This window comes from Paenibacillus sp. J31R109 (assembly GCF_059692055.1).
The window spans coordinates 115,344-173,014 of the sequence record NZ_JCAUAR010000011.1 but is presented as its reverse complement, the minus strand read 5'-3'; the positions used below and the strand labels follow the sequence as shown (position 1 = coordinate 173,014).

Genomic DNA, 57,671 nt, shown 5'->3' with positions numbered 1-57,671 from the left:
ATTTGGATTGGGGTGCCAGCAAATGTACGATGCCCACGACCGCCGGCGAGGCGGTGAAGCAGCGCGCGGATGGTTAGATTTTCGCGGCCAGCGAGGTCAACGACAAGTTGAAAGCGGCTTTTATTGCCGTTGATATCAGACAAACTAGGAAGCTCCGGCAATGGACCATCCAAGGGATAGGAGTGCAAGTCGACACCTAGCATATTGGACAGCTGATTGAGCCCATATTCAGGAACGGTTAATTCGTTTAACTGTTGCTCTTTCTCTTTCGCCTCGGATTCGGTTCTACCGATGATGGGGCAGATGCCAGGCAATATTTTTAACTGCTCAGGAGAGCGGCCAAACTTCACTAATCTAGCTTTCACATCAGCGTAAAATTGCTGGGCTTCGACTAGCGTTTGCTGTGCTGTAAAAATCGCTTCCGCATACTGGGCAGCGAATTCTTTGCCATCCTCGGAAGATCCAGCTTGAACGAGCACAGGATAGCCCTGTGGAGATCTAGGAATATTCAAGGGACCGCGCACTTTGAACGTGTCGCCGACATGATTGATCTCTCGAACTTTACTCCGATCTGCGAAAGTGCCAGATTCTCGGTCGATGATGAGAGCTTCATCTTCCCAACTGTCCCACAAGCTAGTTGTGACATCTAAGAATTCTTTTGCCCGTTCATAGCGCTTGCTGTGCTCTAAATGGGTATCTTTGCTGAAATTGCTGGCTTCAAAGGAACTGCCAGACGTAACGATATTCCAGCCAGCGCGACCTTTGCTGATATGGTCCAGCGAAGCGAATTTACGCGCAACATGAAAGGTTCGTTGTACGTCGTCGAGACGGTGCCAATCAGTCCAATATGCTCCGTAACAGCAGCTAATGCCGACAGTAAAGTAAAAGGCTCGAGGCCAACGAACGCGCCATGCTTAATATTTTGACTTACGGCCAGCCCATCTGCTAGAAAGAGAGAATCGAACTTTGCCTTCTCCGCAATTTGAGCGATACGTTGAAAATACCGAATATCGGTGATGTTCTCAGGCTCCGTATTCTGATGCCTCCAGGAAGCTTCGTGATGTCCAGTGTTCATGAGAAAAACATTTAAATGCAGTTGTCTTTTGGATTGACTCATCGTCATTCGCCACCTTTTTCGTTTATTCGCTGTAAGTTTGCTTCCAGCCGGTTAATCTTTTCTCAAGCGTAACAAGTAAAAAATTAATAATGACACCAATCACGGAAATCGAAATAATGCCTGCGTACATGTTCGTAATCTGGAAGCTAAATTGCGTGTATTGAATTAAGTAACCGAGGCCTGATTTGGCACCTACCATTTCAGCGGCGACAAGTACGAGAATTGAGCTTGCACCTGCCTGACGAATGCCTACGAAAATCGTGGGAATTGCAGCAGGGATGATAACCTTGCGAAATAGTTGAATCGAAGACAGACCCATGGAACGAGCTGATTTAATTAAAAGGGGGTCTACATTCTTCACACCACTAATTGTGTTTAGTAGAAGCGGGAAAGCGCACGCATAGAGCACGATGGCGACTTTGGAGGTTTCACCTAGCCCTAATAAGAGGATGAATACGGGTAGAATGGCCAGCGCTGCTGTATTTCGAAGCAACTCAAGCAATGGATTGAGATACTCGGATACGGGCTTCCACCAGCCAATCGCAAGTCCGAGGGGAATACTCAGCCCAATGGCTAACAAGAATCCGCCGAGAGAGCGCGATAAGCTTGCTGTCGTATGCTCAGCGAGATCACCAGAGAGCAGCAGCTGCCACCAGGCCGTAGCGATTTCGGTGATCGGAGGGAAGAAGGTGGCATCGACGAGTCCGAGGCGCGGGGCAAATTCCCATAAGAGCAGCAAGGCAAGAATAACGATGGTGTTTTTAAAAGCTTTTCGCAGCTTAATTACGATCCAGCCGATGGCATCAAAACTTTCCTTTCTACCTAAGGCCAAGGCTTTACCTGCATTTACACTAGCCATTGATAACGCCTCCTTTTATTACTGATTTACTAGGATCAAAGCTATCCAAGGTCTTACTTTTCTCTTGTTCTTGCGCTCTGCTTACTTCATCTTTGAGTAAATCCCATACCTCATGCCGCAGCTTGACGAAATCGGGGTTGGATCTCAAATCCTCTTCACTTCTCCTCGATTCAAAAGGAATATCAAGCACCGTCTTGATTCGCCCAGGACGCGAGGTCATGACAGCGACTCGTTGGCCCAAATACACGGCTTCTTCGATACCATGCGTGATAAAAATAATCGTTTTCTTCGTGGCTTCCCAAATGCGCAATAATTCGCTTTGCAGTGTTTCTCGCGTTTGTGCATCTAGCGCTGCAAAAGGCTCATCCATCAGCAGCACTTCAGGGTCATAAGCTAAGCTTCTTGCGATTGCAACGCGCTGCTTCATTCCGCCGGAAATTTCGTGGGGGTATCTATTTTCGAAGCCAGATAGACCCACTAACTGAATGAACTCAAGGGCGGTTTTGCGTCGTTCCTTACGAGGCACGCCCTTAGCTTCTAAGCCAAATTCCACATTGGCCAGCGTTGTTTTCCAAGGGAATAAGGCATACTGCTGGAACACAATCCCCCGGTCAAGATTAGGCCCAGTGATGGGCTTCCCATCTAGTAGGATTTGTCCGCTGCTAGGCTTCGTTAACCCTGCGAGGAGGTCCAACAATGTGGATTTACCGCAGCCGCTGGGGCCAACGATGACCATGAATTCTCCCTGTTTGACGTCCAAATTAATATCTTGTAAAGCTGAGATAGGCTGTGCATCTTCTTTCAGGTGTCCCAAGTTCCGCTGTATGCGGAAAGATTTCTGCACATGCTGAATGCTGATTTTAGCTGTCATTGATGTGCCTCCTTCACTTTTTCTCATTGATAAAAGGATTGAATTCATTGGTATATAAGCCTTTGACTTTCAGCTGTCCCTCTTTGATTACTCCTTCGTTGACAAGCCATTGAATCCAGGTGTCGAATTCTTTGTCAGCAATGAGCCCCCCTTTTCCTGCGATGCCTGTACTTTTCCAGAACTTAACGGTAGAAGCATCTTCTTTGCGATCGCGTGCGTTGATGATCTTCTCGTAGCGTGCCACAACTTCGCTTGGAGGTGTTGTACGCGCCCATTCAATGGCTTTGGCCGTCGCTTCAACAAACTTACGAGAAGTATTGGGATTGTTCTTGATGAATTTGTCCGTCAGCACGTAGCTGCCAGCACTAAAAGTGCCAAACAAATCCTTATCCTTGAATAAGGGACGAATGCCGCCTCGCTCTTCCGCTTTATCTCGAAGTACCCCGCCGAGTGCAGCTACATCGATCTGAGCAGCGCGCAATGTCTGTTCGGTCGTAACAGGAGGTACGACAACGAGTGTGACTTGTTTGATTTCATCTGCCGTAAGGCCGGCTCTATGCAAATATTCCTTAATGACGAATTCATGATGTGCGCCTAAGGTATTCACGGCAATTTTTTTACCGATGAGATCTCTTGCATTCTTAATGGAACTGCCCTCCAACACGTAATATCCCGTCCAAGTAGCATCATCGACACCATAGTAAGAAATAACGGGCTTAATCGGTGCTTTCGCAGCGATCAGTTTCACGATGGCACCATTGAAGGCACCGCCAAAGTCCGTATCACCGGTTACGACCGATTGAATATCTTGTGGGCCGCTGATGGTATTGCCGATAAATTTCAGTTTCAAGGGGGCGAGGTAGCCTAAATCTTCGGCTAATTCGGGATACGTAACAGATCCAACGCCTCCTTGATAGCGGAGCTCAGTTACTTCTGGCGATTGGCCTTTGGCTGAAACGGTTTGATCTTTGTTACCACAAGCGGATACGACTAGGGATGAGGCCAGGATGAGAGACAGTGCAGTCACATAACTTCTTTTCAATGGTATGGTCAACATATTCCAATTCCCCCTTACGATAATTTCTGGTTTTAAACTTATAATTCCTATAGACTTACTATGTATTAGTTTCTATAATGAAATATACGATTGCACCCATTTTCTGTCAATGAGTTGGCAACACATGAACAGGAATGACGATGAATGACCATTATGAATCCCATGGAGGTGGCTTTGATGTCCGTACAGCGATTCAATCTGATACCCTTGCAGGAAGCGATTGATATACTCGGTGTTAGCCGTTCAACCTTTGACCGGTGGCGTAAATTAAAGCAACTTCCTTTTGTGAAAATTGGCAAAGAGATCTTAATTGATAAAAAAGAGTTAGAGCAATGGGTGCGTCTCCATGCAGTAAGTCTGCAGAATCCTGTCTTTACAGCAGGAGCATCATCTACCGTATCTACGCAAGAAAGCCCTACGTTAACGGTGGGCTATCAGAGTGGAACCGCTCATATGTGGACATCTCTCATCATGAAAGAGCTAGGTTGGTTGGAAGAAGAGCTTACTGCAGCCAATCCAAGTCGTGTCGTTCAGGTGAAATGGTTTGATGGTGCGAACGGGGCAGTTCTTCTGCAAGGGATGATAGGCGGCAGCATTCAAATTGCCTCACTGGGAGACTATCCGATTGTTCTTGGTTCTTCGCTGCGTCAGACGTTCCCGGCTTTTCATCCTGTTCTTATCGCTTTTGATGGTAAAACGTCCGGTGGACAAGGGATTTCGCTCATTTTGCGCAAAGGGTTGGAGCCTAGTGATCTGTCGGAAATTTGCAGTTGGTCACTGACGTCAGCCGCACAATCAAGTGCTGGTAGACGGTTATCGAAGCTGCTCCAATCACTGGGAGGTAACGAAGATCACGTTATTCACAAAGAAATGGATGAGAGTATGGCGGGGATTGTCAAAAGGAAGATCGCAGGATGCGCCATGTGGGAGCCCTATATTTCTTTGGTTAACTATCACGGAGTGGGCAGCGTGCTTTTTCAAGAAGGGATAGGGGAAGATTACCTGACGGGCGTCGTCGCAGACGAGAGGTGGGTTCATCTTCACGAGGGAGATACGATTGCTTATTTGAAAGCACATCTCCGCGTACACGCTTTTATTCGCAAGGATCCGGATGCCGCGGCAGAGCTGATTTCCCGAATGAAAGGAATCCCGGTGGAAATTGCCGTTGCCATTATGACCAAAGTCAGATGGGACGCCTCCTTTTATACGAAAGATATGAATTCACTCGTACAGCTTAACCAAGAGGATAACGCTGTTCATACGGCAGCTTTGTCCAAAATACAGGACATTCGTTGGGATGGTGACTATTTACAACAAGCGATTAAAGCATTAAAGCTACCTCAGTTGGGCCGTCATCTGTTAGAGGGAGATTGGTCAGCTGAACATTTGTACTAAAAGTGCGCAGTTTCACTTCCATTCCTTTTCGGTATATAGTAAAGAAATGAGGTGTGTGGAAAGGAGCTAGAAAGAAGAACATGCGTGCAACGATGACTACGACAATGACCGAAGAACAACAAGGTATTTTTCCAGCTGTTTGCCCTCTGGATTGCCCAGATCAGTGCGGACTGCTGCTTCATAAACAAGATGGGAAGATTGTCAAAATAGAAGGGGACCCTGACCACCCCGTGACACAGGGAGCGATTTGTAACAAGGTTCGCAACATGACAGCACGTATTTACGATGATAAAAGGCTGCAGCATCCCATGAAACGCGTCGGCCCCAAAGGGGAAGAGGCCTCGTTCCAGCGGATTTCTTGGGATGAGGCATTGGACACGATCGCGAGTCGTTGGAAGGAACTGATTGCCTCGGAAGGCCCAGAAGCCATCTTGCCTTATAGTTTCTATGGCAATATGGGACGCATCGGGACAGAAGGCATGGATCGTCGCTTCTTCCACCGAATGGGAGCGAGCCGTCTCATGTATTCGATTTGCGAATCAGCCGGCACGGAAGGCTACAAGTACACGATGGGCGGCAGCTATGGGACCGATCCCGAGGATACGGTGCATGCGAAGCTGATCATCATGTGGGGCATCAATGCCGTCAGCACGAATATGCATCAGGTGATGCTGGCTGAGAAAGCTCGCAAGAATGGCGCGCAAATCATCGTCATTGATGCGCATAAGAACCAAACAGGCCGCTGGGCGGACTGGTTCATTCCCATTTTGCCAGGGACGGACGCGGCTCTCGCACTTGGCATGATGCACATTCTGTTTGCCGAGGGGATGACGGATGAAGATTTCCTAGAGCAATTTACGCTAGGCTATGAGGAGCTTAGGGAGCACGTAAAGTCCTATGATCCTGCTAGCGTATCTGCGATAACAGGTGTGCCAGTGGAGGACATTTATCGCCTTGCACGGTTATATGGGGAGACTTCGCCAGCTTTCATTCGTATAGGTAACGGAATTCAGCACCACGATAATGGCGGTATGTGCGTGCGGACGATCGCTTGCTTACCCGCGTTAACGGGACAATGGCTGCATCAAGGCGGCGGTGCGATCAAAGGGAACGGCGCTTATTTAGAGCATAATTTGCCGGCCTTGCAACGGCCGGATTTGCGTGCGAAGGATGCGCGTCTCATCAATATGAACTTGTTAGGCAGCGCCTTGCTCGAACTAGACCCGCCTATCCACGCGTTGTACGTGTATAATTCCAACCCAGCGTTGGTGGCGCCACATGCGAATAAGGTGAAAGAAGGGCTAGAGCGGGAGGATCTATTCACTGTCGTACATGATTTGTTTTTAACCGAGACAGCCAAGTATGCGGATATTGTGCTTCCAGCGACGTCCTCTTTTGAAAATACAGACTTCTATCGCTCTTATTGGCATCACTATGTGCATCTTCAGCTGCCAGTAATTGCACCTTATGGTGAGAGCAAAGCGAATGTAGACGTGTTCCGACTGCTTGCAGAGAAGATGGGCTACGAAGATGAAGCGCTGCGGGACAGCGATGAGGACATGGTTCGTCAAGCTTTGAATCACCCTGAAAATCCAGCTTTAGCAGACATTTCGTTTGATTCTTTATTGGATTCCGGATTCATGAAGGCGGCGACTGTTCGTTTATTTCCCGGGAAACTGCGAACGCCTAGCGGCAAAATCGAACTATACTCGGCCGACATGGCGAGTAAAGGTTTTCCAGCGCTTCCAACGTATGTACCGCTTGCTGAGACGAGTGATTTGCCATTTATGTTCATTCCGGCGCCGAATCATAACTTCTTGAATTCAACCTTTGCGCATAATGAGAAGCATGTTCGCATGGAGAAAGTGCCGAAGCTGCATATGCATGAAGACGATGCATCGGCTTTGGGCTTGGCCAGCGGCGACTTCGCACGTGTGTGGAACGAGCGCGGCGAGTGTGAGCTGGTCGTAATGGCTGGTCGCGATGTGCAGCGCGGGGTAGTTGTCAGTCAAGGACTTTGGGCTGATACACCAGGCAGCAAAACGCGCGTGAACGTCCTGACACCAGATCGCGTGGCCGATATGGGCGGTGGGGCTACCTTTTTCTCTGGACGGGTAGGCGTGGAAAAGTTGCAATGAGGTTGAACCTTTGGGCGGAGGATGGCATAGGGTACATCAGGAGATGATGACTTATGCCCATTCAGCAAAAAGCTTACGCCTTAATTGGAAGGCCTGTTGGTATTTCCTTGATGGATGGTACCGGGGTATCTGGTATTCTGTGCAGTGTACAAGGTGGCTCGATCTACGTCATTGAGTATTTATACCATACGCAATTCGCTACGAAGCATTATACGTTTAATCAAGTAAGGGATATTTTGCCGTACCCGCAATGCCCGCAGCAGCCTGTGTATACACCGCAGCCTTTGTATTAGGGATTTGCACAAAAGAAACCGATCTTTTTGGATCGGTTTTTTTGTTTGTAAGGGTAGTTCGCCTGCGGCGGTTGCATGTTAGCGCGCACAGGAAATGTGCGCAAGGGCAGTTGCGCCGCCGGCGGGGGCTCGCTAGCGCACAAGAAATGTGCGCAAGGGCAGTTCGCCGTCCACAAGATAGAGGTTTGTTTGATAACAAAATCCTAATTTATCCACCCCCTAACCTAAATAAATGACAATTTATTTTCGGCGAAAACAAGTATGATCATTTTTGTATACGCTTACAATTGTCGAAATATAACGATAAGGAGTTTTGCTACAATGAAATTTCATCTTTTCAAAAGTAAGATAGCCATTATGTTGATTTTTTCGATGTTATTTTCGCTTATGTTGCTTCCTACAGCTGGTATGGCGGCTGTGGATCCTGAAGTGGTTGTTAGCACGCTGCCTCCTTCAGCAGATGGTGCAATCCATTGGAAGACACCGGATATCGAGGTGCCATCTGTATTAAATACGGTCTATGATAAAAAAAATGGATCAACAGATGGGCTATTCAGTGTCTCAACCAGCAGTACGCAAAAAAAACAAATGTACTTTAAATTTGATGTGTCGAATGCAGCAGATCTCAGCTATAAATACATTTTGCAGGTTTCTGCTAAATTAGGAAGCGGCCTCACCACAGCGGATTTGCAAGTCTTCGGATTAACCGACAATTCATGGCAGGAGAGCACGTTCACATGGAACAATGCCACAGCTCTACAAAAGGATCTATCACTAATGGAGCAGGTAGGTCAATTTACGATAACGACGCTCAATGGGGTTAAGCCGATTTATCATGATGTTGATGTCTCTGATTATGTGAGACGACATTTAGCGGATGGGGTTGTAAGTTTTGTAGTCGCAGATGCCTTGGTAACAAGCAAATCTGTAAACCTGTATTCCAAAGATAATACTTCAGTCACTAATCCGGAAACGCAGCTTCTTGTGAAACGTCTTGTACAAAGTGACACCACCCCACCACAATGGCCGAACGGTGCTGCCTTGAATTCAATCAATCTAGGGACAGACTTCGTCCAACTAGCTTGGCCAGCGGCAACCGATGATAGTGCAGTTTCGAATTATAAGATTTATCATAACGACACGTTACTCCAAACCGTTGTTGGCAGTACCTACTACACAGCGCAAGGCTTAAGTCCTTCAACAAATGTTACCTATGCTGTCTACGCCGGAGATATTTCTGGGAACTACACCACGCAGCCATTAACGTATTCCACTAAAACATTAGCTGCTCCCGTGACTCCAATTCCTGTAGTCGAAGTGAATGCGAGCAGCAGTGATGGGAACGTGGAGAGCAACACCTTAGATAACAACTTATACAGTCGCTGGTCAGCATCTGGCGATGGTCAGTATATCATGTTTGATTTAGGTCAATCCAAACGAATTGGCTATGTAGGTATCGCTTTTTATAAAGGTGATTTACGTTCTACACGGCTTGATATTGAGACTTCAAATGATGCCTTAACATGGACAAACGTATTTAGTGGAAATAGTCGTATGACCACAGCGAATATGCAGGCTTTTGATATACCAGATACGGATGCTCGTTTCGTTAGAATTATTGGGCATGGAAATTCAGATGGCAGTACGTTTACCAGCTTAACAGATGTGATGATTTATGCGCCCTATTTGACTGGTGATACACCGGTTGCAATAGTTCCGAATATTACACCAACTGCACCTCCAGGTGCTGTTCCTTTCACCAAAGCTGGTTTAACGAACCCAGATGGCACGGAACACGTGCTGCATACACCGAATCCAGTCACAGGTGCAACAATCAATGTAACTAGTTACGGTGCAGATCCTGCAGATAATGCGAATGATGACCGTGTTGCGATTCAAAATGCTATAAATGCTGCATCACCTGGTGACGAAGTCTACCTGCCAAACGGTGTGTATAACCTAATCACTTCGCCTGATGGGTTTGTGAATTTGAAGCTGAAGTCCGGCGTGAATTTACGGGGACAAAGTGAAGTAGAAACCATACTGAAGTCTAGTATCGACGATATTAAAAATAGTTCGGTTGTGAAGTCGTCAAGTCAACATGACATCTTGGTTTCTAACCTGACGATTACTTCAACGTGGAATCGCTCGTTTTCACTTGAGCATGCTACAAATAACCCTGCTGCCGGTGGGCCAGATAGCTCAATCGCTATTGCCAACTACGGGGATATTCCGTCCTATAACGTGACGATAGATCATGTAACCGTGGAACGTTTTAGACGAATGGCAATTCGTATTGAGAACAGTCACGATGTGATCGTACGCCATAGTACCTTCCGTAACGCAACAGATCTTGGAGGCGGGGGAGCAGGCTACGGAACCTCCATTCAAGGGATGCCGAAGGTGGATCGTCTTGGTTTTGATAATGATACGTATTGGAATGTGGTTGAAGATTCTACCTTTGAAGGCCCTTATTTGCGACATGGATCTCTAATTCAAAATGTTGCACACAACAATACGCTGCGTAACAATCATTACAACAGAACCAAACTCGATGCTATTGATCTTCATGGTGAGTTGGAGTACTTGAACGAAGTATACGGAAATACCATCGAGGATATTTGGACTGGCGGTGGAGTTGGCCTAGGGAATACAGGGGGAACGGCACCATCAAATCACAGCAAATCCGGACCTAAGAATCATATCCACGACAACATAATTCGCAATTCGCGGGAAGGTATTGTTGTCACCATGGGCACACCAGAAACGTTGATTGAGAACAATGTGATTGAGAATACGACATCTGTAGCGAATGCGGCAGGCATTAATATTTTAAATGGGCCGGGAACTCGCATTATCAATAACAAGATTCTCAATAATACGGCGACAGATTACTGGGGTATTTTGCTTGAACACGATAATGGTGACCTGAACGCTAATTATGTTGGAGCTGGAGACCCTCAGAACGTTGAAATTGCAGGGAATATAATTACTGGAAATTCAAATGGGATTCGACTGCAGGCAGGGACTAACATTCATGTGAGTAAAAATATCTTGAACAATACGGGTGCGAATTATGATAAGGCTGTTGGCGTAACTGCAACGGAGGTATGGCCTTCAACGGACAATACGCTAAGTGGCTTGGGAATCAGTGCTGGAACGTTAAGTCCATCATTTGATGCAACTACAACAGCTTATACGTCTATCTTGCCAGATGGAAGAAGTGAGATTCTTATTACGCCAACAACCAACAACAGCGAAGCTAAAGTGACTGTGAATGGAGCATCCGTTGTAAACGGCTCAGCTTCCAATGCGATTCAATTACAAGTAGGAGAGAATGTCATTGCAATTGTAGTTACAGCAGAGGATTTATCGACGAAGACTTATCAATTGACTGTTACACGCGTTTTATCAACAAATAATAATTTAAGTAACCTAGTCATCACCGCAGGAACGTTAAGTCCCACATTTGATGCTGCCAAAACGGAGTATACATCGAATGTATCTAACGGGGTAACTGAAATTCAAGTAACACCGACGGCAGCGAACAGTGCAGCTACTGTGAGTGTGAATGGAACAGCGGTTGTAAACGGCTCGGCTTCCAATGCGATTCAATTACAAGTAGGAGACAATGTCATTGCGATTGTAGTTACCTCAGAAAATCTTTTGACGAAGACCTATCATCTGAAAGTAACTAGAGATAACAGTTCATCAACTCCACCATCAACTGGCAGCACTCCGCCAAGTAACGGTTCTGAAATTCTGATTGCTAAAGTAACGGAAGATAATGGCACATCCGTAGCTACAGCAACGTTAGATGAAAAGACGCTGGATACTATTTTAAAAGCACAAGGGAAAGGTCCGATTACGATCGTGGTGGATTCACCAAAAGATGTAGGGCAGGTACAGCTTACGTTGAATCAGCAAGCTCTTCACAAGCTGAACGGTATCCCATCTGCGACGATTGAAACCGAAATTGGAAGCGTGAAACTCCCTCTCAACCAATTGAACATATCTCAATTCGCTTCACAGCTAGGGGATAAACCAGAAAACGTTGGGATCCAAATCAATATTGGAAAGAACGATAACGCTTCAACGCAGGCAACTGCTGCAGGTTTCAAAGTCGTGTACGCGATTGATTTTACCATGAAGGCAGTCGCGGGAGATGGGAAGTCAGAAGCAACGATTTCCAGTTTCAGCTCCTATGTACCATATACCGTAAAGGTAGATCCAACGATCAATGAACGTAATCTTGCAGCTGTAAGAGTGGTCAAAGACGCGCAAGGGAATACAACCTATGAACCCGTGCCACTTACCATGAAATCCGGAGAAGTTACTCTGTATAGTCATTCAAATGAAACGTTTCTGTTCATTGAAAATCATATTTCGTTTACCGATACGAATAAGCATTGGGCAAAAGAGGGCATTGAGCGAATGGCAAATAAACAGCTCGTTCAAGGTGTTTCTAAAGAGGAATTCCGTCCTGATCAACCGATCACACGTGCAGAGCTAGCGGCACTTCTCACACGGATGCTTGGCATCAAGTCATCGAATGCGAATACAGCTTTTAAAGATTTGAGCAGTAACGAGTGGTACAACGATTCCGTCAATGCTGCAGTTGAAGGTGGCATCATAAAGGGCTATGAAGACGGTACTTTCCGACCTAATCAGACGATTACACGTGAAGAAATGGCTGTCATGGTCAATCGAGCGCTACAGGCTGCAGGTTATGATGATCAACAAGCAACAGGTAATCTGCCTGCATTTACAGATCAAAAGCAAATTAAATCGTGGTCGGCTGACGCGGTTCAACGTTTGGTTCAATTACAGTTGATGCAGGGCATGAGCCCCACATCGTTTGATCCAGAGAAAGAAGCAACAAGAGCACAAAGTGCGGTACTCCTACAGCGTTTATTACAAATCCTAACTTTTACCAATTAGGCAAAAAAGCTTGATCAACCCCAGTTCATTACTGGGAATTGATCAAGCTTTTATTTTTCTGCTGATATCTTAACGGTTATCAATCTTCTCTGGATACAGATCATGATTCATCAAGCGATGATCAGCCATGGCCTCATACTTCGTACCTGGTTGACCCCAGTTACAGTAAGGATCAATGGAGATGCCGCCGCGTGGTGTGAACTTGCCCCATACTTCAATGTATCGCGGGTTCATCAAGTCGATGAGATCATTCATAATAATATTGACACAATCCTCGTGGAAATCACCGTGGTTGCGGAAGCTGAATAGGTAGAGCTTCAAGGATTTGCTTTCGACCATTTTGATCGTAGGAATATACGAAATGTAAAGGGTGGCGAAATCCGGTTGCCCTGTTACTGGACAAAGGCTAGTGAACTCAGGGAAGTTAAATTTGACGAAATAAGCCCGATCCGGGTGTTTATTATCAAAAGCTTCTAAGAGTGTAGGGTCATAATTAAAAATATATTTCGTTCCTTGATTGCCTAACAACGTAATGTCTTTCAAATCTTCATTACTTCTGCCTGCCATGGGTAAATCCTCATTTCATAGTTTTTTAGAGAGGGAGTTTACGAACCTCTTCTTTCTAAAAAAATGTAACATAATCCGCAGGAAAAAGCACCTTGCAGCGGGGTGGCAATTATTACAGATCGGTTTGAGAGGACTTTGATAAAGATTTCACAAAGATTGCTGAATTTCATGCCAATTCTCTTGCAGATCTTGTAGAATGGGCATATATTTTGACGAATTCAGGAGGACTTATGAGAAAATCGACTACGGTAGCTCTTGCTAGTTTGCTTATTTTTAGTTGTTCAACAGTCGTATATGCCACAACAAACATTCAAGAAGTTTCTGTCTATGTGAACAAGGGGATAAAGTTTATGCTGAAAGGGGAAGCATGGACGCCTTATGATGCAGATGGAATCAAACAGGATGCACTCACGTATGAGGGCAGTACTTATTTGCCGCTTCGTTCTGTTGCTGAGGCTACAGGCTTGAAAGTGGATTGGAATGAATCCGCCAAGACAATTGTACTGTCAAAGAAAGAAACGACAGGAGAATTTGAATTGCTGTCTAATCGGAAAATAATTCCTTACATTGATTCAGATCTCTCGACTGCGATGAAAATTGTTAGAACACCCCTCACGATGTTCAGCAAAACTTACTCATCAGGCCTGCAATTATCACTAAGTCCCTACACCACTTATGCACCTGATCGGGAAAATTGGTTGAAAAATATGGAGATTGATTTAGGCGGACAATTTCGAAAATTAGAAGCAATTGTCGGTATAGACGACAGCTCAGCAGCGGATAGCAACTATAGTACAGTTGGTATATCAAGTATGTGGGGGACTCAAAACCAGTATAGGATTAAACCGGGAGATAAACCGCGAACGGTGTTTATTGATGTTACAAATGTCGATAAGCTTTTTGTGTCTTTTAGCAACGGTGCACATTCACCACAAACAATTAATCTTCTCGATGCCAAACTTTATAGATAATAGTAGGAGGAACATAAAGATGAAAAAAATACTTATTTGTGCAAGTCTCCTATTAGTAGGTGTGAGTACGGTCGTTGCGGCACAGTCAAATTTGGAAGAAATAAAGGGGTATTTGAACAGTGATATTCGATTTTCTTTGAATGCTGCACCATGGACACCGAAGAGTGCAGACGGTCAAGTACTGAGTCCATTAATTGTTGATGGTTCCACCTATTTGCCAGTTCGTGCTGTCGCAGAGGCTGTGGGGCTGGATGTCGGTTGGCTCGAACAACAGCAAACCGTGGAGCTCAAGACAAAAGCTGCGGCAACAGTTGATCCTTCGTTACCTTATAAAGATGCCACCCAGAATAGTCCTGATATCCTAGCGGACTTTGATTTTACTCAGAAATCGAGCGATCCCAATGGACCGAAAATCAACCTGAACGAATCTTTCGTCGGGGAAATGATTCGTGTTGGCACAAGGACAGCAGTTCATGGAATTAGCAGTGGTGTACATTCGCAGAACGGAGCAGCGCCAACGGAGGCATCCGTTGAGTTCCTCCTGCATGGTGAGTATAAGAAATTAACGGGTTTTGTCGGCATGCATAAGCGCATTAGTAAGTATCAAGATGGGGAAGTTGGCATCCTTCAAATATTCGGTGATAATAAGCTGCTAGCTACTTTTCAAGTAAAAGACGGGCAAGAGGCGCAAGATATCACAGTTCCGATTGCGCAAGTCGAGAAACTTAAGCTCGTGTTTACAATGGAAAAAGGGAAGGGCAGCTGGGCTATGATTGACTTCGGAAATGCACTTGTTTCTAAATAAATTTCAATATTAGAAAACAAAACGAGACTATCTATCACTAGTTAGTCTCGTTTTTGCTCTCACTTTATGTAAATGGATTAAGCCAATAATTTCAAAAACTCCCGCATAAAACCTGGTAAATCCGGCCACGCATGACCGCTGACGAGTTTCCCATCGACATGAAGCGTATCTGTAGTATAGGTCGCACCGAGCGCTTCTACATCCAAACGACATGCGTTATACGCTGTCAACGTGCGACCTTCGAAGAGGGTTCTGTCTTTCAAAGCGGCGAATACTTGCGCACCATGACAGATGGCACCTACAGGCTTATCCGCTTCAAGGAAATGACGAAGGATGCGTGGCACATCTTCACTCGAGCGAATGTATTCTGGAGCTCTGCCACCCGGAATGATCAACCCATCGAACTGGCTGGGATCAACATCGGCGAAGGCGACGTGGGAAGGGAGAAGATGTCCTGGTTTTTCGGTATACGTTTCCCAATCTTCAACAAAATCGTGAACGACGGTACGGAGTACTTTCTTCGTGGGTGAGGCGATAACGGCTTCATAGCCCTCTTCCAGTACACGGTAATAAGGATAGTATACTTCCAATACTTCTACAGCATCACCAGTTAGAAATAAGATCTTTTTGGACATAACATCACTCCTTGGTAATAGTTGGTAATCCATATTTAATTATGAACAAACCTGGTTTTCTTGTATACGGGTGGAATTTGAGATGAATTGTCGAATTGGATGATGTTATAATAGAAGATATGTCGAAAATGTGGGGAATGATTGAATTATGAAAGCTTATTTAGAATTACTTAAGGATGTCTTAGATCAAGGTGTCGAAAAAGGAGATCGCACGGGAACAGGAACGATTTCTGTTTTTGGACGTGGGATGCGAATCGATCTGAGGAAAGGTTTCCCTCTTTTAACAACAAAGAAGATGCATATCAGATCTATTGTTCATGAACTGTTGTGGTTCATAAGCGGCAGCACGAATATTCAATATTTGCGCGATAATGGTGTTTCGATCTGGGATGAGTGGGCTGACGAAGAGGGAAATCTTGGCCGCGTCTACGGTGCACAATGGCGTACATGGCTGGCGCCAAATGGGCAAATTATCGATCAAATCGAGAAGCTGATTCACCAAATTAAGACGAATCCGGATTCACGCAGACACTTGGTTAGCGCTTGGAACCCTGCGGAAGTGGATAACATGGCCTTGCCGCCGTGCCACTATGCGTTTCAATTTTATGTAGCCAACGGTCGTTTATCGTGTATGTTCCAAATGAGGTCCGTGGACACGTTCTTGGGTCTGCCCTTCAATTTGGCGTCGTATGCCCTGTTAACCCATATGATTGCACAGCAGTGCGATCTTGAAGTAGGGGATCTGATCTGGAACGGTGGCGATGTGCACATATATCAGAATCATGTTGAACAAGTGAATAAACAGCTAGCGAGAGAGCCACAAGAGCTGCCAACACTTCATATCAAAAGGAAGCCAGCTTCCATTTTTGACTATCAATTCGATGATTTTGAATTTCTGAACTACACACCGCTGCCGGGCATTAAGGCGCCGATTGCGATATAAGGAAGTTGTTGGAACGAAAGGAGTGTTCGCCCTATGAGTATCTCATTTATATTTGCCATGGACCGTAACCGAGCCATTGGCGTCAATAATAAACTGCCTTGGCATCTGCCAGGTGATTTGAAATTTTTCAAAAACGTGACGATGGGGTATCCCATCCTGATGGGACGCAAAACGTACGAGTCCATCGGCAAGCCGCTTCCCGGAAGACGCAACGTCATTCTCACGCAGAATACGGCGTATCAAGCCGAAGGCTGCGAAGTTATTCACTCCGTAGACGAAGCAATTGACGCGTTCCCTGATCAGGAGCTATTCGTCATCGGCGGAGCAGAGATATTCAAACTGTTTGCCTCGCATGTGAATCGGATGTACATCACATACATCGAGGATGAGTTTGAGGCGGATACCTTTATGTCCGACCTCGACTTGACCACTTGGACACTAGTATCGTCTGAGCAAGGTGAGCGTAACGAGAAGAATCCGTATGAGTACTATTTCCGGATTTACGAGAGATAGGATAAGCAACCAAAAAAGACTTCCATCAGATCAACGAGATCTGATGGAAGTCTTTTTCTATTTTCTACAGGATCATAAGGGTGCTTATGCCCGTTTTCTAACTAGCGCGATAATCAATGCAGCTGCACCCAACACTAAACCAGCAATAGATAAGTAAAGTGATGTGTTCGACTCGGAACTATCCCCAGCAGCAGCTGTGCCAGCCGTTACATTCCCGTGGCTATCTGTCGTTGCGCCAGCAGCAGCTTTCGCTTTAACAGTTGTGACCGATGCAGGCTTGTCGGATCCATTGGCGCCAACCCATTCCACAACAGAACCATCTTTGTAAGTTTGGTAAGCTTTCCAGATGATTTGAGTAGCGGCATCAGCGACTTTACCTTGCATGCTGAAATCTCCGAATTCAGTTGCGCCTAGCCCATCACCCGTAGCTGTCCAAGTAACGCCAGTAATTTTGCCAGCAGCATCTTTTGCAATGTCATACTTCCATCCAGCTTTAGGTTCAAAACGAGAAACAGCGACTGAATCAAGCGGGAATTTCACCTCTACTTTAACGGTTGCACTATCTTTCTCGGAAGGTACACGTACGGTGAAAACTTCATAGCTGCCTTGCGTAGCTTCTTTCGGATATACAACGACGTGAGCACTTGCGATCCCTACGAGGAGCATGGAGGCGATCATCATCGAGCTTGCGGTTAACATGAACTTTTTGAACATGGAATAATATTCCCCTTTCAATTTCAACTCTTACCATGTTGTCCATCTTACCTGATAGACAAGCATAAGAGTATGACTCGAGTGGGCTATTTTTTCGACTAGTTTTGTCCTTTTCGTGTCAACCCATGTTTAATGGCGAAAGCTGTGAGCTGCACACGATTCTCTAGGGAGAGCTTCACGAGAATATTTTTCATGTGATTTTTCACCGTATGCTCGGAGATTAGCAGTTTTTCGGCAATCACGCGATTGTTATCCCCTTGAGCGACATAAGCAGTAATTTCTTGTTCACGCGAAGTGAGCATATGAGGGCTTGGGCCTTCCGTGTGCGCACCTGCCGGTGAGCGGAAGCGGCCAAATAGCTTGTCCGCCATGCCGCGAGCCACCTCGGAATTATCGTCGAGCAGCGCACGGAGATAGTTCAGCCACTCATCGGGATCCATATTTTTGAGCAAATACCCTTGCGCTCCGAATTGCAATGCCGTGAAAAGATCGGCGACATCATCCGAAACCGTGAGCATAACGATGCGTATCCCGCTGTAGGCTTGTTTGATGTGTCGTGTGGCTTGTAAGCCGTCCATTGGCGACATATGAATATCCATCAAGACAACGTCAGGAGCAAGCTCTCCGCAAAGACGAATGGCATCTTCTCCGGAGCTAGCTTCTCCGACAATGAAGAAATCAGAGCAAGGTGCCAGCATGCTTTGAATGGCTTTGCGTGCTAGGGGATGATCATCAACAATAAGAACACGAAATGGCATCGTTTCTTGCATCAGCTATTCACCTTCCTATCGGCAAGTACGATCACTTCTGTACCGCAGCCTTTCTCACTCCGAAGCTCCAAAGCAGCGCCAAGCTCGGAAGCTCGTTTTTGCATAAGGTCGATGCCGTAGGTCGTATTCTTCTTATCACCTGTATCCGCATCCGAGTCGAGCTGCATACCGCAGCCATTGTCCGTCACATGTAGCCGCCAACGATCGGGTGTAGCTTCTAAGTGAAATGTGGCATCTGTTGCCATCGAGTGTTTGCGAATGTTGGTAAAAGCTTCCTGCATGATTCCAAAAAGTTGAACTTCTTCACTTGGCGTGAAGCTGTCTTCTTCGATCTGTACGGTCACTTGGAGGTGAATGCCGCTGACCAACTTCCAGTTGGCTAGGAAAGTTTGAATGCGTTGCCCAAAAGAAGTACCTTCTTCTGGCGGTGTTCGCAGATTGAAAATAGCCTGCCGCAGCGAATTGTCGATCTCGGATACAGCGGCTTTTGCTTCTTCGATGTCGCCCTGGCGCAGTTTGACATTCAGGAAGAAAAGCGTCTGCGCCAAATCATCATGCAGCTCTCTCGCCAATCGCTCGCGCTCTTCGAAGACCGCTCTACGGGCTTCGCTATGTAGGATTTGCTCATTACTCCGTTCCATGCTGCTAAACATCCAGGAAGCGAAGAGATAGGATAAGAACAAAGTAATAACCGTGATTGTGAAATTGCCAGCTTCCATTGTTAAATAGCGGAGTAAATATTCATGACGGATATATTCAAAACCACCAATTATGATTACGGGTAATAAAATCGTGAACAGCTTGTATTTACGCATAGACATAGAGGAAATCAGCTCCTTTTCGATACAACAGGATGGGCAATAAGTTTGGAACGGTTTCTATTATATCAGATCTCATTTAGAATTCTTCACAAATAATCGGAGCGGTACTTCTCAATCCACGCACGCGTGTGCTACATTATTAGTTAATCGTAACACGAATGGGAAGGGTGTGTTTGCAAGACTATGTGGAAATCTTTGCTGCAGGAGAGAAAGAACTGGGCTGGATATGTGATTGTTATTATCCTGCTTCACGTACTCGGCCTGGTAGGATTATACACCGTTGCTCAATCTTCTCCTGCATTCTGGGGGATTGGACTATTAGCTTACACACTAGGGATGCGTCATGCGTTCGACGTTGATCATATTGCGGCTATTGACAATACGGTGCGGAAGCTTGTCCAACAGAAGAAAAATCCGTTAGGCGTTGGCTTTTACTTTTCATTAGGTCACTCCTCCGTTGTGTTCGTCATGGCGATAGTGACCGCATTCTCGGTGCAATGGGCGGCACGTGAGCTCCCTTGGATGCAGCGTTTCGGCGGTGTGATCGGTGCTTCTGTTTCAGGACTTTTCCTCGTCATTATCGGTGTCATCAATTTATTAATTCTGATTAGCTTGTACAAAATGTTTCTGAAGTTTCGCGGCGGTGAGTACAACAACAATGAGTTTGAGGAGCTATTAGAATCACGTGGGTTTATTGCCCGCCTCATCAAGCCACTTTTCTCATTCATCACCAAAAGCTGGCACGTATACCCGTTAGGCTTTCTCTTCGGATTAGGATTTGATACCGCCAGTGAAATTGCACTGTTGGCCATATCCGCGCACGCGGCGAAGGATGCAATCCCGTTTATTGGCGTCATCTCGTTGCCTCTCTTGTTCGCCGCTGGGATGAGCTTATTCGATACGGCAGATGGCATGTTCATGACAAAAGCGTACAAATGGGCGTTCCACACCCCAGTTCGCAAGCTTTACTACAATTTGACGGTAACAGCACTCGCGGTGGTTGCTGCATTAATTATTGGTGTGATTGAGCTCGGACAAGTGCTTTCCGAAGAATTCAGTATGGAAGGTACGTTCTGGACGTGGCTGCAAGCGATTGATTTTGGTACATTAGGCTTTATTCTGGTTGGGATGTTCGTCATCGCCTGGATCGTTTCGATTGCTGTTTGGAGAGGCATGAAAATCGAGGAGCGCTGGGGCACGAAGTACAATCAATAGAAGAAAGGGCCACTGCGAGCGCGCATAGGCCCTTTTTTTGTCAATTTATCAAGTATAGGCTTCACTCGGAAATTCGGCTATAATTCTGGAGGGGGCACTCGTCCAAACTGGACTGTGTAGTCCTTTATTGTGCATGGTGAACAATGGAATATGAATATTTTCTAAAGGTAATGATAGAAAAAAGGATTTTCCCACTGTTCGTTGAAAGTAGTCTGTCTAGTACTTCGAAATTGAGTAAAAGAAAGTAGGACGAATATGATCGAGTTTAAGCATCTTTCAAAGGTTTATCCAAATGGTACTGTTGGTTTGAATGACATTAACCTGACCATACACCCAGGGGAGTTCGTAGTTATTGTAGGTTTATCAGGGGCTGGCAAGTCGACACTGCTTCGTTCGATTAATCGTCTGCATGAGACGACGAGCGGCGAGATCTTAATCGATGGAAAATCCATTACCAAAGCGAACGGCGCGGGGCTGCGTCGGATGCGTAGAGATATCGGGATGATTTTCCAAACTTTTAATTTAGTCAAAAGATCCACGGTTATTCGTAATGTTCTTTCCGGTCGAGTTGGCTACCATTCCACACTTCGCACGATGTTTGGTTTGTTCCCTAAAGCGGACATTGAGCTTTCGCTTAAAGCATTGGAGCGTGTGAACATTAGAGAAAAAGCTTATTCACGCGCAGATGAATTGTCCGGCGGTCAACAGCAACGTGTTTCCATCGCAAGAGCACTTGCGCAGGAAGCGAAAATCATCCTCGCGGATGAGCCTGTTGCTTCACTAGATCCGCTTACGACTCGACAGGTTATGGATGACCTGAAACGCATTAACAAGGACCTTGGCATCACAACTGTTGTCAACCTTCACTTTATCGATTTGGCTCGTGAGTACGCAACACGTATTATTGGACTTCGTGCTGGTAAGGTCGTCTATGATGGACCTGTTGCTGATGCGACGGATGATGTGTTCTCCGAGATTTATGGTCGCGCCATCAAGAAGGATGAACTGTTGGGGGTGCAGGAGGGATGAGTGTAGCAACCGTCAAAAAGCCTCCACGCACGAAGTTCTACATGATCATCGCGATCATGGTGCTGTTCTTGATTGGTAGTATATATCAAACGGATGCAACGTTGACAAGATTAGCTACGGGGACGCCGGAGATTCTGAAGTTTATTGCAGAAATGTTTCCGCCAGATTGGCTATTCTTCGCTGACATTTGGAAGCCGATGGCTCAAACGATTCAAATGTCCATCTTGGGTACGATTGTAGGAGCGTTATTCGCATTCCCAATGGCGCTGCTCGCTGCTCGTAACGTGACATCATCGCCATGGTTGTCCTATCCAGCTCGATTTATTATGAATTTCGTTCGTACCATTCCTGATTTGCTCTATGCAGCCTTATTTGCTGTATTAGTAGGCTTTGGTCCAACAGCAGGTACGCTAGCTCTAATTTTCTTTACCTTTGGTATTATTTCAAAGCTTTCTTATGAATCAACTGAAGCCATCGATCCAGGCCCGCTTGAAGCGATGACGGCGGTTGGCGCTAATAAGTTGAAGCTGATCCGCTTCGGGGTTCTGCCACAAGTTGCTCCTACATACTTGGCGCATTTCCTTTACACATTTGAAGTGAGTATTCGTGCATCTGCTATCCTCGGTCTAGTTGGCGCAGGTGGTATCGGCTTATTGCTCAAAAACACACTCGATCTGTTCCGTTATGATCAGTCTTGTGCCATCGTTATTTATACGTTGCTAATCGTCGTCATCATTGATTTGGTGAGCACACGTTTCCGTACGTATTTGCTAAAAGGAAGCGCCAAGCCGATGTCTGAAACAAAAGCGAACACGTATAAAATTATTGGTGTAGTGGCTGTAATCGGTCTTCTTATTTGGGCTCTAACAGGTTTGGAACTTACAGGTTTCCAACCAACAACTTGGATTCTTACCAAAGCGATGATCAGTGGATTATTCCATCCGGACTGGGCTTATGTCTATATTCCAGAAGGCGAAGATTTACTTCGTTCCTTGCTTGAAACTTTATCGATTTCCTATTTAGGTAACTTCGTATCCGCGATCGTTTGTCTTCCTTTTGCTTTCTGGGCTGCGGCGAACATGAGCAAGTACCGCGCTGTTTCTGGTACTGGTAAGCTATTCCTTAGCGTCGTTCGTACGATTCCGGAAATCATTATGGCTTTAATCTTTATTAAAGCTGTTGGACCGAACGCTTACGCGGGCGTAATGGCCCTTGGATTGCATTCTGTAGGGATGCTTGGCAAACTGTATGCCGAGGCCATTGAGAACATGGATATGGGGCCTACAGAGGCTATGACAGCTGTTGGTGCGAATTTCTGGCAGCGGATGTCGTTCGCCGTCATTCCACAGGTCATACCGGATTTCATTTCGTATACACTATACCGTTTTGAAATCAATGTTCGTTCTGCTACCTTGCTTGGGGTCATTGGAGCTGGAGGGATCGGGACACCGCTCATCTTCGCACTGAATGCTCGGCAGTGGCCGCGTGTAGGTATTATCTTGATCGGGATTATCGTCACCGTTTCGATCATTGACTATATCTCTGGATCATTAAGAAAACGAATCGTTTAGAATACGCGTTCGTTGTATCACAAATAAAAGGCAGCTCTTGAAGGTCTTAACCTTCAAGAACTGCCTTTTATCATTCATGCAAGACCAAGACCAAGGGCTAAACCTACTTGCTATTTCCACCTTGTGCAACCAAGTGAAGAGTACGAGGTTCACGAAGACGATGAGCAACAGGTGAGAGCGGTTCGTCGGGCCCTAAAAGCTCGATTTGGTCAATTAACGTAATGGGGACCATAATGTTGTTTATTTTTAACAGCTGAAATTCTGGGTAATACTGCGAAATGATTCCGTGTACTTCATCGGTGCCGCACCGAATTATGACTTCTGATTTACGCATGATCAGCATTTCGTACATCCCGTTTTTCACCCCACAATGAGTTATGACACGACCGACTTAGTAAACGTTTGAATGTTAAAAGTAAACGATGAGCTTGGACGGGCGTGCCACATTCATAATATGCAAGGAAACTCTGGTATAGAATGTAAAATTAGAAGGAAAAAACCACCGCGTCATGGAAGCAAGGCTCATGCTGCGGTGGTTTGATAAGTGTAGTGTGTAAGCTAAGCTTATTTCAAGCCCATTGCTTTGTTAGCTTCACGAACGATGTTGAATTTATCATCAGTTGTAGCTACGTAACCTTGGTGTGTGTATACATCGATAATCACTTTTTTACCTTCTGGATCGTTACCAATCGCGATGAAAGCATCTTGAATTTTCTTCTTCCAAGCTGCGTCCATATCGGAACGAACAGCGATTGTATCGTTTGGAATTTTATCGGAGAAAGCAAGAACTTTCGTTTGTTTGAAAATATCTGGGTAATCTTTAATCATGTTGGCACGGATGTCTTGGAACACGCCTACTGCATCAACTTGACCGTTAAGAAGTGCGATAACCGCTTTGTCATGTCCTTGGAATTGAACGCCTGTTACATCCTTCACAGGATCAACGCCAGCTTGTTTCAACACAAGACCTGGGTATACGTAACCAGCTGCGGAAGTAACACCTTGCCAACCCATCTTCTTACCTTTCAAATCAGCTACGGATTTAATTGGGGAATCAGCTTTGACAACAATCATCGATTTATAGAAATCAACAAGATCTTTCGATGGTTGACCTGTTGCATCATCAACGCCAAAACGTTGAGCTTGTACAAGAAGATCAGCAGCTTTACGGTTATCATGAGCAACAACATAGTTACTTGGTGGCAAGAAACCAACATCAACTTGTTTGGAAGACATAGCTTCGATAACAACGTTGTAATCTGTGGAAACGGAAACCTTAACCGGAATTCCTAATTTATCTCCAAGCAATTTTTCAAGCGGCTTAGCTTTTGCTTCAAGTGTCTCTGCATTTTGGGAAGGTACGAATTGCACTCTTAGTTCTTTAGGAACGAATCCTGCCGCAGCTGGAGTAGCAGTTGCCGCAGTTGTTGCTGCTGCCGTTGCTTTAGCTGTTGATGAAGCAGCTGGAGTTTCGTCTTTTTTCGCGCAGCCTACAAGTGCACCTGCAGCTACAACCATGGACAAGCTTAGTAGTGTTAATTTTTTCATGTCTTTTTGACCTCCGTTTAAATATTTACTTTTTATCTATGATGTACTATAACATTATCATAAGAGATATGGAAGATAGTGTGAAGTATTTGTTAAACTGACAAATGATATGTAAAACTTTACAACATAAAGGATGGAGTGAAACGCTTGACGCAGAAGGAACAAGGACGAAGAAGTCACATTACAATTTTGGAAACAAGCGATCTCCATGGGAATATGTTTCCCATTCATTACGCAAATAATAAGTATAATAATGTCGGATTATCGAAAATCGCAGCCTTAATTGCACAAGAACGTGCGTATAGAGAAAATGTCATTGTGTTGGATAACGGTGATCTCATTCAAGGTACCCCCCTAGCCTACCACCACGCAAGACTAGATAATGAACCAATGAATCCAATGGTACTGGGTCTGAATTATTTGAAATATGATGCGGCCGTACTCGGGAATCATGAGTTCAATTATGGCATGAATGTTCTGCAAAAAGCAGTTCGTGAATCTCATTTTCCGTGGTTATGCGCGAATATTTTGAGTGAGGAGACAGGTGAGCCATTCTTCGGTAAGCCGTATCTGATTAAACAATTTCCGGATGGCGTACGTGTTGGAATTCTTGGAATCACGACACCTTATATCCCGAACTGGGAAGATCCGAAGCATATTGTCGGCTTACGGTTTGAAGATCCTATTGCTACGGCTCGCACATGGGTGCAATTCCTACGGGAGCAAGAACATGTCGATGTCGTTGTGGTTTCCTACCATGGCGGATTTGAAAGAGATATTGTGACCGGAGAGCCTACTGAGCCGTTAACAGGTGAAAATCAAGGGTATCAGCTATGTATGGAAGTAGCGGGAATCGATGTTCTTCTTACCGGTCATCAGCATCGCAGCATTGCTGGGGCTCACATTAATGGGGTTACCGTTGTTCAACCAGGTACAGCTGGCGTTACGCTTGGGAAAGTGGACATCGAGCTAGATCAGGTGGAAGGGAAGTGGCGTATTGCTTCCAAGCAATCCGAGCTTCTACCTGTTGACAACGTGGAAGCGGACGCGGTGCTGCTCGCGCAGATCAGCTCTTACGAGGCGAAGACACAGCTATGGCTAGATCAACCCATCGGGAAGCTTACAGGAGACATGCTAGTAAAAGATCCCATGCAGATTCGTACATCTGATAATGCACTGATTGAGTTTATTAACAAAGTTCAAATGGAGCTGTCGGGTGCTCAGATTTCGAACACGGCTTTGTTTGATAATATTTCTCCTGGGTTTCCTTCGGATATTACCATGCGGGACATTGTGTCCAACTATATTTATCCGAACACGCTGAAGGTCATTCGAATCTCAGGTCAAGATATCAAGGATGCCTTGGAACAGTCTGCGGATTATTTTGAATTGGCAGATGGCGTTCTTCAGGTAAGTAAAGCCTTCATGGAACCGAAGCCTGCCCATTACAACTATGATATGTGGGAGGGAATTTCCTACACGCTGAACATCGCCCGCCCTGTTGGGAACCGAGTGGTACAGCTGGATTTTAAAGGGGAACCCATAGATCTTGAGGCTTCTTTCGAAGTGGTCATGAACAATTACCGTGCTGCTGGCGGAGGGAACTATGCGATGTTCCAGAATAAGCCGGTTGTCAAGGATATCCCAACGGATGTAGCTGAACTGCTCGCAGGGTATATTATGGAGCGAGGTACCATCGAGGCTAGTGTTAACCACAATTGGCAAGTCATTTGGACGTAGATCGTCCTTCTATAAAGAAAAGCCTTACAAAGCCGATTCTCAGCTTTTGTAAGGCTTTTTATGTTGTGCAGCGATTATTTCTCACGAATATAAGCTCGATCACCCGTTCGAGGGTTGTAATAGACCCGATAAGTGAAACCATCTTGGGGATCAATGAAGACTTCAGTTGTAAAAACAAAGCCATTTGGTGGCGATTGAGGTGTCGCGGCACCGTCCGTTTTGTAACGTTTGTCGTAAACAAGATAACCGAGAAGAAGTAATATAAGAAAGCCTACGATCCACAAGCCGTATATAAGCAAAATAGAGGAGTTCCCGCTCATAGCCTTCGCGTCCGGACGGCTGTACCATACGCGACGATTTCGCTCATATTTTGACCAATATCCCCACTGTCGAACCGCATCATGACAATCGCATCTCCACCCATGGCTGCGGCATTCTTGACCAGTCGGTCCATAGCTTGCCGGCGGCCGTCTTCCACCATTTGCGTATACTGTGTGACTTCTCCGCCAATTAATCCTTTCAATGAGGCCATAATATCCCCGCCAATGCCTCGGGCTCGCACGACAACACCAAATGTACTGCCTAGAACTTCGGTAATCTCATATCCGGCAATATTTTCTGTCGTAACTACCATCATATCAAATCGCTCCTTCAATGTTGAAATAGATGCTTTTCTACTTGATTAGGATTGGCTATTATTAACTAAGTACGTAAATCCAATGAGGGGGTTTCAAAATTGAACGCAGGGACAACGATTGAATTGTGGCCAGGAGCTGTACAAGATAGTCAAGGTGAGGAGAATCAAGGCTGTCCAAGCTTAACCTTATATCCAGTAGAGGGGGATGGCCTTCGCGCAGCTGTTATTGTATGTCCAGGTGGAGGCTACGGCAGACGCGCCCCTCATGAAGGTGAGCCCATTGCAAAGTGGCTGAATGGACTTGGCATATCCGCTTACGTGTTGAACTATCGTGTAGCTCCGTATAAACATCCTATTCCTCTAAATGACGCCCAACGGGCTATTCGAACCGTCAGACACCATGCAGAGGCATGGGGTGTCGATGCGAACCGCATTGGTATTCTTGGTTTTTCTGCAGGCGGACATTTGGCAGCAACAGCGGGCACGCACTACGATGCAGGAGATCAGGCTTCTGAAGATCCAATTGAGCATCAAAGCTCCCGTCCAGATCTCATGGTTCTGTGTTATCCGGTTATTTCACTTGGTGTGAACGCGCATCAAGGTTCACGAATCAATTTGATAGGTGAAGATGCTAGCGAAGATTTAGTCCAGCTTTTAAGTAATGAACTACAAGTAACGTCGGATACACCGCCAACATTCCTGTGGCACACAGCGGATGATGCAGCGGTTTCAGTTGAAAATAGCTTGCTTTTTGCTAGTGCGTTGAGCCGTAATAAAGTTCCTTTCGATCTGCATGTCTTCGAATCAGGAAAACATGGCATTGGAATCGCAGCTGATCATCCAGAGGCGTATGTCTGGCCTGAAGTTTGCGCAAATTGGTTGAAAAAGCAACATTTTGCATGACCAAATTAGTCTACGAATGCCATCCGCTTGGAGACTCGGCGATCGTGATTCGACTTGGATCGGACATTTCGTTAGCGACACTGCAACTGGTTAGGCAGGTAGCACATTATTTGGAAAATAATTGGAAGAATGGCTTCTTAGAACTAGTCCCTGCCTATACAACCATTACAATCTTTTATGATGCTTTCCGCATTTATAACTATACTTCCGAAGTTGTGTTAAAAAGTGGACAATCCCAATGGACCGCGGCTTGGCATCCGTATGATTATGTCTTGAAACACATTGTTCAGTTGCTAGAAAGCTATAAAGAAGGTACAGCAAGACAATTAGGCAATATTACTGATATTCCTGTGTGCTATGAGGCCGCCTATGGGCCTGATCTCGAGGAAGTAGCTAATTATCATAAGGTGAGTACAGCAGACATCGTAACTTGGCATACATCTCGTGTGTACCCGGTGTACATGATAGGCTTCGCACCTGGGTTTCCCTATTTAGGGGGGATGGATGGAAGGCTTACGACACCTCGTAAATCAGTACCGCGCACAAGAATTCCAGCCGGCTCTGTAGGCATTGGCGGGGCCCAAACAGGCATCTACCCTTTTGAAACGCCAGGCGGCTGGCAGCTTATTGGTCGAACACCACTACGTTTGTTTCGTCCAGACACAGATCCACCTTCTCTGCTCAAGGTTGGTGATCAAGTGAAATTTGTGGCGATCTCATCAGAGGAGTTTCAAGTGCTAGAAGAAGGGATTGCAAGCGATGGGCTTTGAGGTCATAAAACCGGGTCTATTATCCACCTTACAAGATGAGGGACGCTACGGTTATCGAAAATATGGTGTCATTGTGGCAGGACCGATGGATCGGTTTGCTCACCGAGCTGCCAACTTATTGGTGGGTAATGGTTATGAAACAGTGACATTGGAAATGACACTCAGCGGTCCCACGCTGGTTGCTCAGAGTGATCGGTTAGTTGCCATTTGCGGTGCAGATATGGAAGCGAAGGTGGATGGAAGCTTAGCGCCTTTGTGGCAGCCTTTCGTTCTTCGCGCTGGAAGTGAACTTCAATTCCAATACGCTGAAGAGGGTTGTAGAGCCTATTTGGCTGTGCATGGCGGATTTATGGCTGCGGAAGCTCTGGGAAGTCACAGTACGTATATGAGAGCAGGTATGGGTGGATATGAGGGACGAGCTCTCCGGGTTGGGGATGTCTTGAAAATGGAAAAAGATGAATCACCTGTTCAGCTCATTAACGCTGTTGACCTTCGAGCTAGGTCTGTGAGTCCACGAATTCGTCCAGACTATCGCGATAATCCAGTGGTAAGGATCGTTAAAGGTAAGGAAGCATCCTACTTTACGCCAGAGAGCTGGTCGCATTTGCTGTCTCAAAGCTTTCAGGTTACCTCGCAATCAGATCGAATGGGGTATCGATTGTCGAGTGAGCGTAAGCTTGCTCTTACGGAGGGTATACCGTATGAGATGATTTCGGAAGCAGTGGCTTGCGGCACGATCCAGGTTCCTTCGAGTGGACAACCGATTGTATTGCTTGCTGATTGTCAAACAACAGGGGGATATCCTCGCATCGGTCATGTGATCTCCGCAGACCTCCCGCTTGTCGCGCAAATAAAGCCAGGCGGGATGCTGCAGTTCCAAGAGGTTACACATAGCGAAGCGCAAGAGCAGTTACTGCTGCAAGCCATGGATTTGAATATCTTGGAGACAGGCATGCAGACTTGGTTCCGAGGCCTGAAAAAATAGGGAGAGTGAGCGCGATGTTGCGCATTGACTTGAATTGTGACATGGGCGAAGGCTTTGGGGCTTATCGCCTCGGCCGTGATGCGGAGCTGCTCGATTACGTCAGCTCGGCCAACATCGCCTGCGGTTTCCACGCAGGCGATCCCGCAACCATGCGCAGCACAGTACAGCTGTGCTTGCGCAAGGGCGTGGCGATCGGGGCCCATCCGGGCCTGCCCGATTTGCAGGGCTTTGGCCGGCGCGAGATCGCGATCACGCCGGCAGAGGCATACGAGCTGACGTTGTATCAGCTCGGAGCGCTGCAGGCGTTCGTCCATGCCGAAGGCGGACGCCTGCAGCATGTCAAGCCGCATGGCGCGCTCTACCACATGGCTGCGAAGCGCCATGAGTTAGCCGCCGCGATTGCGGCTGCAACGGCTAGCGTCAGCGCGGAGCTGACGCTGTATGGCCCGCCCGGCAGCGAGCTGCTGCGGGCGGGCGCCGCCGCGGGGCTGCGTACCGCGAGCGAGGCCTTCGCGGACCGCAGCTACCAGCGGGACGGCTCTTTGACGCCCCGCGACCAGCTGGGGGCGCTGCTTGAGAGCGCCGCCGAGGCTGCGGCGCAGGTGGAGCGGCTTGTCCGCGAAGGCAGAGTCCTCTCCCGTGAGGGAGAGGATCTGAGCATGCGCGCGGACACGATCTGCATCCACGGCGACGGTGTGCACGCCGTGGAATTCGCGCGCGATATCCGCGCGCTGCTTACGCAAAGCGGCATCGCAGTCATGCCGCTAGGGGGCTAAAGAAGTTGCTGCACGCAGCCCCCAACTGTGAACCCGCATCCTTTCTAGAACAGGCATGTGTCGAAGGATGCTACTATTGAGTTACAAAAAACAACTGACAATATTTGAATTTTGTCACTGAGTTATATTCCTGAAAGGTATAGAGTCAGCCAGTCAGTCAGCAAGTCAATCAGTCAGTCAGTTCGGCAGGTTTCTGTACCCCGTACAAGGAAAGAATCCCTATAACCATTCTTTCACTTGAGAGCGGCTCCACAATATGAGTTAATAGATATGTAGCCGGCCGGCTAATTCCTTCGGAAAGGAGTGATCAAGGTGATTACAACGCAAACAGAGGTGATCTCTGCGTAAGCAGGGGTCACTGTTCCAAGCGGGGGCCACTAGGCCCTCGCATAACTTTTACGAACGAGTAGACAGCGAGAAGCTTTTTACATATAATGAAAATTGTGAACACGAAGTGAACACAACAATAAACTACGGTGAAGGGAGTGCTTTTTAATGAACACAATGACAATGACAGTAGCGATGAATGTTGCGGCCGCCGCAGAGGTACTCGTCTCCTAACTGAATATCATTCGTGGAATAACCGTTCACCTGAATTGTATAATTGCATATACAACCGACAGGCACGATTATGATCGTGTTTTTTTTATTCCATTTTTGAGAATGGTAGGAGGTTAAGGGGCGATGAAGATACTCTCTGCAAATCAGTCAAAGTTAAGCTTTGCACAATTTGAGGAGGTTTTCATCCATGAGTTATAAGAACGGGAAAGATGTTCTTCCCCCTAACCTATTAAAACAATTACAAGAATATATCCAAGGCGAAATCGTGTATATCCCTAAGAAAGAGCAGAAACGTGCAGGTTGGGGAGAAAATAACGGCACTCGCATCATTATCGAGCGGAGAAATCGTGAGATCTTCCGTCTGTACCAAACAGGTTCGACGGTTTTAGAGCTGATCAAAGTGTTTCATTTGTCCGAAGACAGCATCCGCAAAATTATTGTAAAAACAAGAGAATTAACAGCCAATCAGGCGTAGAAGCAGCATCCATTGTGATGCTGCTTTTTTCCTTTATCGTTACCTGTAGGAATCCATGGTTTTCGCGCCGAAAACATGTACATAGAGCATGTAGAGAATTAGGAGGAATAGAGATGATAGCTGTATTCGTGTATGGAACGTTACTTGTAGGAGAAAGTAATCATTTTGTTGTCTCACCGTATTTACTAGCTGTGCAACCTGGGGCGATTAATGGTCGATTGTATGATGTTGGACCCTATCCAGCGTTAGTTCGGACAGGTGATGATGATCATGTGGTTATTGGGGAATGGATTGAAGTTACAGAAGAAGGATTGGCCGCCATGGACATTTTGGAAACGTACTACAGTCCAGGGCATCCGGATAATGAATACGAGCGAACTTGGGTACAGGATATTAACGGAGAGCGGGAAGGCTGGGTGTATGACTACACAAGTCCGCGCGGACTTCCAGCCATATCTGGATCTTCGTGGAAAGACCATTTGCACCACAAAAACATGTAATTTCTTTCGCGGTTTTCCGACATTTTCCTATCTTGCCCTCAGATATGATGCTATAATTAGTACTAATTTAGATGGACTTGAGGAGAGAGAACATGTCATCTTACAGAATTTTGCTAGCTGACGATGAACTGGCGCTTCGCTTTCTGCTGACGGAAACATTATCTGATGAGGGATACGTCATCACGGAGGTTGAGGATGGCCAACAAGCAATCGAGCAGCTCGGCAAGGAAGCTTACGACTTAATCATTCTGGATTATATGATGCCGGAACGCACGGGTGTAGAGGTATGCTCCTGGTTGAGACAAAGTGATAATGTGAACAAGGACTTGCCGGTTATTCTTTTGACAGCCAAGGCCTTGGAGAAAGATAAAGAGAAAGCGAAGGCAGCCGGTGTCACGACGTACATTGTAAAACCCTTCAGTCCACTTCAATTATTAGACACGATAGGGCAGCTGTTGCAACGATAGGCTAGACAAGCAGTCGCTGGAATCCGATTAATTAAGCTTAAAAAGGGTGATTGTCTGTTATGAGCCATAGAAACCTAGAGAGATCCAAAGATTCAGGTTCAGAGTCGGATCGCGAAGCAAGAATCCTCAAGCAGGGTAGAAAGATTTTTATTCGTGAATACGACAAGCAGCTTCAGCAGTTGCAGTCCTTGCTGACTGCCGTTCAGACGGAGCCAATCCTAGAGGATCTGCAGCATTGCTATCGGATTGCACACACACTTAAAGGCAGTGCGCCCGTATTTGGTTATGTGAGAATTGGTAAATTGGCCGAGGATCTGGTGAGGAATTGGGAGTGGACATTAGCCAGCGAGAAGCAGGACGATGAGTTACTTCAAGCAACGAGCCCTATATCTGAAAGCATAGAACGAACGGCTGGCCTATTGCTGCAATTGAAAATGGAACTGGACATTGGCTTAACAGAAATTCAGATGGATGAGGAGCAGGACCCTATTGCAGGTTCTATGCTTCGAACGCTCAAAAGTCGTATTTTATTAGTTGATGATGACGATGTGCTTCGTTCTTATTTGACCAGACGGTTGCAACTGGATGACTCTGTTGTTGATGAGGCAGCGGACGTAGAATCGGCTAAAAAGTTGCTTCGAGAACATACGTATGACCTCGTTACGTTAGATTTGATGATGCATCCGCAGTCGGGCTATGAGTTATTTGAGTTTTTGAAGGAAGACCCTACACTTAAGTGGCTGCCGCTGATTGTTTTATCAGGACGAGACGATGTCAGCGATAAAGTTCGTTGTTTCCATTTGGGAGCAGATGATTATGTGACCAAGCCATTCCAATATGAGGAATTGGCGGCACGCATTTACGGTCTCCTCAAACGGACGCGGAACTTTGAACAGTTAGCTTTCCGTGACCCGCTGACAGGTGTGTTTAATCGGCGATATTTTGATCTGCAAATTGGGTTGGAGCTGCAGCGTATTGAACGCTATCCAGCGCCAATATCGCTTGTCTTCATTGATATCGACAATTTCAAAAGTGTCAACGATACGTACGGTCATCACGTAGGTGATTTGGTACTTCAAGGTTTGGCGCATTTAATGCAGGTGAATTTGCGGTCGACGGATTTGTTGGCCCGTTTTGGCGGAGAAGAATTTGTGATCGCACTTCCGAATACGACTGTAGATCAGGCCCGAGCGATCATGCAAGATATTCTAGATAAAGTCCGTGTGAAAGCGGTAGCGAAAAATGAAGGCCAATCGTTCTCGATCACATTTTCAGCTGGTGTAGCCGAATGGCAAGTAGGTATGTTGATTGCAGAGTGGGTTGCCAAGGCAGACGACGCGATGTATCAAGCGAAGCAACAGGGCAAGAATCGTATCGTACTGGCTGACTTAGAGGATGAGGGCGCACAATTTACGAAGCTCGTCGCACATGCGCATGCTCAGCTGCAGAAGAAGAAACTCTTAATTGTTGATGATGATCCAATTCTAAGAGCGATCTTGACTTCCCAATTGGAGCACTTGCCGATCGTCATTACGCAGGTATCAGATGGGGAGCAAGCGTGGCAACTACTGGCTAATCAAGCCTTCGATGCGTGCATCTTGGATGGCATCCTGCCAAAACTTGATGGATTTACATTATTGGAGAAAATCAAGACAGAAGCTAGTGAGCTTTCCAAGGATATGAAGGTGCTTATGCTCTCGGGCAAAAAGAAAGCAGCGGATGTAGCGAAGGGACTCCAAATGGGTGCAGATGATTATATGACGAAGCCATTCTCACTCGTAGAGCTGGAAAATCGCGTCAAACAACTCATGAAATTAGACTAAGTAAGAGGGGCAATGGCCTCTCTTTTTTGCTATTTGCCTAGATATGTTGCGTGCAGGTGAATCTTCGGTGTCGGAGGTTTGCGACTTCCGCACTTTCTGATACAGTAAGATGATACACAAAGCTATTTATGAAGGAGCAAGAAGAATGTCAGAGAAAGACAATCTGGTGCGTTTTGGAATTTCAATGCCACAATCACTCATTGAGCAATTCGATCGGTTAATTGCTTTACAGGGGTATGACAATCGCTCGGAGGCGATCCGAGATCTCGCGCGCAAGGCGCTTTTAACGTCAAGCAGTATGCAGCCAGAGGAAATGGTTGCCGGAACGATAGTCATGGTGTATGACCATGAGATTAGAGATCTGCCCATTACATTAATGGAGCTTCAGCACGATTATCATCATGCGATTATCTCAACGATGCATATCCATTTAAACCATCAGCAATGCTTGGAAATACTCGTCGTTCGCGGTGAAGTACAGAAACTTAGAGAGCTGCAGCAACGAATCCAAGTGTTAAAAGGGGTTGGCTACGCGGAGCTGTCTGTTACACATGTAGACGAGCATGGCCATAGTCATGGACATCATCATCACGTTCACGATAAGCCTCATTCACATGAGTAGAATTCGTAGTTCTTTCGTTTTTTTGCTAAAATAAGGACATGGAGGTGCGTTATGTCTGAGAAGAAATGGTTCTCTTTGGAAGAGGCCAATGGTTTACTGCCTTTTGTTAATCAGGAACTGAAGAAAATGCAAGCCTTGAAGAGCGAGTTTGAGGATAAATATATGGAACTACGCCATAAGAAGAATGAGTACGCAGAGAAGCCGAGCGGGGAAAAGGATCCCTTTTTTGTCATGGAAGCGGCACTGGAATTTCTGCAAATTGAAGCGCGTGGGCTTATCCAAAGCTTTCAAAAGACGGGCATTGAGCTGAAGGATATCGATTCAGGACTTGTGGATTTTCCTGCTGTAATGAATGGGCAAGAAGTATTGCTGTGTTGGAAGCAAGGAGAGGATCAGATTCGTTATTATCACGGTGAGCAAGATGGTTTTGCTGGACGTAGACCCATAGCGGATTAGAGGGATAGGGATAATGGGATTATTCAAACAACGAACCAAGTGGATCTTGCGACTGCCTGCCGTCATGCTTGCTGTACTGGCGATTATGTTGCTGAGCACGGCCATAGCGCCTCGAACCGTTTCTGCGCATGCCTCATTAGTCGAAGCAACGCCGGAAGCGGGGGCGAAGCTCGAAACCTCACCACAGCAAATTTCCGTTACGTTCAATGAACAATTAGATAGCGGACTCTTTTATATCAAAGTTTATGATCATAATGGAACAGAGACGACCAATCGCAAAGCGATCATGAATAAGGATCAGATGGGCATTAAACTGGATTTGCCGAGACTGGCAGAAGGCGTGTATTTAATTAGTTATCACGTCATCTCAGCTGACGGTCATCCAGTAGGTGGAAGCTATCCAATTACAGTCGGTAATCCGCCACAAGAAGATGTTCTCGATGTGCCTTCGGCCCATACGGGGCACGATCATAGCTCGGGACCTCTAACGACAAAAGGATTGCTGCAATACGCCTCTCGCGGCTTGTGGTTCTTGATGTTGTTAGCCTTGACGGGATGGGCTTTCTGGTTACGATTGATGAGACCGCAAGGCGAGGAAACACAAAAGTTCGTTTCTTCGTGGACGCTCAATCTTCAACGCGCGCACATTGTTGCCCTATTATTGCTGATTTTCACGCATATCGAGGATCTGCTAGGTGGCGGTGGTGTCGAAGAAATATGGCAGCTTCTTAGTGCGACGAATATCGGAATTTCTTGGGTGCTGCTACTTGTATTATCCTTTCTAGGCTTTGTGTTGCTGGGGAGGTTAGCTTGGATTGATGTGGGTTGGTCAATTGCTCTATTGGCTGTCAAAAGCTTTAGCGGCCACGCAGCCTCCTTCTCTCCACTATGGGCGACGATTGGGCTCGACTTTATCCATCTCGTCGCTGCCGCTTGTTGGGTAGGCGGATTGATTCTGTTGTATGCCAAATGGCGTCATAACAAGATGGACCTCGGCAGCTACATGCAGAAATTTTCAAAATTCGCACTGATTTCGATTATTGTTTTAACCGTTTCAGGGATTCTATCTGTTCTGCTATTTTTACCGAGTTTGGAATACTTGACGTACACAACGTGGGGAATTCTCTTACTTGTGAAAGTAGGCGTGGTAGTACTTGTTGCCCTAATTGGATTCGTAATTCGCCTCTTCCTTCGCAGGAAACAAGTGAATCAATCCATCGTGTGGGTAAAGCTAGATCTCTCGCTTATGGTCATCATTGTTGTTTTAGTAGGGCTGCTTACGTATATGGCGCCGATCCCAGCAAATGAGCCATTGCAATGGCATCAAATGGGGGAGAAGGTCCATGTTTCAGTCGATATTACACCGAAGGTCCCTGGAAACAATGCTTTCGTAGCCAAAGTGTGGCTGCCTGAGAAATCAGGTCAACCGAAGCAAGTGCTCTTAGTTTTGCATAACAAGGATGACAAAGAGATCGCGCCGATTTCTATTCCGTTAACGATCTATAAAGATACGAAGGAAGAGGAGTCGTACGGATTTGCCAAGTTTAGCTACAAATCGGAAGGGCCGTATTTGCCCTTTAGAGGGAATTGGGAGCTAGAAATGCGTGTCATGGATACAGATGATAATGAGACTGTTTATACCAAAGATTTTATCGTATATTAAGGATAAATAAAGCAGATTCACTCGACGAGGAGGATTACCTATGGCTTGGGTTCTCATGTTAGACAAGGACAATCTGTCAGTCAAGTTAGATGACAAGGATGATTCGGCGCTCATTGAGATTAACGACGGTGGCATTTCACCCAACTATGTGACGATTCGGCTGAGTGAACATGAAGTGGATGAGTTGATTGAAGCGCTCCAACGGGTCAAACAATCGATGCAATAAAAGTAACGGTGTGAATGGAAAGAACCTTCCTCTTGAACGACGGAAACGTGGTCAAGGGGAAGGTTCTTTTTTGTTTACGAGCTTTTTTAGAATAAGCTCCAGTCGAATTCCTGCGAGAGCATGCCGAGAAGATGAACACCAGCTGTGCTGTTTCCCTTGCGATTGAGGGCTGGCCCGACGAGCCCAATGCCGTATTGTCCCGGCACCATCGTCAGGATGCTGCCGGACACGCCGCTCTTCGCAGGCAGCCCGACATTCATCGCAAATTCGCCAGAGGCATTGTACATGCCGCAGGTAAACATGAAGGTCTTGGCGATTTGCACGAAGCGCCGCGGGATGAGACGCTGTTTGCGGATCGGATCCACGCCGTTATGCGCGAGAACAAGGGCCATTCTGGACAGATCTGTGCAATTCACTTCAACGGAGCAGTGACTGAAGTAAACACGCAGCACTTCGTCAACTTCTTTATCCAAAACGCCATTATCCTTCAGGAAGTAAGCTAAGGAACGATTCCGATGAGCTGTATCGGATTCCGATTTGAACACATTGGGATTGATATCAAGTGCAGGATTATCAGCAATATCCCTGAAGAAATGAAGGATACGATCGATCTGTTCATCTGGCGTATTCCCTCCGATCAAAGAAGAGATAGCAATCGCCCCCGCATTGATTAAAGGGTTGAAAGGAATGCCTGGCTCAATGAGTTCGAGCTTCAACATGGAGTTGAAGTCATCACCCGTCGGTTCCATGCCTACCTTGGAGAAGACAACCTCTTCACCGTTATCCATGAGAGCTAAAATCAGTGAGAAAACTTTCGAAATACTTTGCAGGGTGAAACGAAACTCAGAATCACCTGATGTGATGGTTTGCCCTGCATGATCCATGATGCAAAAACCGAGAATATCCCCAGAAGCGTTCGCTAATTCAGGAATATAGGAAGCGACATGACCTTCCTTGGTATGTGTTTTGCTGCCAGCCACCCACTCGTCGATATGGGTATGCAACTTCTTCCAAGTTTCATCGTGCTGTAAGTGAGGCATGGCGAAGTCCGTCCTTCCTCTTCCTTAGGCTTTCCAAGCTTGCGGATGATTGTCACTGATAAGCTCAGTTGCCGCTGCATTCGCAATCACTTGCTCAGGGTTCTTACAGCCTGGAATAACGGAAGTGACGGCATCATGCTTCAAGCACCAAGCAAGTGCCCATTTCGCCATATCCATTCCTTCGGGTACCTCATTTTGCTGTATGCGCTGAACTTCTTCCAGCTTCTGTTTGACGCTTTCCGCATCGTGACGGTGACGAACGTCCGTGTTACTGAATACGGCACCTGGCTTATATTTCCCGCTTAAATAACCACTTGCTAGCGGAACACGTGCGAGTACGCCAAGATCTTGATCGATACAGGACTGGAAGACGGACTCTTCAGGGGCACGATCCAAACGATTGTAGACAACTTGAATCGCTTTGGAGTTCACTTTTGTAGAAGCGGAAGTCTGATGAATATTGGCATTGCTGCCGATCGAAGTACCTAGGTGACGTATTTTGCCCGCTTGGACTTGTTTATCAAGGGTGGTCCATAGATCATCATTATCGAATAAAGCGTCAGGTCCGGAATGGAACTGGTATAAGTCAATATAATCCGTATGTAAAGCCTGTAAGGAAGCATCCAACTGCTTGACAACGGATTCAGCACTGAATTCATCAGTCCGGGTAAATAAATCATGGAAATGATGGCCGAATTTCGTTGCCACAACCCACTTATCGCGATCGCGGCGGGATAAATAACTACCAATAAAGGATTCAGATAGATGATCCCCATAGCACTCTGCCGTATCGATCAAGTTGATTCCAAGCTCAGCGGCTTGATCTAGAATTGCATCTGCTTCTGCTTGCGTATAGGTTAATCCCCACTCACCGCCAAATTGCCAAGTGCCAACACCAACGATGGAAACTTTCAGGTCTGTTTTGCCAAGTCTACGATATTTCATGTTGTGCACTCTCCTCAATAGGTATCCAAATTCATTATACAACTACCTGTTATTTTACCACATTTAGCAAGTTAAAGTTTTCGGTTCCTGTAAACGTCTTACTAGAGACTTTATTAACAAAGTTTATCTCATCTTAATGTAAGCTTTCCATAAATGGGTTATGGTGTAAGGAGGGGATGAATTTTTACGAGAGGATGTTGGTATTTTGGTCAAAAAGTATGTGCTTAGCCTATTGAAAGAATGGGTACCTACGATCGCATTCGCAATCATTATCGCGCTTGTCGTCAATACGTATGTTGCGCAAGCGATGACAGTTCCAACAGGCTCTATGCTGCCAACCATACAATTGCAAGACGAGCTTATTGTGGAGAAAATGAAGCCGTTAACCAACTTTGAATTCGGTGATATCGTTGTGTTTTGGCCGCCAATAGAAGGAAATGAAGACCGCTATGTGAAGCGTCTGATTGGTCTGCCTGGCGATACGATTGAGATCAAAGAGGGTGCCTTATATCGGAATGGAGTCAAAGTCGACGAGCCGTACATTCAAGCGCCAATGACGTACACGTTCCATCGGGTTACCGTACCCGAAGGGAAGTATTTCTTTCTTGGGGATAACCGCAACGACAGTTATGATTCCCATTTGTGGCCGACGACACCTTTTGTAGCTGAGAAAGATATTATTGGTAAAGCTGTATTTCGGATATTTCCGCTTAGCCAAATAGGAACGATTGATTAAAATGAAAGAAGCTCCCAACCTCAGTAGAGGAAGGGAGCTTTTTTTAATGAGCAAGATGAGGGGAAACTTGGTTATCATCTTCTCCATCTTCTTTTTTCTTCGATTTACGGTCAGAAAGTTTGATGTTCCCAACGAATAGCGTAAGGATCGCGCCGAGTAGTACGAATACCAGTCCGTAGATAAACACTTGATGAAGAGAGGAAACAAGCGCATCTTTAATGATTGGCAATCTCTCTACTAATTCTTTTGGCAATTTAGCCAACGCCTCTGGGCTTAAGAGGGAGGAATAGAGAGTTTGTGGGTTCTTATGAATCATGTCAATTAACGGACTGCCTACTTCCGCGGGGAACTGTTTCACTACTGGCTCTAAATTTTGTTCAAGCAAAATCGTTGATTTGTGATTCATAATAGTGCCGAGAATCGTCATCCCGAAGGTACCACCGATTTGACGGAAAAATTGGCTGGAAGATGTTACAACACCTAGCTCCGATTTAGGGAAGCTTTCTTGTAAAGCGAGCGTTAGGATCGGCATGACAAGCCCCATTCCTAAACCAAGAAGAACCATGTAGCTGGATGCGATCAACTTCGTAGTGGAAATGCCCATTGTGCTAAGGAATACAAAGCCAACAGCCATGACGATCATCCCGATGAACATTTGTCTTCGAACACCAATCTTATCAATCAATTGGCCAGAAACGACGCTTGCAGCAATCATTGTAATCATGAGTGGTGTCATGACAGTTCCAGAAGCTGAGGCGCTAATACCAACAATCCCTTGCATGAAAAGAGGAACGAACATAATAGCACCGAACATACCAACCGCCATCAGGAAGCCTACGCCGTTAATGGTGGAGAAAGTTCTATTTTTAAACAAACGAACAGGAAGGATTGGCTCATCTGCTTTACTTTCAATGAATACGAAGGCAACTAATGACACAACAGCTAGTGCAAACAGACCTATAATCTGCCAAGAGCCCCAAGCATACTCACTTCCGCCAAACGTAAGAGCAAGAAGTAAGCTCACAACACCGACGATCATGGTAACAATACCTGGAATATCGAACTTAACTTTCCCTACTGATTTATGCTTCGGTAAGGCAATAGAGATCAGAATAACAGCTAGAATACCAACAGGCAGGTTGATGTAAAACACCCAACGCCAGTCCCAAGCATCTACGATCCAGCCACCAACTTGCGGCCCGATAACAGAGGATAAACCGAAGATTGCTCCGAAAACACCTTGCCATTTGGCACGCTGTTTACCTGTGAATAAATCTCCGATAATGATAATGGCCATTGGCATCATGATACCACCGCCAAGACCTTGCAAACCACGGAACAAAATAAGTTCAGTCATGTTCTGTGACATACCACAAAGCGCAGATGCAACGATAAAGATGATAAGTCCTGTTACATAAATGACGCGGCGGCCAATTAAGTCAGCCAGTTTACCCGCGATAGGCACGACGACGGTCGATGTTAACATGTAAGCTGTCGTTAACCAGGTCATTAACCCTAGTCCACCGAATTCCCCAACGATACGCGGCATTGCAGTTCCTACAATCGTACCGTCCAAGGCCCCGAAGAGCATGGCGATGATCAGACCAGTGAGCAAGAGCCCTCGGTTTTTGAGCTCAGGTGCAGCTGAATCCGAGAGTTCGTTAGGCGCTGCTTTTTGAATATTGTCCATGTGTATCACTCCTTTGATGAATAAAAATAAATTAATAAGATGAAGTGAATTTTTCGAACGCACTTACGAAAATATGAAGCTCATCCGTAGGAAGCTGAGATAATCCACTAGCAATTACTTTCTTCTGAACTTCGGTAGCCTTAGCAAGAACAGCAGCTCCTTCAGCTGTGTTTTCAACCAGCACGATCCGACGATCCGTCTCATGATGTTTACGTATCACATGCCCGCTCTGAACAAGTCGATCAATCATCACCGTGATCGCACTTGGTTTAACACCCAATTTATCAGCAAGCTGAGATTGTTTCGGTGTTTGTTCTTTAGAGATCATCGCTAACATGAATAATTGGGGAGCGGTTAACTCTGAATTCAACTCCGCAAGGACTTTTTGTGTGATTTTGCGATGAGCTAATTCAAATGTTGTCCGAAAGCGATTGGTGAAGTCATTCAAATCATTTTCCAAGTCATAACCTCCCTTGCAAATTGTTCGAATTGTCTAATAATTAAACAATATAATAATTAAATTAAATAATATTTAAATTGTTTAAGTAAAATATAAACCTGTCGTTGCATGAAGTCAACAGGATATTTCTGAAAACTTTCAGAAACAAAGGTTGGATGTACTTGCATATCCTCTGTATCTTGCATATAATAACTGGTACATATACGTGGAAATGCTTTGACGGAGAAGAGTACGCAGTGCTTCTTGACAGGGAGGGAAAGCCGATGATTGAGAGCTGGCCCCGAGAATCAGGCTGTGGAAGTTCGCTCCCGAGCAGTCCTTTGAACAGAAGCACTAATCAGCTTCTCATTAGAGGGAACCGGACACATCGTCCGTTATCTGGAATGAAGTGAGACTCGTTTATTTGTCAACTGGACATAGACGAATCTAATTAGGGTGGTACCACGGCTTTTCGTCCCTTGCAAGGGAGCGGAAAGTCTTTTTTGTGTTTTCATAAAGGGCGATTCAGAGGCCTAAATCAGGAGGGATTTCAATGAAAGAGCGGTTAGAGGCTTTGAAGCAGGAAGCGCTGCAGGAGCTAAGCGGCGTTGGAAGTCAGCAGGAGCTGAATGATTTAAGAGTTAAATATTTGGGCAAAAAAGGACCGTTAACGGAAGTTCTTCGCGGCATGGGCGCGTTAAGTGCAGAAGAAAGACCAGTTATTGGCCAAGTAGCGAATGATGTTCGCGCAGCAATTGAGTCTGTTATTGAAGAGAAACAAGCCGCATACACGAAGCAAGAGACAGAAAACAGACTTCGCGCTGAAATGATCGACGTTACCTTGCCGGGTCGTCCTTCACAGCAAGGTGCTGTGCATCCTTTGAGCAAAGTGATTCAAGAAATTGAAGACATTTTCATCGGGATGGGCTACACCGTAGCTGAAGGTCCAGAAGTCGAACAAGATTATTACAACTTCGAAGCGTTGAACTTGCCAAAGGATCACCCGGCTCGTGATATGCAGGATTCGTTCTATGTTACAGAAGAGATTTTGATGCGTACCCAGACTTCCCCTGTACAAGTAAGAACAATGGAGAAGCGTAAAGGGGAAGTTCCGATCAAAATCATTTGCCCAGGCAAAGTATACCGCCGCGATGACGACGATGCGACTCACTCTCACATGTTCCAACAAATTGAAGGCCTCGTCATTGACCGCAACGTGCGGATGAGTGATCTCAAAGGGACATTGCTTCAATTCGTGCAAGAAATGTATGGCCCTTCGACGAAAATTCGCATGCGTCCAAGCTTCTTCCCGTTCACAGAGCCGAGTGTTGAAGTTGATGTGAGCTGTGCCATGTGTGGCGGCGAAGGCTGTCGTACATGTAAGCAAACAGGTTGGTTGGAAATTCTCGGAGCGGGCATGGTTCATCCGCGAGTTCTTGAAATGGGTGGCTATGATCCGAAAGAATATACAGGCTTCGCATTCGGTATGGGTGTTGAACGTATTGCTATGTTGAAATATGGCATTGAAGATATTCGTCATTTCTATACGAATGATTTGCGTTTCTTAAAGCAATTTTTACATGTGTAAGCATTAGGAAAAGGAGGGTAAAAGCATGAAAGTTTCTTATCAATGGTTATCGGAATATGTTGACGTAACTGGCTTCACAGCCGAGGAATTAGCTGAAAAATTAACCCGTAGCGGGATCGAAGTAGATATCGTTGAGGATCGTAACAAAGGGGTTTCGAACGTAGTTGTTGGTTTTGTTAAATCCCGCGAGAAGCACCCAGATGCGGATAAACTAAGCGTATGTGTGATCGATGCAGGGCAAGGCGAAGACTTGCAAATCGTGTGTGGTGCCAAAAATATTGACGCTGGACAAAAGGTTCCTGTCGCGATGATCGGTGCAGTCCTTCCGGGCGGACTGGAAATCAAACGTGCGAAGCTGCGCGGCGTGGAATCTCAAGGTATGATCTGTTCCGCGAAAGAGCTAGGACTTAACGACAAATTGCTTCCAAAAGAAATTCAAGAAGGCATCTTGGTGTTGCCTGAGGACACTGAGATTGGCCAATCTATTCTAGATGTACTAGCAATTAGCGATAAAGTCATGGATCTTGACTTGACGCCGAACCGCTCCGATTGCTTGAGCATGCTCGGAGCTGCTTACGAAATCGCGGCGATTCTTGGCCGCGAAGTTAAGCTGCCTGATGCGGAAGCTGCGCTCCAAGCGGCAGGCACTGCCGGCGTGAAAGCTGCGGACCGCATCAGCGTGAAGATCACAGCGACGGAGCAGTGCACGCACTACGCGGCTCGCCTAATTGAAGGCGTGCGCGTGGGCACTTCTCCGCTGTGGATCCAGAACCGTTTGATGGCTGCGGGCATTCGCCCCATCAACAACATCGTCGACATCACGAACTTCGTGATGTTAGAGTACGGCCAGCCGCTTCACGCGTTCGACGCTGAGAAGCTAAACAACGGCCACATCGATGTACGACTCGCTGAAGCAGGCGAGAAGCTCGTTACACTTGACGATGTGGAACGTACGTTAGAGCCACACATGCTTCTCGTGACGGACGGCACGAAGCCTGTGGCGATTGCCGGAGTTATGGGCGGCGCCAACTCCGAAGTGACCGATGGAACTTCGCGGATCCTTCTGGAATCCGCAAAGTTCGCTGGCAGCTCCGTGCGCCGCACATCGCGCCAGTTAGGTCTTCGCTCAGAAGCGAGCCTTCGCTTCGAGAAAGAAGTGAACCCGGAATCGGTGATTCCGGCATTGAACCGTGCTGCTGCGCTGATTGCGCAATACGCAGGCGGTAAAGTCGCTGACGGCATCGTAGAAGCCGCTAGCGGAACACACAAGTCGGTCAGCATTGAGCTTGGGGCTGACCGCGTGAACAACTATCTCGGCACAGCGCTATCTTTGACCGAGATGGGGCAAATCCTTTCGCGCTTGCATTTCACATTCGAGCAAGCTGGCGAAGGCAAGCTGCTCGTACATGTGCCGAGCCGCCGCGGAGACATTACACGTGATGTCGATTTGATCGAAGAGGTGGCACGTCTCTTCGGCTACGATAACATCCCGACAACCCTGATGACCGGCGTTACGACGCCAGGGTCACTATCCAAAGAGCAATCGATCCGCCGGATAACACGGAATATCTTGACGCAAAGCGGATTGAATGAAGTCATTACGTATTCCTTCACCAACCCACGTTCACAAGGCGATGCAAGTGCTGAAGTGAATCCACAAGCGCAAGTAGATGCGATTCCTGGCCTTTATCCGACTGCGAAACCAATTTCACTAGCGATGCCAATGAGCGAAGACCGCAGTCAGCTGCGCACTAGCTTAGTACCACATTTGCTTGATGTTGTAAGCTATAATCGCAATCGTACAATGGATGATGTCGCTATTTTCGAAATGGGCAAAGCGTTCATCACGGATGAAGCAGCACTTACGGCTCTGCCGCAAGAAAAACTATTACTGTCTATCGTACTAACAGGTAAACGTCGCCAAGCTCACTGGGCTCAGAAGTCAGAAGCAGTTGATTTCTACGACATCAAAGGGATTTTCGATCGTTTAGTTGAGTACCTTGGAATTAAGGGTCTGACATATACATCAGCAGCACCAGAAGGCTTCCACCCAGGTCGTACAGCTGAGATCCTACTTGCATCCGCTGAAGGTCCAAAAGTGATTGGTCGTGTAGGCCAACTCCATCCGACTGCGCAACAGCAGCGTGATCTGGACGACACGTATGTGCTTGAAGTTGAACTAGCACCTATCCTGGAAGCGGCTGGCGAGGAGATTGTTTATAAGCTGCTACCTCGTTATCCATCTATCGGGCGTGATATTGCAGTTGTGGTGAATACAAGCGTCCCAGTTGGACTTATGGAGCGAGCGATTTCCGAAGTTGCAGGGGAATTGCTGGAGTCAATTCAAGTGTTTGATATCTACACAGGAGAGCGCCTAGGTGCTAATCGTAAGAGTGTAGCAATCGCACTTGTGTACCGTCATGCGGACAGAACATTGCTTGATGAAGAGGTAACTGAACTGCATGCCAAAGTTGTGTCAACACTGGAACAACAATTTGAGGCAGAGTTAAGAAAATAGTGTAACTTTCCTTATAGGTTGCAGGAATATAGGCTGGTCTTATCGAAATTATTCTCGATAGGGCCAGCCTTTCATCTTAAGGGAGGATTTTAAATTGACTATTGAAGATAAAACACGAATTACTGTTGATATATATGGACACCAATATAAACTCAAAGCCGATACTAGCACGAATCACATGAAGCGTGTGGCTGAATATGTGAATGATCAAATGTTTCGTATTGCCAAAGGATATCCTCGTTTGGATTCGCAGCGAATTGCTGTTTTAGCGGCAGTCAACATGGCGGATGAATGCTTCCGAATGAATGAAATCATGGAAGAGCTCAGCAAGATGCAGAGAGAACAGGAAGCGACCAAAATCGCCTACGAGAAGCTTACATCAAGATATCAAGAACTAAAAGAAGCGGACGACAAGAAACAAACGCTGCTAACCGAGCAGAACGGGCAGTTGCAACAAATGATAGAGCAAGAAAAACAACAGAAGCAAGAAATACTCAAAGTAAAACAGGATCAAGAACAAGCGAATCAGCAGATGCTGCAAATGAAACAAAAGTACGAACTGGGGAAGCAACATTTAGATCAAACCAAGCAACAGCTTGAACAAGTGAAACAACAGCAAGTTCAAAGCAAGCAACAAATCGATCAAGCTAAACACCAGATCGATAAAGCCAAACAACAACAAGATCAAGTGAACAAACAAATTGACCAATTCAAGCAGCAACTCGAGCACGAGAAGAGCCATAGCCTGCAGCTAAGCAAGCAACTTGAACAAGAGAACAGCCAAAGTCTAGAACTAATCCAGCAGCTTGAGCAAGCGAAAAACCGCAGTTTAGAGCTAAACCAACTACTTGAAAATGAGAAAAATCTTAGCATAGAATTAAACCAGAAGCTTGACCATGAGAAGAACCAAGGTCTGCAGTTAAACCAGCAGTTAGATCAAGAAAAGCAACATCATCAACAAAGTAAGCAACAACTCGCACAAGTTCAGCAACAGAAATCACAACAACTTACGAAGCTGGCTGAACAACATAAGGCAGATTTGTCTGCTATTGTCGACAAACATCGCCAAGAGAAAGAAACACTTCAAAACCAGCTGCAAGAAGAGAAACAATTACTTATCCAGTCACATCTTGAGGATAAAGAAATCATAGAACTTCAACATCAAGAAGCACTGGCATTACAGTCCAAGCAAAGCGGTTCTGATATTGACGGTATCCATCAGCACTACCAAGCGCAAATTGAATCTCTAACCAAGGGGCACCAAGACGCTCAAGCGTCTATGGCACTTGAACATCAATCCCAACTAGCGAAGTTAAAACAAGAGCATCAAGGTGCGATATCCCGCATGGCTGAGGAACAACAACTTGCGATAGATCTCATGGCCGAGGAACAACAAGTAGCCATAGCGATCTTGAAAGAAGAACATCAAGCCGCAGTCTCTCTTTTGACGGAAGAACATCAAGCTGAATTAGTAGCGATCTCAGACAGTCATTTAAGTGAGATTGAAACGATTTCTGAAGAGTACCAAACAGAGTTAACAGCAATCGCAGATAAACTTCACAATGAAATTGCCAATCAAACAGATGAGCACCATTTCGAGATTGCGACCTTGACAGAAAGTCACCAAAATGAAGTGGCTTCCATCAAATTAGAGTTGAAATCGCTCTCTGAGCTTCACGACGATGAATCAGCTACTATTGCAAAGAAGCATCATAATGAAATTGCGGCTATTGTACGCGGCCATCACGCCGAAATTCATGCCATTAAACAAAAGCATCAAGCTGAGCTCGAGGTTGCGGCTACTTCTTATCAAGAAGATATAGACTCACTGGCGTTGCTCTATCAGGAAGAAGAAGAGGAAAAGCTTCGACGCTTTGAGGTGGAAAAAGGGGATCTAGAAGGTCATTTCCAAGAACAACAAACCACATTTCAGCAACAGCTTGAGGAACAAAAAGCAGCAATCATTCAACATTATCAAGGCAAAATAGAAGAGTTGCTTGCACAGATGCAGACCGAGCGAAGTACACGTACACAACAGTTTGAAGAAGAGATAGAGCGTATCTTGGCCCAAGTTCAACAGGAGAAAGAAGATCTTCTCCAGATGAATATGAATGATGAAGCACAGCAAGAAGAACTGGTAGCTATTAAAGAAGAGTACAGGAAATTGCGTGAGGAATATGCTAAATTACAAATCGAATACAACGAGTGGATTGAGCTTGTAGAAGCGGATAGCCCGGTTGGGTAGACCGAAGTGACACTGAACACATTAGATTATGTCTTGATGTCGGTTGTTATCTTGGGACTCCTAATTGGCTATTTTAGAGGATTTATCGCTCAGATTGTATCCATTTCGGGTATGATCCTTGCTTATCTTGTTGCTTTTTACTTTTATAAAGATTTAGCGCCTCTACTCAAAAGTGCAATATCGCTGCCAACGTATCAAAATTATGAGAAATATGAATTCATCGTTAAAGGCCTCAATTTAGATGTCTACATCCTAAATGCGATTGCCTTTGCGTTACTATTTTTCAGTGTTAAACTCGCGCTGGTGATCATTGGACGAGCATTGAATATTCTAGCTAAAACGCCGGGACTCAACGCAATTAACCGTTGGAGCGGCGCATTACTAGGGTTGGCTGAAGCGTTGCTTATCATCGTTATTGCAGTTAATGTCATGACGATTATTCCTTCCGATGGTCCTCAGAAGCTTTTAGCAAACTCATCCATTGCACCTTATTTGATTACTGAACTGCCGCAAGTTGCGGGGAAACTCCACGACTTGTGGAAACAAGGAATATCCCTATAAGAAACTACTGCTTTTATTGAAAAAGCGGTAGTTTCTTTTTGTTTTAAGTTTCTTCTCTTCTATTCCTTTCGCCGGATGTATGGGACGAGAGTTTGTATGATGGGGGGTGCTGGAGGGGGGAGTATATCGCAAAAACAATTTTTCTGAAGTATCTACAACTCCAAGTTTCGACATTCCCATTCAATGACTTGCGCCCACCTCTTCTCGAAAAAACGACATTTGATGCGAGTCTGTATTACTGCCTGTGTAGGGATCTCTTCTTGTAATTCTTAAATAAACCTCTCCATTATTTGAATAAAAGTCATCTTGCTTTGCACCAAGAACTGATTCTCCTATCAAGTCAGAAACGGACCTCGGCGAGCCAAATAATATCTACATCCCGACGTAAGCTTAACGAAAGTTTTTGTAGTTATCTCAGAAAATACAAAACTCCGAAATACATCGCTTCAAAAACAAACAAATTTTTCTTTACTTGGAAACAAATGTTCGATATAATAAGTTTATAGAAACAAATGTTCGGTAGAGGGGTGTGAGTCTGATAATGGATATACAACTTATAGGCTCACTAAATAATGCTTTTCAATCAGAAGAAGATTGTGAAAGTTTCTTAATAAAAAGTCGATGGGCCAACGGTTTCTTTTGTCCAAGATGTGATCACGATACATTTTATAAAATAAAGACACGCAATCTACTGGAATGCAAGGAGTGTCGGACACAGATTTCGATAACCGCCGGTACCATTATGCATAAATCTAAGCTACCGTTACTAATTTGGTTTAAAGCTATCCGAATTTTAATCCAAGACGAGATGACCTATTCAATTCCAGTGTTTGCAAGCTTGTTGAGTGTGAACTACCGTACGGCTAAGTTGATACTCGAAAAACTTAAATTAGCCTTGCACAAGCAATATGCACGTATGGGGAAACAAAAGCTGGTTAAACCAATTGAAGAATCCATAGAAGTCGAAAGTGAGCAACATAGGCTAGAAAGGGAAAGTGCGAAACAAAATAAGGATACTAGCGTATTCGACAAGTTTTTATTTAAGAATTCTAGAAATGTTAGATTAGCAAATGCGGACATGTTCGCAAAATGGATGCATGCTTGCTTTTCTGTTTACTTGTATCCTTATTTCTTGCGGTATTTTCAAGTAGACTGACAATTCTCTGCAAATTGGATATAGAAAAAGCCCCATCACGAATTTCGTGATAAGGCTTATCCAATAATAATAAATTATTCAACGATAAGTGTTGATTTCATTGCTGCATGGCCAGCTCCGCACATGATGGAGCAGTTGATTGGGAAAGAACCTGTTTTATCTGGTGTAAAAGTAACAGATTTATTACCATTGTTGAGATTAATGTTGAACTCTTTAATGGCAGCTCCGTGGATACCTTGGGAGTTGTCGAGTGTTATTGTAACGGACTCACCTTTTTTGACGCGGTATTCAGTCTTGTCGAATTGGAAATTGGTAGCTTTTAATACGACTTGTTGACCACCGGATGTAGCTGAGGCAGATGCCGCTGGTGTAGTAGTAGCTTCTGTTGTTTTGGAGTCTTTGTTTCCACATGCTGTGATGGCAATGACGACTGCTAGTCCCATCAATAGAATGGTAAGTTTTTTCATGCGTACCCCTCCGTATACATAATGATTTCCTCATTATTGTACACGACCTATTTCCAAATTACAGTGACAAACTAGTGAAACCACAAAAATAAAAGATCGGCCCGGCGAGTGAGAACGCTGCAGGCCGACCTTTTTTTGGGCTTTACCTTAGCTATCAGCTATGGAAGCTGATAAGTTTATCGACGATCTTCTCTACCCGTGATCCCTTGTTCGAAAGGGGTCTTCACAGGAATGAATAAGTCGATGATCCCAATGACTAAAGCAGCAAGAATGGCACCTATCATACTCGTAGAAACATCATTCACGATGAACTGAGCAGCCCAAATGACTAATGCGCTCACTATAAATCCTACGATTCCTCTGCCGAATGGGGTGATTTGTTTGCCGAAGATTCCCTCAATGATCCAAGCTGCGATAGCGATGACTAGCGCTAAGAAAAAAGCACTCCAAAAACCACCGACTTTAAATCCTGGAACTAACCAGCTTACAAACATTAAAACCAAAGCTGAAACAATAAACCTTACCAGATGTCCAAGAAGATGCATGTCGTGAACCTCCTTCTTTCTGTCATGGTTAAACGGATTTGCAACTCCTATTGGCAGAGGATTAGATGCGTGGGCTTAGTGTATCCAATTTTGTGTTATTTATGGGGGCAGTATCTTCCATATAATCATTGTCTCCGTAGCTAATCAGGTTCCATTTGGTTTATAATATAGGTTAGAGAAAAGAGGTTGGAACATTGAATCCGAAAATAATAAAAACATTAGAATATCAGAAGATTTTATATAAAGTAGCTCATCATGCGTCCACTTCGCTCGGTAAAGATGCCGCAGAGAAGCTGGAGCCTAAAGGGGATTTTGAACTCGTTAAGCTGCGCTTGCAAGCAACGGACGAGGCTGTTAATGTTGAGCGGCTCAAAGGAAATGCTCCTTTTGGCGGAATCCGGGACATTCGCGCACCTCTGCACAGAGCTAGAATCGGCGGTATGCTGAATCCAACTGAGCTTCTTGAAATTTCGACTACGATGTTTGGAACACGTAGATTGAAACGGTTTGTTTTAGCTGCTCATGAGGAATATGCGATTCCGATGCTCAAATCACAAGTGGAATTATTGACTGAAAACAAACAATTAGAAGATAAAATCAATAGCTGTATTGATGAGAATGCGGTTGTTGTAGATGGTGCAAGCCCTGAACTTGGGCGTGTTCGAAGTGAGCTTCGAACGGGCGAAGGGAGAGTGCGCGAGCGTCTGGAACAGATGATTCGTAATTCCTCTGTCCAGAAGATGTTGCAGGATGTGCTTATTACGATTAGGAATGACCGTTTTGTTATTCCGGTGAAGTCGGAGTATCGTTCTAGTTTTGGCGGTATGATTCATGATCAATCAGCCTCAGGGGCGACGCTTTACATCGAACCAGATGCGATTGTGCAGTTAAATAACAAAATTCGTGAGCTCAAGTTCAAAGAAGAAGCGGAGATCGAGAAGATTTTACGTGCGTTGACTGAGCTAGTAGCCGAACAAGTAGAAGTGCTTGTCATGGATGTTGATCAGCTAGCTGAGCTTGATTTTACGTTTGCCAAAGCTGGCTTAGCCAGAGAGCTCAAGGCAACTATGCCAAGATTGAATGACCGCGGCTTTATTAAAATCAAAAAAGGCAGACATCCGCTTATTGCAGCAGACGTTGTAGTACCTCTAGATTTGGAGCTAGGCAATGACTTCTCGCAAATTATTGTTACAGGCCCCAATACGGGAGGAAAGACGGTTTCCCTTAAAACAGTAGGTCTTCTGAGTCTAATGGCGATGTCAGGACTGTTTGTCCCTGCCGAGGAAGGCACGCAACTGTGTGTTTTCGATGCCATTTATGCGGATATCGGAGATGAGCAAAGTATTGAACAAAACTTAAGTACCTTTTCAAGTCATATGACGAATATTATCAGTATTTTGCGCGATATGACGCCGAAAAGCTTAGTATTGCTTGATGAGCTAGGGGCAGGTACGGATCCTGCTGAAGGTTCTGCCTTAGCTATTTCGATCTTGGACTATATCCATCAAATCGGTTGCCGTATTATTGCAACGACGCACTATTCGGAGCTGAAGGCATATGCTTATCAAAAGCAAGGTACGATTAACGCAAGTATGGAGTTTGATATCCAAACCTTAAGCCCGACGTATCGTTTGTTAGTTGGCGTGCCAGGTCGTAGTAATGCATTCGCGATTGCTGAGCGACTTGGATTGTCCCGCCGTATTATTGAACATGCTCGCACACAAGTCGGTGAAGAAGATCAGCGGGTAGAATCCATGATTGCTTCGCTCGAGGAGAATCGCCTAATCGCTGAATCCGAACGATACGTTGCTGAAGAGCTGCGCAGAGAAGCTGAAGCAATGCGTAAATCGCTGGAAGCTCAGCAACTTAAATTTGATGAGCAGCGTGATAAGCTGCTAGAGAAAGCAGAGCGCGATGCTCGCGAAGCTGTTGTCAAAGCCCGCCGCGAGGCCGATGAGGTTATTGCGGACTTGCGTCGCATGGCCCTGGAAGAGGCTGGAGGCGTCAAGGACCACAAGCTCGTTGAGGCAAAGCGGCGACTGGATCAAGCGACACCGGAACTGCGCAGCAAGCAAGTGCGTGCTTTGAAGAAGCGTCCTGAGCGCATTGAGGCAGGGGATGAGGTCCGGGTCATTTCATTAGGACAAAAAGGGCACGTTGTTGATCTTGTGGGAACGACCGAAGCTAATGTTCAACTAGGTATTATGAAAATGAAAGTTCAGTTATCCAACCTTGAGAAAACCGGAAATGCGCCACAATCAAAGCAACCGCAGAAAGTCGCCACGACTTTGAAGCGGACTCGCGATGATAATGTCAAAATGGAATTGGATATGCGCGGCATGAATATGGAAGAGGCTTTGATAGAGGCAGACCGCTTCTTAGATGAATCTTTCTTGAGCAATTTCGGCCAAGTGTATTTAATTCACGGGAAAGGCACAGGGGTGCTTCGAACCGGGATGCAAGAATATTTGCGTCGACATAGGCACGTGAAAAGCTATCGCATGGGCAATTACAATGAAGGTGGAGCTGGAGTTACCGTTGTTGAATTGAAATAACTTTATAAATTTATATCCTTTTTGAAACTCATTCTTTGGTAGTGCGTATGAAATAGGTATAGAAGAGTATTAAACCTTAGGAGGAATTTTAGAATGGGAATTTTCAAAAGACTTCGTGATATGACTATGGCTTCAATCAATGATTTGTTGGATAAGGCAGAAGATCCTGTTAAAATGTTAAATCAGTTTTTACGTGATATGGAAGAAGATATCTTGGAAGCAGAAACTGCAGTAGCGAAGCAAATTGCGATCGAGAAGAGATTCAAGCTGCAAGTTGAAGAGTCTGAAGAAATGGTAACGAAACGTACAGAGCAGGCTATGAAAGCCCTTGAAGCAGGGAATGAGGATTTGGCCCGCCGCGCACTGCAAGATAAAAAAGAACACCAAGGTCGTTATGATGAGTTGAAACGTCAATATGATCTTGCCAAAACGAACGCGGATCAACTTCGTGCACAATTGACGGAGATGAAAGACGAGTTCACGAAAATGAAAAACAAAAAGGATTTGTTAATTGCTCGTGCTGAAACAGCCAAAGCGCAAAAACAAATCAACCAAGCGATGTCTGGTTTTGGTACAGACAATGCAGCAAAAGGTTTCGATCGCATGAGCGAGAAAGTTCTTCAAATGGAAGCTGAAGCACAAGCAAGCGGAGAGATTCGCGCTAAAAACCGCAGTTTAGATGATGAGTTGGATCAGCTAGGTGCAAGCAGCAGCGGAATTGATGATGAGCTGGCAGCAATGCGTGCAAAGCTTGCTGAAAAAAAACAATCCTAATGTTATAATAGATGTACCTGCGAGAGACTGAGTCATACTCAGTCTCTACTACCATATATAGGGATTAAGGGATCTTTAATCGTTAAAGTCTCTCTACTTGTGTAAAGGAAGGCAGGAGATGATATGAACGAAGAGGTGGATGTCTTGTTAAGTAACCCGTATTTAGCAACGCTTGCTTTTTTTGCTGTAGCAGTGGTCGCGCTTGTTGTTTTCCTTACCATCTTTGAAATGGTTACAAAGTACGACGATTGGGCTGAGATTAAAAAAGGCAATTTATCGGTTGCTATGGCAACTGGTGGGAAAATTTTTGGGATTTGTAACTTGTTCCGCTTCGCCATTCTAAACAATGACACCATGATTAATTCTCTGATATGGGCTGGCTTTGGGTTCGTGCTTTTGTTGGTCGCTTACTTTATTTTTGAATTCTTAACGCCTTATTTTAAAATTGATGAGGAAATTAAGAAGGACAATCGCGCGGTTGGTTTCTTGTCCTTAACGTTATCAGTGTCCTTATCCTATGTGGTCGGAGCATGTGTAACATAGTATTATACATAGTTTTGGAGGCTTAAAGAATGAAATACCTGTGGGGAACCTTGTTTGCTATAGCGCTTGTGTTTGTAGCGGCAGGGGTTTATTATGTATGGAAATATGCATAAAGCAATTAGCTGGAGGATTTCGCAATGAGTAGCAATGAAGAAGTTGTATGTCCGTGGTGCCAAACAGAGATCGTATGGGATCCTGAGATTGGACCTGAAGACGAGTGTCCGCACTGTTTTAATGAATTGAATGATTACCGGAGCATTGATCTAAAGGTGAAACAAACAGGTCAAAAGCTGCGTTTTAATGAACAAGAATACGCTGAGTCCGATGAGGATTTATCTTTGGCTTGGGATGATTCCGATGAACCGCTAGATAAGTATGGCGAAAAAGTTCAACAATTAACGGATGAGCAGGAAGAAGCGCCAGAGTGCTCGAGTTGTCATGAATTCTTGCTTCTTGCAGGAACCGAAGTGACGAGCGGAGCTTCCTTTACGCCAACGATTCCTAAGACGCTAGGAAGTGCATTCCTGACAGGTCCGTTTACGACGGATGTCTATGTATGTCCTTCTTGCTTCAGAGTGGAAAAAGTGCTCTCAGATACGGACCGATTACTGATGGTAGAACGGATCAAATCGGAATAACAGCCACAGATACGAACCGAATCCTTTTGGATTCGGTTTTTTTGCGCGTATTCGCCTCATATTTTCACTTCAAAGGGGAAGCTTAACAAGAGCTTACATGCATCAAAGTGAGGAGGAGGCTTATGCAAACGAATCAAGCGAATGTGAAAAGCAAAGGGAAGCTGGATGCTCAAGCGATCCTTTTGCTAGTTGTTCACGCGTTATTTGGCGGAGCCAACGCGCTATCAGGCACATTCGTCGGCGTGTATCTTTGGAAAGCCAAAAACGATTTTACGTTAATCGGCTGGTTTACTTTAACGACGCATTTGACGATGGCTATTACCTTTTGGTTAGCTGGAAAATGGGTGAAGGAACATAATAAAATGAACTGCTTACGTGTTGGTGTATCCATATCAGCATGCTTTTACATGCTAGTGCTTTGGATGGGGACCAGCAGTGTCCACTATTTTGTTTGGCTAGGCATGGTACAAGGGATCTCGGTAGGTTTGTTCTGGATAGCCTTCAATGTCGTTTACTTTGAAGTGACAGATCCGGATAACCGGGATCGATTCAATGGTTGGGTCGGCCTTTTGGGCGCAGGTGCGGGTATCATTGCTCCATGGATTTCAGGGTTACTCATTGTCAATCTAGGTGATGGAACGGGATATCGGCTTATCTTTTCTATATCGCTTGGTATATTTCTGTTAGGCGTAGTCATCAGCTTTTTTCTGAAAAAAAGAAAATTGAGTGGTACTTACGAATGGCTGCTGCCATTACGGATATTAAGACAAGCGGAAACACCGTGGAAGCGGGTAAGTCTGGCTTTGCTTTTTCAAGGAGTCCGTGAGGGTGTCTTTGGCTTTATGATTGGTTTGCTCGTGTACATATCGACTTCAAGTGAAGCCAGCTTAGGGAATTTCGCTCTAATTACTTCATCCGTAGCGCTAGTTAGCTTCTGGGCAGCAGGGCGTTTCATTCGACCTTCTTTTCGCAAAATGAGTATGTTGATTGGCTCGGTCATGGTTGTTCTCGTCATTTTGCCGTTCTTCTGGACCATAAAATTCAGTACCTTGCTGATGTTTGGGATAGGGTCAGCACTCTTTTTCCCAATGTACTCTATTCCTATGGTTTCTGTTGTCTTTGATTTGATTGGATCGGATGATCAGAGTGCGAAGCAAAGGGAAGAATACATTGTTTTGCGTGAGCTGTCACTGAATGTGGGGCGCGTATTGGGAGTTCTGCTTTTCATTTGTGTCATTTCTTGGAGCAAGGAGCCCCTTGTTATCAACGTACTGATGCTGACAATTGGAAGCTCGACGTTCTTCTCCTGGGTATTCATCAGAAATCAGCTGCGGGCAACGAAGTCTTGACAGGGACTAGGTTTCCACATGAAAATGTGAGTAGCATGATTATGGGTTGAGGAGGGGGCACCAATGCCGCCAAAAATGGTGAATAGCATCACAGAGCTGATCGGAGATACCCCCGCAGTGAGAGTTAAACGATTAGTAGAGCCGGAAGCCGCGGAGCTGTACGTGAAATTGGAGTATTTCAATCCGAGCGGAAGCGTGAAGGATCGCGCTGCTTGGAATCTGATTGAGCAGGCTGAAAAGTCAGGTCATCTCGTGCCAGGAGCGACGATCATAGAGCCAACAAGCGGAAATACGGGAATTGGACTTGCGATGAACGCGGCGGCTAAGGGATATAAGGCGATTTTGATTATGCCGGATAATATGAGCAAGGAACGGATAAATATCCTGAAAGCCTACGGCGCGGAAGTTGTTCTCACGCCAGCAGCTTTGCGAATGCCAGGTGCAATTGCTAAGGCTGTGGAGCTAAGGGATCAAATTCCTGGCAGCTTCATCCCCCAGCAGTTTG

54 protein-coding genes, 1 pseudogene and 1 riboswitch (2 of these 56 cut by a window edge) are annotated in these 57,671 nt (G+C 45.5%); of the genes and pseudogenes, 36 read left to right on the top strand and 19 right to left on the bottom strand.

The features are described 5' to 3' along the window. The 4 genes and pseudogenes from AC58QT_RS24565 to AC58QT_RS24550 all read right to left on the bottom strand — a co-directional run. Positions 1–1,117 (bottom strand): annotated as a pseudogene (locus tag AC58QT_RS24565) (LLM class flavin-dependent oxidoreductase) (it extends 226 nt beyond the left edge of the window). A 22-nt stretch (positions 1,118–1,139) separates the two neighbouring features. Continuing rightward, positions 1,140–1,976: an ABC transporter permease gene (locus AC58QT_RS24560; protein WP_497411290.1), complete on the bottom strand. Its 837-nt coding sequence runs from the start codon at positions 1,974–1,976 to the stop codon at positions 1,140–1,142. Further along, positions 1,969–2,847, bottom strand: a complete 879-nt coding sequence (locus AC58QT_RS24555; RefSeq protein WP_497411289.1) for an ABC transporter ATP-binding protein — start codon at positions 2,845–2,847, stop codon at positions 1,969–1,971. Before AC58QT_RS24555 ends, AC58QT_RS24560 begins: the two co-directional genes overlap by 8 nt. Before the next feature lie 13 nt (positions 2,848–2,860). Beyond that, entirely contained in the window at positions 2,861–3,904 is a 1,044-nt protein-coding gene (locus AC58QT_RS24550; protein ID WP_497411288.1) for an ABC transporter substrate-binding protein, read from the bottom strand. Positions 3,905–4,081: 177 nt separating this feature from the next. Between AC58QT_RS24550 and AC58QT_RS24545 the strand changes: the two genes are divergently transcribed. The 4 genes from AC58QT_RS24545 to AC58QT_RS24530 all read left to right on the top strand — a co-directional run bounded on the left by AC58QT_RS24545 (position 4,082) and on the right by AC58QT_RS24530 (position 12,671). Then, complete coding sequence (locus AC58QT_RS24545; protein WP_497411287.1) at positions 4,082–5,299, top strand: helix-turn-helix domain-containing protein; 1,218 nt, start codon at positions 4,082–4,084, stop codon at positions 5,297–5,299. Positions 5,300–5,379: 80 nt separating this feature from the next. Beyond that, the gene (locus tag AC58QT_RS24540) at positions 5,380–7,437 is read left to right on the top strand and encodes a molybdopterin-dependent oxidoreductase (protein WP_497411286.1); all 2,058 of its coding nucleotides are present in this window, start codon (positions 5,380–5,382) and stop codon (positions 7,435–7,437) included. A 53-nt stretch (positions 7,438–7,490) separates the two neighbouring features. Next, entirely contained in the window at positions 7,491–7,730 is a 240-nt protein-coding gene (locus AC58QT_RS24535; protein ID WP_310501182.1) for a hypothetical protein, read from the top strand. A 321-nt stretch (positions 7,731–8,051) separates the two neighbouring features. After that, entirely contained in the window at positions 8,052–12,671 is a 4,620-nt protein-coding gene (locus tag AC58QT_RS24530) for an S-layer homology domain-containing protein (protein ID WP_497411285.1), read from the top strand. 69 nt (positions 12,672–12,740) lie between these two features. On the opposite strand, the gene queF is transcribed toward AC58QT_RS24530, so the two are convergent. Next, positions 12,741–13,238, bottom strand: a complete 498-nt coding sequence (queF, locus tag AC58QT_RS24525; protein ID WP_310501180.1) for a preQ(1) synthase — start codon at positions 13,236–13,238, stop codon at positions 12,741–12,743. A gap of 11 nt (positions 13,239–13,249) precedes the next feature. Next, a riboswitch (PreQ1 riboswitch) is annotated at positions 13,250–13,293 on the bottom strand. 175 nt (positions 13,294–13,468) lie between these two features. On the opposite strand from queF, the gene AC58QT_RS24520 reads away from it, so the two are divergent. Further along, entirely contained in the window at positions 13,469–14,209 is a 741-nt protein-coding gene (locus AC58QT_RS24520) for a stalk domain-containing protein (protein ID WP_497411284.1), read from the top strand. Positions 14,210–14,228: 19 nt separating this feature from the next. After that, complete coding sequence (locus tag AC58QT_RS24515) at positions 14,229–15,014, top strand: NPCBM/NEW2 domain-containing protein (protein WP_497411283.1); 786 nt, start codon at positions 14,229–14,231, stop codon at positions 15,012–15,014. Between the two features lie 77 nt (positions 15,015–15,091). Here AC58QT_RS24515 and AC58QT_RS24510 read toward each other — a convergent pair whose 3' ends face one another. Beyond that, entirely contained in the window at positions 15,092–15,649 is a 558-nt protein-coding gene (locus AC58QT_RS24510) for a DJ-1/PfpI family protein (RefSeq protein WP_310501177.1), read from the bottom strand. 148 nt (positions 15,650–15,797) lie between these two features. Between AC58QT_RS24510 and thyA the strand changes: the two genes are divergently transcribed. Together thyA and AC58QT_RS24500 are read left to right on the top strand one after the other, a co-directional pair. Beyond that, complete coding sequence (gene thyA, locus AC58QT_RS24505; protein ID WP_497411282.1) at positions 15,798–16,592, top strand: thymidylate synthase; 795 nt, start codon at positions 15,798–15,800, stop codon at positions 16,590–16,592. A 33-nt stretch (positions 16,593–16,625) separates the two neighbouring features. After that, a complete protein-coding gene (locus AC58QT_RS24500; protein WP_497411281.1) occupies positions 16,626–17,105 on the top strand; it encodes a dihydrofolate reductase in 480 nt (159 codons plus the stop codon). Between the two features lie 84 nt (positions 17,106–17,189). On the opposite strand, the gene AC58QT_RS24495 is transcribed toward AC58QT_RS24500, so the two are convergent. The 3 genes from AC58QT_RS24495 to AC58QT_RS24485 form a co-directional block, all read right to left on the bottom strand. Further along, positions 17,190–17,819 (bottom strand): YcnI family protein, encoded by a 630-nt coding sequence (locus tag AC58QT_RS24495; protein ID WP_497411280.1) that lies wholly within the window; start codon positions 17,817–17,819, stop codon positions 17,190–17,192. Between the two features lie 98 nt (positions 17,820–17,917). Next, positions 17,918–18,589, bottom strand: a complete 672-nt coding sequence (locus AC58QT_RS24490; RefSeq protein WP_497411279.1) for a response regulator — start codon at positions 18,587–18,589, stop codon at positions 17,918–17,920. Beyond that, entirely contained in the window at positions 18,589–19,410 is an 822-nt protein-coding gene (locus tag AC58QT_RS24485; protein WP_497411278.1) for a sensor histidine kinase, read from the bottom strand. Before AC58QT_RS24485 ends, AC58QT_RS24490 begins: the two co-directional genes overlap by 1 nt. A 183-nt stretch (positions 19,411–19,593) precedes the next feature. Here AC58QT_RS24485 and AC58QT_RS24480 point away from each other — a divergent pair, with 183 nt between their 5' ends. The 3 genes from AC58QT_RS24480 to phnE all read left to right on the top strand — a co-directional run bounded on the left by AC58QT_RS24480 (position 19,594) and on the right by phnE (position 23,225). Beyond that, on the top strand, positions 19,594–20,625 hold the full coding sequence (locus AC58QT_RS24480; RefSeq protein WP_497411277.1) for a HoxN/HupN/NixA family nickel/cobalt transporter: 1,032 nt from the start codon (positions 19,594–19,596) through the stop codon (positions 20,623–20,625). 255 nt (positions 20,626–20,880) lie between these two features. After that, positions 20,881–21,654: a phosphonate ABC transporter ATP-binding protein gene (gene phnC / locus AC58QT_RS24475; protein ID WP_057315479.1), complete on the top strand. Its 774-nt coding sequence runs from the start codon at positions 20,881–20,883 to the stop codon at positions 21,652–21,654. Next, a complete protein-coding gene (gene phnE / locus AC58QT_RS24470) occupies positions 21,651–23,225 on the top strand; it encodes a phosphonate ABC transporter, permease protein PhnE (protein ID WP_497411276.1) in 1,575 nt (524 codons plus the stop codon). The genes phnC and phnE overlap by 4 nt, the downstream gene beginning before the upstream one ends. A 103-nt stretch (positions 23,226–23,328) precedes the next feature. Here phnE and AC58QT_RS24465 read toward each other — a convergent pair whose 3' ends face one another. Continuing rightward, positions 23,329–23,577, bottom strand: a complete 249-nt coding sequence (locus AC58QT_RS24465; RefSeq protein ID WP_497411275.1) for a hypothetical protein — start codon at positions 23,575–23,577, stop codon at positions 23,329–23,331. 212 nt (positions 23,578–23,789) lie between these two features. Then, a complete protein-coding gene (locus AC58QT_RS24460) occupies positions 23,790–24,773 on the bottom strand; it encodes a phosphate/phosphite/phosphonate ABC transporter substrate-binding protein (RefSeq protein ID WP_497411274.1) in 984 nt (327 codons plus the stop codon). 147 nt (positions 24,774–24,920) lie between these two features. Between AC58QT_RS24460 and AC58QT_RS24455 the strand changes: the two genes are divergently transcribed. Then, complete coding sequence (locus tag AC58QT_RS24455; protein ID WP_497411273.1) at positions 24,921–26,513, top strand: bifunctional metallophosphatase/5'-nucleotidase; 1,593 nt, start codon at positions 24,921–24,923, stop codon at positions 26,511–26,513. Positions 26,514–26,587: 74 nt separating this feature from the next. Here the strand turns inward: AC58QT_RS24455 and AC58QT_RS24450 are convergent, their stop codons facing one another. Beyond that, positions 26,588–26,833, bottom strand: a complete 246-nt coding sequence (locus tag AC58QT_RS24450; RefSeq protein WP_497281059.1) for an HD family phosphohydrolase — start codon at positions 26,831–26,833, stop codon at positions 26,588–26,590. After that, complete coding sequence (locus AC58QT_RS24445; RefSeq protein WP_310501165.1) at positions 26,830–27,150, bottom strand: YbjQ family protein; 321 nt, start codon at positions 27,148–27,150, stop codon at positions 26,830–26,832. The genes AC58QT_RS24450 and AC58QT_RS24445 overlap by 4 nt, the downstream gene beginning before the upstream one ends. A gap of 99 nt (positions 27,151–27,249) precedes the next feature. Here AC58QT_RS24445 and AC58QT_RS24440 point away from each other — a divergent pair, with 99 nt between their 5' ends. From AC58QT_RS24440 to AC58QT_RS24385, 12 genes are all read left to right on the top strand, one after another. After that, positions 27,250–28,053, top strand: a complete 804-nt coding sequence (locus AC58QT_RS24440) for an alpha/beta hydrolase (RefSeq protein WP_497411272.1) — start codon at positions 27,250–27,252, stop codon at positions 28,051–28,053. After that, complete coding sequence (gene pxpB, locus AC58QT_RS24435) at positions 28,050–28,823, top strand: 5-oxoprolinase subunit PxpB (RefSeq protein ID WP_497411271.1); 774 nt, start codon at positions 28,050–28,052, stop codon at positions 28,821–28,823. The genes AC58QT_RS24440 and pxpB overlap by 4 nt, the downstream gene beginning before the upstream one ends. Next, positions 28,813–29,808: a 5-oxoprolinase subunit C family protein gene (locus AC58QT_RS24430; protein ID WP_497411270.1), complete on the top strand. Its 996-nt coding sequence runs from the start codon at positions 28,813–28,815 to the stop codon at positions 29,806–29,808. Before pxpB ends, AC58QT_RS24430 begins: the two co-directional genes overlap by 11 nt. Before the next feature lie 14 nt (positions 29,809–29,822). Further along, the gene (locus tag AC58QT_RS24425) at positions 29,823–30,584 is read left to right on the top strand and encodes a LamB/YcsF family protein (protein ID WP_497411269.1); all 762 of its coding nucleotides are present in this window, start codon (positions 29,823–29,825) and stop codon (positions 30,582–30,584) included. Between the two features lie 748 nt (positions 30,585–31,332). Then, positions 31,333–31,620: a CD3324 family protein gene (locus AC58QT_RS24420; protein WP_028556449.1), complete on the top strand. Its 288-nt coding sequence runs from the start codon at positions 31,333–31,335 to the stop codon at positions 31,618–31,620. A 113-nt stretch (positions 31,621–31,733) separates the two neighbouring features. Next, positions 31,734–32,120 carry a gamma-glutamylcyclotransferase family protein gene (locus AC58QT_RS24415; RefSeq protein WP_497411268.1) on the top strand — a complete coding sequence of 129 codons (387 nt, stop codon included), beginning with the start codon at positions 31,734–31,736 and terminating at the stop codon, positions 32,118–32,120. Between the two features lie 92 nt (positions 32,121–32,212). Next, positions 32,213–32,587 carry a response regulator gene (locus AC58QT_RS24410; RefSeq protein WP_310502012.1) on the top strand — a complete coding sequence of 125 codons (375 nt, stop codon included), beginning with the start codon at positions 32,213–32,215 and terminating at the stop codon, positions 32,585–32,587. Between the two features lie 59 nt (positions 32,588–32,646). Beyond that, positions 32,647–34,410, top strand: coding sequence for a response regulator (locus AC58QT_RS24405; RefSeq protein ID WP_497411267.1), 1,764 nt, complete (start codon positions 32,647–32,649; stop codon positions 34,408–34,410). Between the two features lie 145 nt (positions 34,411–34,555). After that, positions 34,556–35,032 carry a nickel-responsive transcriptional regulator NikR gene (gene nikR, locus AC58QT_RS24400; protein ID WP_497411266.1) on the top strand — a complete coding sequence of 159 codons (477 nt, stop codon included), beginning with the start codon at positions 34,556–34,558 and terminating at the stop codon, positions 35,030–35,032. A gap of 51 nt (positions 35,033–35,083) precedes the next feature. Beyond that, positions 35,084–35,488, top strand: coding sequence for a DUF2203 domain-containing protein (locus AC58QT_RS24395; RefSeq protein WP_310502009.1), 405 nt, complete (start codon positions 35,084–35,086; stop codon positions 35,486–35,488). Between the two features lie 13 nt (positions 35,489–35,501). After that, positions 35,502–37,151 carry a copper resistance CopC/CopD family protein gene (locus tag AC58QT_RS24390; RefSeq protein ID WP_497411265.1) on the top strand — a complete coding sequence of 550 codons (1,650 nt, stop codon included), beginning with the start codon at positions 35,502–35,504 and terminating at the stop codon, positions 37,149–37,151. Positions 37,152–37,191: 40 nt separating this feature from the next. Further along, positions 37,192–37,377 (top strand): hypothetical protein, encoded by a 186-nt coding sequence (locus AC58QT_RS24385; RefSeq protein ID WP_310502007.1) that lies wholly within the window; start codon positions 37,192–37,194, stop codon positions 37,375–37,377. An 86-nt stretch (positions 37,378–37,463) separates the two neighbouring features. Here AC58QT_RS24385 and glsA read toward each other — a convergent pair whose 3' ends face one another. Beyond that, the gene (glsA, locus tag AC58QT_RS24380; RefSeq protein WP_497411264.1) at positions 37,464–38,417 is read right to left on the bottom strand and encodes a glutaminase A; all 954 of its coding nucleotides are present in this window, start codon (positions 38,415–38,417) and stop codon (positions 37,464–37,466) included. Between the two features lie 24 nt (positions 38,418–38,441). Then, complete coding sequence (locus tag AC58QT_RS24375; RefSeq protein WP_310502005.1) at positions 38,442–39,362, bottom strand: aldo/keto reductase; 921 nt, start codon at positions 39,360–39,362, stop codon at positions 38,442–38,444. A gap of 205 nt (positions 39,363–39,567) precedes the next feature. Between AC58QT_RS24375 and lepB the strand changes: the two genes are divergently transcribed. Continuing rightward, positions 39,568–40,098: a signal peptidase I gene (gene lepB, locus AC58QT_RS24370; protein WP_497411263.1), complete on the top strand. Its 531-nt coding sequence runs from the start codon at positions 39,568–39,570 to the stop codon at positions 40,096–40,098. A 43-nt stretch (positions 40,099–40,141) separates the two neighbouring features. On the opposite strand, the gene AC58QT_RS24365 is transcribed toward lepB, so the two are convergent. Next, positions 40,142–41,689 carry an MDR family MFS transporter gene (locus AC58QT_RS24365; RefSeq protein WP_497281576.1) on the bottom strand — a complete coding sequence of 516 codons (1,548 nt, stop codon included), beginning with the start codon at positions 41,687–41,689 and terminating at the stop codon, positions 40,142–40,144. Positions 41,690–41,819: 130 nt separating this feature from the next. Beyond that, a complete protein-coding gene (locus AC58QT_RS24360) occupies positions 41,820–42,248 on the bottom strand; it encodes a MarR family winged helix-turn-helix transcriptional regulator (protein WP_497411262.1) in 429 nt (142 codons plus the stop codon). A 532-nt stretch (positions 42,249–42,780) separates the two neighbouring features. Between AC58QT_RS24360 and pheS the strand changes: the two genes are divergently transcribed. The 5 genes from pheS (at position 42,781) to AC58QT_RS24335 (ending at position 50,295) form a co-directional block, all read left to right on the top strand. After that, positions 42,781–43,815 (top strand): phenylalanine--tRNA ligase subunit alpha, encoded by a 1,035-nt coding sequence (pheS, locus tag AC58QT_RS24355; protein ID WP_497281088.1) that lies wholly within the window; start codon positions 42,781–42,783, stop codon positions 43,813–43,815. Positions 43,816–43,840: 25 nt separating this feature from the next. Continuing rightward, positions 43,841–46,333, top strand: coding sequence for a phenylalanine--tRNA ligase subunit beta (pheT, locus tag AC58QT_RS24350; RefSeq protein ID WP_497411261.1), 2,493 nt, complete (start codon positions 43,841–43,843; stop codon positions 46,331–46,333). 94 nt (positions 46,334–46,427) lie between these two features. Continuing rightward, positions 46,428–48,578: a hypothetical protein gene (locus AC58QT_RS24345; protein WP_497411260.1), complete on the top strand. Its 2,151-nt coding sequence runs from the start codon at positions 46,428–46,430 to the stop codon at positions 48,576–48,578. A 6-nt stretch (positions 48,579–48,584) separates the two neighbouring features. Beyond that, positions 48,585–49,139 (top strand): CvpA family protein, encoded by a 555-nt coding sequence (locus AC58QT_RS24340; protein WP_310501998.1) that lies wholly within the window; start codon positions 48,585–48,587, stop codon positions 49,137–49,139. A 541-nt stretch (positions 49,140–49,680) separates the two neighbouring features. Beyond that, complete coding sequence (locus AC58QT_RS24335; RefSeq protein WP_497411259.1) at positions 49,681–50,295, top strand: transposase; 615 nt, start codon at positions 49,681–49,683, stop codon at positions 50,293–50,295. A 74-nt stretch (positions 50,296–50,369) separates the two neighbouring features. On the opposite strand, the gene AC58QT_RS24330 is transcribed toward AC58QT_RS24335, so the two are convergent. Next, positions 50,370–50,762, bottom strand: a complete 393-nt coding sequence (locus AC58QT_RS24330; RefSeq protein ID WP_497411258.1) for a cupredoxin domain-containing protein — start codon at positions 50,760–50,762, stop codon at positions 50,370–50,372. Between the two features lie 176 nt (positions 50,763–50,938). After that, on the bottom strand, positions 50,939–51,307 hold the full coding sequence (locus AC58QT_RS24325) for a phage holin family protein (RefSeq protein WP_310501995.1): 369 nt from the start codon (positions 51,305–51,307) through the stop codon (positions 50,939–50,941). A gap of 194 nt (positions 51,308–51,501) precedes the next feature. Here AC58QT_RS24325 and AC58QT_RS24320 point away from each other — a divergent pair, with 194 nt between their 5' ends. The 6 genes from AC58QT_RS24320 to cysK form a co-directional block, all read left to right on the top strand. After that, the gene (locus AC58QT_RS24320; protein ID WP_497411257.1) at positions 51,502–53,862 is read left to right on the top strand and encodes an endonuclease MutS2; all 2,361 of its coding nucleotides are present in this window, start codon (positions 51,502–51,504) and stop codon (positions 53,860–53,862) included. Between the two features lie 93 nt (positions 53,863–53,955). Continuing rightward, positions 53,956–54,636: a PspA/IM30 family protein gene (locus tag AC58QT_RS24315; RefSeq protein WP_497411256.1), complete on the top strand. Its 681-nt coding sequence runs from the start codon at positions 53,956–53,958 to the stop codon at positions 54,634–54,636. Positions 54,637–54,759: 123 nt separating this feature from the next. Beyond that, positions 54,760–55,179, top strand: a complete 420-nt coding sequence (locus AC58QT_RS24310; RefSeq protein WP_310501992.1) for a DUF350 domain-containing protein — start codon at positions 54,760–54,762, stop codon at positions 55,177–55,179. Positions 55,180–55,316: 137 nt separating this feature from the next. Next, positions 55,317–55,817 carry a hypothetical protein gene (locus tag AC58QT_RS24305; protein WP_056609397.1) on the top strand — a complete coding sequence of 167 codons (501 nt, stop codon included), beginning with the start codon at positions 55,317–55,319 and terminating at the stop codon, positions 55,815–55,817. Positions 55,818–55,939: 122 nt separating this feature from the next. Next, positions 55,940–57,166, top strand: coding sequence for an MFS transporter (locus AC58QT_RS24300; protein WP_497411255.1), 1,227 nt, complete (start codon positions 55,940–55,942; stop codon positions 57,164–57,166). Positions 57,167–57,229: 63 nt separating this feature from the next. Further along, positions 57,230–57,671, top strand: the 5' portion of a protein-coding gene (gene cysK, locus AC58QT_RS24295) for a cysteine synthase A (RefSeq protein WP_497411254.1). The gene runs 479 nt beyond the window's last position; the window shows 442 of its 921 coding nt (coding positions 1–442); its start codon is at positions 57,230–57,232; the stop codon falls past the right edge of the window.

Bases quoted from the DNA above. Each gene is read 5' to 3' on its own strand.
- AC58QT_RS24515 (WP_497411283.1), top strand. From the start codon at position 14,229: ATGAAAAAAATACTTATTTGTGCAAGTCTCCTATTAGTAGGTGTGAGT.
- AC58QT_RS24330 (WP_497411258.1), bottom strand. From the start codon at position 50,762: ATGAAAAAACTTACCATTCTATTGATGGGACTAGCAGTCGTCATTGCC.
- AC58QT_RS24375 (WP_310502005.1), bottom strand. From the start codon at position 39,362: ATGAAATATCGTAGACTTGGCAAAACAGACCTGAAAGTTTCCATCGTT.
- AC58QT_RS24390 (WP_497411265.1), top strand. From the start codon at position 35,502: ATGGGATTATTCAAACAACGAACCAAGTGGATCTTGCGACTGCCTGCC.
- AC58QT_RS24555 (WP_497411289.1), bottom strand. From the start codon at position 2,847: ATGACAGCTAAAATCAGCATTCAGCATGTGCAGAAATCTTTCCGCATA.
- AC58QT_RS24405 (WP_497411267.1), top strand. From the start codon at position 32,647: ATGAGCCATAGAAACCTAGAGAGATCCAAAGATTCAGGTTCAGAGTCG.
- pheT (WP_497411261.1), top strand. From the start codon at position 43,841: ATGAAAGTTTCTTATCAATGGTTATCGGAATATGTTGACGTAACTGGC.
- AC58QT_RS24310 (WP_310501992.1), top strand. From the start codon at position 54,760: ATGAACGAAGAGGTGGATGTCTTGTTAAGTAACCCGTATTTAGCAACG.
- pxpB (WP_497411271.1), top strand. From the start codon at position 28,050: ATGACCAAATTAGTCTACGAATGCCATCCGCTTGGAGACTCGGCGATC.
- AC58QT_RS24520 (WP_497411284.1), top strand. From the start codon at position 13,469: ATGAGAAAATCGACTACGGTAGCTCTTGCTAGTTTGCTTATTTTTAGT.
- nikR (WP_497411266.1), top strand. From the start codon at position 34,556: ATGTCAGAGAAAGACAATCTGGTGCGTTTTGGAATTTCAATGCCACAA.
- AC58QT_RS24545 (WP_497411287.1), top strand. From the start codon at position 4,082: ATGTCCGTACAGCGATTCAATCTGATACCCTTGCAGGAAGCGATTGAT.
- thyA (WP_497411282.1), top strand. From the start codon at position 15,798: ATGAAAGCTTATTTAGAATTACTTAAGGATGTCTTAGATCAAGGTGTC.
- AC58QT_RS24365 (WP_497281576.1), bottom strand. From the start codon at position 41,689: ATGCTCTTCGGGGCCTTGGACGGTACGATTGTAGGAACTGCAATGCCG.
- AC58QT_RS24415 (WP_497411268.1), top strand. From the start codon at position 31,734: ATGATAGCTGTATTCGTGTATGGAACGTTACTTGTAGGAGAAAGTAAT.
- AC58QT_RS24495 (WP_497411280.1), bottom strand. From the start codon at position 17,819: ATGTTCAAAAAGTTCATGTTAACCGCAAGCTCGATGATGATCGCCTCC.
- AC58QT_RS24535 (WP_310501182.1), top strand. From the start codon at position 7,491: ATGCCCATTCAGCAAAAAGCTTACGCCTTAATTGGAAGGCCTGTTGGT.
- AC58QT_RS24335 (WP_497411259.1), top strand. From the start codon at position 49,681: ATGGATATACAACTTATAGGCTCACTAAATAATGCTTTTCAATCAGAA.
- AC58QT_RS24460 (WP_497411274.1), bottom strand. From the start codon at position 24,773: ATGAAAAAATTAACACTACTAAGCTTGTCCATGGTTGTAGCTGCAGGT.
- AC58QT_RS24430 (WP_497411270.1), top strand. From the start codon at position 28,813: ATGGGCTTTGAGGTCATAAAACCGGGTCTATTATCCACCTTACAAGAT.
- AC58QT_RS24540 (WP_497411286.1), top strand. From the start codon at position 5,380: ATGCGTGCAACGATGACTACGACAATGACCGAAGAACAACAAGGTATT.
- AC58QT_RS24510 (WP_310501177.1), bottom strand. From the start codon at position 15,649: ATGTCCAAAAAGATCTTATTTCTAACTGGTGATGCTGTAGAAGTATTG.
- AC58QT_RS24395 (WP_310502009.1), top strand. From the start codon at position 35,084: ATGTCTGAGAAGAAATGGTTCTCTTTGGAAGAGGCCAATGGTTTACTG.
- AC58QT_RS24445 (WP_310501165.1), bottom strand. From the start codon at position 27,150: ATGATGGTAGTTACGACAGAAAATATTGCCGGATATGAGATTACCGAA.
- AC58QT_RS24425 (WP_497411269.1), top strand. From the start codon at position 29,823: ATGTTGCGCATTGACTTGAATTGTGACATGGGCGAAGGCTTTGGGGCT.
- pheS (WP_497281088.1), top strand. From the start codon at position 42,781: ATGAAAGAGCGGTTAGAGGCTTTGAAGCAGGAAGCGCTGCAGGAGCTA.
- AC58QT_RS24465 (WP_497411275.1), bottom strand. From the start codon at position 23,577: ATGTACGAAATGCTGATCATGCGTAAATCAGAAGTCATAATTCGGTGC.
- AC58QT_RS24480 (WP_497411277.1), top strand. From the start codon at position 19,594: ATGTGGAAATCTTTGCTGCAGGAGAGAAAGAACTGGGCTGGATATGTG.
- AC58QT_RS24500 (WP_497411281.1), top strand. From the start codon at position 16,626: ATGAGTATCTCATTTATATTTGCCATGGACCGTAACCGAGCCATTGGC.
- AC58QT_RS24560 (WP_497411290.1), bottom strand. From the start codon at position 1,976: ATGGCTAGTGTAAATGCAGGTAAAGCCTTGGCCTTAGGTAGAAAGGAA.
- AC58QT_RS24305 (WP_056609397.1), top strand. From the start codon at position 55,317: ATGAGTAGCAATGAAGAAGTTGTATGTCCGTGGTGCCAAACAGAGATC.
- AC58QT_RS24420 (WP_028556449.1), top strand. From the start codon at position 31,333: ATGAGTTATAAGAACGGGAAAGATGTTCTTCCCCCTAACCTATTAAAA.
- phnC (WP_057315479.1), top strand. From the start codon at position 20,881: ATGATCGAGTTTAAGCATCTTTCAAAGGTTTATCCAAATGGTACTGTT.
- glsA (WP_497411264.1), bottom strand. From the start codon at position 38,417: ATGCCTCACTTACAGCACGATGAAACTTGGAAGAAGTTGCATACCCAT.
- AC58QT_RS24300 (WP_497411255.1), top strand. From the start codon at position 55,940: ATGCAAACGAATCAAGCGAATGTGAAAAGCAAAGGGAAGCTGGATGCT.
- AC58QT_RS24325 (WP_310501995.1), bottom strand. From the start codon at position 51,307: ATGCATCTTCTTGGACATCTGGTAAGGTTTATTGTTTCAGCTTTGGTT.
- AC58QT_RS24550 (WP_497411288.1), bottom strand. From the start codon at position 3,904: ATGTTGACCATACCATTGAAAAGAAGTTATGTGACTGCACTGTCTCTC.
- AC58QT_RS24385 (WP_310502007.1), top strand. From the start codon at position 37,192: ATGGCTTGGGTTCTCATGTTAGACAAGGACAATCTGTCAGTCAAGTTA.
- queF (WP_310501180.1), bottom strand. From the start codon at position 13,238: ATGGCAGGCAGAAGTAATGAAGATTTGAAAGACATTACGTTGTTAGGC.
- AC58QT_RS24450 (WP_497281059.1), bottom strand. From the start codon at position 26,833: ATGAGCGGGAACTCCTCTATTTTGCTTATATACGGCTTGTGGATCGTA.
- phnE (WP_497411276.1), top strand. From the start codon at position 21,651: ATGAGTGTAGCAACCGTCAAAAAGCCTCCACGCACGAAGTTCTACATG.
- AC58QT_RS24490 (WP_497411279.1), bottom strand. From the start codon at position 18,589: ATGCAAGAAACGATGCCATTTCGTGTTCTTATTGTTGATGATCATCCC.
- AC58QT_RS24530 (WP_497411285.1), top strand. From the start codon at position 8,052: ATGAAATTTCATCTTTTCAAAAGTAAGATAGCCATTATGTTGATTTTT.
- AC58QT_RS24485 (WP_497411278.1), bottom strand. From the start codon at position 19,410: ATGTCTATGCGTAAATACAAGCTGTTCACGATTTTATTACCCGTAATC.
- AC58QT_RS24315 (WP_497411256.1), top strand. From the start codon at position 53,956: ATGGGAATTTTCAAAAGACTTCGTGATATGACTATGGCTTCAATCAAT.
- AC58QT_RS24410 (WP_310502012.1), top strand. From the start codon at position 32,213: ATGTCATCTTACAGAATTTTGCTAGCTGACGATGAACTGGCGCTTCGC.